Origin of the sequence: Variovorax ginsengisoli, from assembly GCF_030811835.1 — a bacterium.
In the GTDB taxonomy this organism is placed as follows: Bacteria; Pseudomonadota; Gammaproteobacteria; order Burkholderiales; family Burkholderiaceae_C; genus Variovorax; species Variovorax ginsengisoli_C.
Genome location: NZ_JAUSRO010000020.1, coordinates 1 through 55,675, shown reverse-complemented (window position 1 = coordinate 55,675; position 55,675 = coordinate 1). Strand labels below are relative to the sequence as shown.

Below are 55,675 nucleotides of genomic sequence, written 5' to 3'. Positions count from 1 at the left end.
GCGACGGTCGAGGTAACCTCGGCGGCAATCCCTTGCTGCCAGCCTGACTGGAACGATTCAACTTCCGGTCGCGCGAAAAGATGGCATGGGTCTTGGGCCCGCCATCGAGCCCGGCAGCACGACCTCAGGTCTCACTGCCGGGCTTTCTTGTTTCATGGCTGGACATAGTGCGCACGGCACCTGTTTTGTCCGGCAGGGCCGGCATGCATCCCGGCAGGTTTGCGGCACACTCATGCGATGAAAGCCGCATCATGGACAAGCAACAAATGGATCAGACGTACCGGTATTGCGCTTCTGGGTCTGCTCGCGTTCTGGCTTGTGACCTGGCTGGCGGTACCCCCGATCGCGCGCCATCAGATCGAGAAGATGGCAACTGCCAAACTGGGGCGGCAGGTCACGGTGGGGAAGGTCGACTTCAAGCCCTGGACGCTCGAACTCGCGCTCAACGACCTGCGCATTGCCAGCGCGGATGGCAGTTCAGCGCAGGTGACCGTCCAGCGCATCTACGCCGACGCTGAGTTGCAGTCCGTCCTGCGGCTGGCTCCCGTGGTGGATGCCGTGCAGGTCACCGCACCGGTGGTGCGGCTGACCCGCCGTGCGGACGGCAGCCTGGACATCGACGACGTCCTGGCCCGGCTTGCCAGTCCGCCTGACGCACCCAAGAGCGAGATGCCGCGTTTCGCTCTCTACAACATTGCGTTGTCAGGCGGCTCGATCGACTTCGACGACCAGACGGTCAAGAGCAAGCAGGAACTGCGCGATCTGGTGGTGAATGTGCCGTTCCTGAGCAACCTGGCTTCCAAGCGCGACGTTACGACCGAGCCCAAGCTCGCATTCAAGCTCAACGGCAGTGCCTTCGACAGCACGGCGGTGACGACGCCGTTCGCCACGAACCGCAAGACCGCAGCGCAATTGAACTTCAAGGGCCTCGATCTGGCGCCTTATCTGGGCTACCTGCCTGGCGGGTTGCCAGCGCGTCTTCAGGCCGGAACGCTGGATGCCGAGCTCCAGCTCGACTTCGAGCAGACGACCACGACCGGCCTGAAGGTCACGGGGCAGATCCAGGCGCATGGCGTCAAGGTGGCCGATGGGCGGTCGCGCGAGCTGCTGGCCTTCGATTCGCTCCAGGTCGACCTGGCCGATGTGCGGCCGCTCGAAGGTGTGATTCACCTGGGCGAGGTGGTGCTGGGTGCACCGAACCTGACCGTCGCGCGCGACGCGGCTGGGGCGCTCAACCTGCTCGCGGTCGACAAGGCGACGGGTGAGGCGTCCAAGCCCCAGCCCGCCGCAGGCGCCGTCCGCGCGCCATCCGCGCCATCCGCGTCCGGCACGAAGGCCGTGGACGCGGCGCCCGCCCGGCCGGCGATGCGCGTCCAGATCGACAAGGTGGCGCTTCATGGCGGCGAGATCGGTTGGCGCGATGCCACCACCCGGCCGGCGGCAGCGGTGGATTTCAAGCAGCTCGGCATCGAGGCGACCGGCGTGGCCTGGCCGCTGGACAAGCCCGCCCAGTTCACCGGGGCGATGACCATTGCCGGCGCGCCCTTCAAGTTCAAGGGCGACGCGACCGACAGGCTGGTCAACGTCCAGACCGACGTGTCGGGGCTGCCGCTGTCGTTGGCGGCACCCTATCTCGCGCAGAGCCTGGAACCCCGGCTGGACGGCAAGCTGAGCGGCCAGATCGACGTGGCCTGGGCTGCGCCAGCCTCCCTCCGATTCAAGGCGCGCAAGCTGTCAGCGCAAGACCTGGCTTTGACGAAAGAGAAGACGGCGCTGGCCAGCGTTGGCCGCTTCGAGCTGGTCGATGCCGAGGTCGACATGACCCGTCACACACTGGCCATCGCGGCCCTGACGGCGACGAATCCAAAATTCAGCGTGGAACGCGACAAGGACCGACGCTGGATGTTCGAGCACTGGCTGCGCACGTCGGGAACCCCCACCGCTGCAGCCGGCAACGCGCCATCCGGTACCACCGACACCACGGCGCCCAATGCGAAGCCCTGGCAGCTCACAATCGGCAGCCTGGGCATCGACAACGGCGCGTTGGCCTTTGCGGACAACGCCAGCGGTACACCGGTGGCGGTACAGGTCACTGCGCTGCAGCTGCGCGCCGAGAAACTCGCGCCACAGACGTCGGCCGTGTCGCCGGTCCAGATGTCCGGGCGCATCGGTGCCGGCCGTGCCGAACCCGGACGTTTCGATTACAAGGGCAACCTGGTGCTCCAGCCAGTGTCGGCCGAGGGACGGCTGGAAGTCTCGGCCTTTCCCGCGCATGCGTTCAAGGCCTACTACGCCGATGCGCTCAACATCGACATTCGGCGTGCCTACGCGGGTTACAAGGGGACCGTCCGGGTGGCGATGGCGCCCGCCGGACTGAACCTGAAGCTGGCGGGCGACACCTCGCTGGAGGATTTCCGCGCAAACAGCGCATCGCTCACGCAGTCCGACGCGCCAGGTCTGGAACGCGCCAACAACCAGTTGCTGAGCTGGAAGGTGCTGGCCCTGCGCGGCTTGCAGGTGGGCATGACGCCCGGTGCGCCGCTGTCGCTGGACGTGCGCGAGACCACGCTGACCGATTTCTTCGCCCGTGTGATCGTGGAGCCGACCGGACGCATCAATCTTCAGAGCCTCACCAAGAAGTCGGCACAGGCTGCCGCCGCTGAGCCCGTCGCCGGCAAGGAGGTCGTGACCGAGCGCAAGCGCGATGGCGAGACAACCACGACGGCCACGGTCGCACCGGACCCGGCCGCGAAGAATGGTCCGGCGGCCGTCATGAACTTCGGTCCGATGAGCCTGGTCAACGGCCGGATCGACTTCACCGACCAGTTCGTCAAACCCAACTATTCGGCCGACCTGAGCGAGCTCAACGGCAAGCTCAGCGCCTTTTCGTCGCAACCGACGCAAGGGCAGTCCCAGCTCGCCGACCTCGAACTGCGTGGCAAGGCTCAGCAAACCGCCGCCCTGGACATTGCCGGCAAGATCAATCCGCTGGTCAATCCGCTCGAACTCGACATCACCGCCAAGATGCGTGACCTCGACCTGGCGCCGCTCACGCCGTACTCGGTGCGCTATGCCGGGCACGGCATCGAACGCGGCAAGCTGAGCATGGACGTCAACTACAAGATCACCCCGGACGGGCGGCTGTCGGCCACCAACAAGCTGGTGCTCAACCAACTGCGCTTCGGCGAAGAGGTCAAGGATGCGCCGAACAGCCTGCCGGTCAAGCTGGCCGTGGCATTGCTGGCAGACCGCAATGGTGTGATCGACGTCGAACTGCCCATCAGCGGCTCGCTCAACGACCCGCAGTTCAGCATAGGCTCGCTGATCTTCAAGGCGCTCGGCAATTTGATCGTCAAGGCAGTGACTGCGCCGTTCAGCCTGCTGACCGGCGGTTTCGGCGGCGGGGGACCGGGAGAGTCCGGCGCCATCGCCTTCAACCCTGGCAGCGCAGCCCTGTCGCCGGAGGCCACCCAGAACCTGTCCAAGGTCGCCAAGGCCCTGACCGAGCGCCCGGCATTGCAGCTCACGGTGGTCGGCACGTCGAGCCTGGAGCAGGAGCGCGATGCGTACCGGCGCCAGCGCCTGCGGGACCTCACCCAGTCGGAAAAGCGACGCGTTGCACTGCGCGGTGGCCAGGCCGCTACCGCAGATGTGGCTCCGGTGACCGACGCTGAATATCCAGCGCTGCTGGAGGCGGTCTACAAACGCGCGGATATTGCCAAGCCGCGCAACCTGATTGGCCTGGCCAAGGATCTCCCCGCCGCGCAGATGGAACAATTGCTGATGGCGAGCATTCCAGTCGACGATGACGCCATGCGCCAGTTGGCTGTGCAGCGTGCTGCGGCGGTGCGCGATGACCTCTTGCAGCAGCAGGTGCCAGGCGCCCAGCTCTTCCTCGGCGCGGTGCGAACGAACGCGTCGGGAGCTGATTGGAAACCCTCCGCAGAGCTCAATCTGGCGACACGTTGAACAGGTTTGCCGCGCGTCGGTGAAAATACACGGTAAGCCGGAAAAATGCCGGCGCCTTGCTTTCCACCTTCAGACAACGATTTGCGCGCAGTGACCTCTACATCTTCCAAGCCTCACGACCTCCAGTCCCTCGATACGCTCACCGGCGGCGCCTTCACGGCCCCCACTTCCGGCGAGCGTGCACAGCGCATTCGCGACTGGTTGGCGAGCAACCCTGCCGTCGAGCAAATGCAGGAGGTGTTCAAGGAACTGAGCGGCCGCGACAAGGGAGCCGCACGCGTGCTGCGCGAAAAGCTCGATGAAATCAAGCGCGCCAAGGGCCAGGAAGCCATTGCTGCCGAATGGGCGCAGAAGGCTGAAGTGCTGATTGCCCAGCCCAAGCTCAACATTGCAGACGCCCTGGCGTGGCAGCGCGACGCCGCCAAGGCAGGAGCGCCGCTGTCGCGCGAACCCCTCGCGGGGCTGAAGGTCAAGCTGGCCGAGCGGGTGAAGGGGATCGAAGACCTGCAGCACCGCGCGCAGGTGCAGCGCGAAGCTGCCGTGCTGCTCGCCCAGCGCTTCGAAGTGCTGTCAACCAAGGGCTGGCGCGACGCGCAGGCCGCTGAAGAGGCGCTGCGTGCCGACGTCGCGCACTGGCAGCAGCAGGCCGCCGACATCGCCGCCGATGCCAACTGGACCAGCCTCGACGCCAAATTCGCGCCGCAGCTCGATGCGTCCCGTGCCCAGTTGATCGTGGTGTCCGACGCGTTCCACGCCGCACTCGCGCAAACGCTGGCAGCCGTGGCCGATGCCTCGGCCCCGCTACCGCCCGTTCCGGTCTGGGCCGATGAACTGCGCGGCGCGCGCGGCCTGCCGCTCGAATCGGCTGCCGCCCACGCGGCGGCGGCCCCTGGCGGCGCCAAGCCCGCGCGCCAGGCTGGCGGTTCGAAGGTCGACCCCGAAAAGCGTGCCGCAGCCCAGGCTGCCGTGCAGGAGGCCCTGACCAAGCTGGAGCAGGAAACCGCCGAGGGTCATGGCAAGGCAAGCGCCGGCGCAGCTGCCGCCCTGCGGGCCGTGCTCAAGGAGCATGGCAAGCTGGTCGAAGCCCCGCTGGAAGCTCAGGTGCATGCCGCGCTCGTGGCGGCCGGTGAACTCGAAGGCTGGCAGCGCTGGAGTGCCGACAAGGTGCGTGAAGACCTGGTGGCCAAGGCCGAATCCCTGCTCAAGCGCCCCGAAGGGCAGGCGCTGGGTGGCCGCAAGATGCAGGAAACGCTGCGTTCGCTGCGCGATCAGTGGAAGCAGGCCGACCAGGGTGGCGTGCCCAACCATGCGCTGTGGAAACGTTTCGACGAAGCCTGCAACGAAGCCCACAAGGTGGTCGAGGCCTGGCTGGAAAAGGTGCGTGCCGACGCCGCCGAGCATCGCGCGCACCGCGTGGCGCTCATCGAGGAAGTCAAGGCCTGGGCTGCAGCGCATGCCGATGCGTCGGACCTGAAGGCGCACAACCGCGCGCTGCATCAATTTGCCGACCGCTGGCGTGACGCCGGCCATGTGGGCGAAAAAGTCTTCGCCGAACTGCAGCCGCAGTGGAACGAAGCCTTCGGTGCCGCACGCGCGCCTTTCGAGACGGCGCAAAAAGCCAGCGTCGAGCGTCGCCAGGCCATGATTGCCGAGGCCGCTGAGCTGGGCGCTGCACCTGTGCTGCGCATCGATGCCGTCAAGGCACTGCAGCAACGCTGGCAGGCCGAAGCACAGGGCGTCCCGCTCGACCGTCGCCAGGAACAAAAGATGTGGGACGCATTCCGTGCGCCCATCGATGAGGCGTTCAACCGCAAGACGGCAGAGCGTGAGAAGGTGTCGTCGCAGATGAGCGACCACGACCGCCACGTGCTGAACGCGTCCAAGGCACTCGAAGCCGCCAGCGCCACAGGCGACGTGCAGAAAATCCGTGCAGCCATGGCGCAACTCGAAGCCGCGATTCGCGGTGAGGCGCCACCGCCCGCACCGGTCGCATCGCCTGCCGCCGCGGCACGCACGGCGAGCCCGAGCGGCGATGGTCCGGATGTCGGTGCGACCGACGTCGTGGCGCCTGGCCAGGCGGCAGCCGAATTCGGTGAAGGTGCCCAGATCGCGCCTGCGCCCGGCGAGACCGACGCACCCGCACCGGATGCGCCGGTGGCCGAGCTGGAGGAAGAAACGAACGCCAAGGCGCCCGCACCTGCCGGCGACCTGATTGCACCCGAAGGCAGCGCCGACATGGCCGCACGCGCCGACGAAGGCGACAACGCAGCCGCCGCCGTGCCCGCGGAGGCGCCCAAGGCACCGCCCAAGCCGGTGGTGGCTGCGCGCCGTGGCGACGACCGTCCCGGCAGCCGCAAGGGCGAACCGGCTCCCATGGGCCGCGATGCCAAGTTCGGCGACCGGCGCGACAGCCGCGGCGGTCCAGGCGGACGTCCGAACGACCGCGGTGCTGCCGGCGGCCCCGGTGCCGGCCGCTTCGGCGACCGCGCACCGCGCTTCGAAGACCGCGGTCCGCGTCTGGGCGACGCCGCCTTCCGTGCCCAGCGCGAAGCGCTCGAGCGCGCCGACCTGTCGCTGCGCAAGCTCGCAGCACAGGCCCATGGCGAAGCACTGACCCAATTGCTCGGTGCCTGGGAGAAGCGCGATGCAGCGCAACTGCCGAGCGTGCAGGAGCTCGGCCGCGTGGTCTCGCCCGCGGTGCGCACCACCTGGTCCCAAGCCGTCTCGGCACCGCCTTCCGGCGATGCGGGCGAAGCGTTGCTGCGCCTCGAGATCGCGGCCGAGGTGCCAACGCCGGCCGACCAGATCGATGCGCGCCGCGCCATGCAGCTCAAGCTGCTGACCAAGCGCAACGATCCGACGCCCGCGCAGACCTGGGGCCAGGATGCCGGCAAGGTGCTGGCTGCGGCGCACGATGCCGCTACGGCGCGTCGCCTGCAGAATGCCCTGAAGGCGCTGCTGCGCAAATGACGATGCGGGGCGCCTTGGTCGTCCGCAGCTTCGATGCCGCGGACACCGAGGCGGTCATCGCGCTGTGGCGCACCTGCGGGCTGGTGCGGCCCTGGAACGATCCGCACAAGGACATCGCGCGCAAGCGGGGCGAGCAGCCTGAGTTGTTCCTGGTCGCGTGCGTCGACGAACGCATCGTCGGTTCCGCGATGGTGGGCTACGACGGCCACCGGGGGTGGGTCTATTACCTGGCGGTGGCGCCCGACATGCGGCGCCGCCATTTCGGGCAGGCGTTGGTCGAGCGGGCAGAGCAGTTGCTCATCGCGCGCGGTTGCCCGAAATTCTGTCTGATGGTGCGCCGCGAGAACACGGCGGTGCTCGATTTCTACCGCGAACTGGGCTTTGCCCAGGACGATACGGTGCTACTCGGCAAGCGGCTGATCTCGGACCTTTGACGCCAGGTCGGCGCTGACTCAGGCCGGCGTGGGCCGGAAGAAGGCGTCGAACATCCTCAGCAACTGCGGAAAGTCGCGTTCGAAATTCGCGCGATTCACGAAATAGGCTTCGCATGCCACGGCAAAGAATTCGCTGAGCGATTCGGTGCCGTAGGGGTCGAGCCAGGGCGGCTCGCCGCCAAAACGCTCGGCCACGATGGTCTGCTCGCGGAAATTCTCAAACGCCGGTTGGAGCACGTCGAGCCAGGCGGCGCGGGATTCACGCGCGGTGGTGCGGCCTGCAAACCCAGGCGGCAGGGCGGGGCAGCCGTCCGGTACGCCGCTGCGCATGTCGATCTTGTGGGCGAATTCGTGGATCACGACGTTGTAGCCATCGCCGCTGGTGATGCTGCTGGCCAGCACGTCCTGCCAGCTCAGCATGACCGGGCCGCGGTCCATGGCCTCGCCAGCGACGATCTCTTCATATTCATGGACCACGCCGCTGTCGTCGACGGCCGTGCGCCGGGCCACGACCTCGGACGAATGCATGACGATGCCGACGAAATCGTCGTACCAGTCGAGTCCGCCCCGCAAATGCAGCACCGGCAGCACGGCCTGGGCCGCGACTGCCAGCGCCACTTCGTCGGTGATGGTGAAGCCGTGCGCGCCATGGAATTCCTTGTCGCGCAGGAATTCGGCAGCCAGCGAACGCAGGCGCAGCACGTCTTCGGCCGGACGATCGGCCAGAAAGGGATATCGCGCCAGCGTGGCCTGCCAGGCAGCGTCGGGAATGGAGGGGGCAGCCCGCAGGCCCCGCAGCCATTTGATGAGCATCAGCGGATGTCCACGCGTTGCAGGCCCGCCGGCGTCAGGCACAGGACCTGGGCGCGTGGCGGATGCGCAGCCGCGTCCCAATCACTGAGCACGACACGTTGCAGCCCGTCGCCCAGGTCGTGGTCGGCCGGGCGATGGGTGTGGCCATGGATCAGCGTGGGAGCCTGGGCTTGCCGAAGCCAGGCTCGTGCGGCATCGGCGTCGACGTCGGCCCACACCGTGTCGGGATTGCGCTTTCGGTCTTCGCTCTGCGCGCGCATGCCACGTGCCAACGAGCGGCGTTCTTCGAGCGGGCGCGCGAGAAAGGCCTGTTGCCAGTCAGGAGCGCGAACCAGCGTGCGGAAGGCGAGGTAGTCGGTATCGTCGATGCACAGCGCATCGCCGTGGCTGAGCAACCAGCGCTTGCCGTGCATCACGAGCACGGTCGGGTCGTCGAGCAGCGTGAAGCCGCATTGCCTTGCGGCCTCTGCGCCGATCAGGAAGTCGCGGTTGCCGTGCATGACGAACACCGGCCTGCGTTCGGCCGCCTGACGCAGCAATGCGGCGCATTGCGCCTCGAAGCCGGGCAGGGTGGCCGCGTCGTCGCCGATCCAGACCTCGAACAGGTCGCCGAGCAGGAAGATGGCATCGGCCGGCGTGGTGTCGAGATAGCCTCGCCATGCCTCGAAGGTGGCCGGCTCGCTGACCTGCAGGTGCAGGTCGGAGAGCAGGTCGACGGTGCGCCACGCGGCCGGTGCCACGAGTTCGGCAAAGGCCGGGTGGGTCATGTGGCGCGGCCCGGCGTCGGTCACTCGACGGTGACGACGGCCTTTTCGATGATCACGTCTTCGACGGGCACGTCGTCATGGAAGCCCTTGCGGCCCGTCTTGACGGCCTTGATCTTGTCGACCACGTCGGTGCCGGCGATCACCTTGCCGAACACGGCATAGCCCCAGCCCTGGGCCGAGGGTGCGGTGTGGTTGAGGAATGCGTTGTCAGCGATGTTGATGAAGAACTGCGCGGTGGCCGAGTGCGGTGCGCTGGTGCGCGCCATGGCGACGGTGTACTTGTCGTTCTTCAGGCCGTTGTTGGCTTCGTTCTCGATTTCGGCGGCCGTCGGCTTTTGCTTCATGCCGGGTTCGAAACCGCCGCCCTGAACCATGAAGCCCGGGATCACGCGATGGAACACGGTGTTGTCATAGTGGCCGTTCTTCACGTACGAGATGAAGTTCTCGACCGACTTGGGTGCCTTTTCGCGATCGAGTTCGAGGGTGATGGTGCCCTGGCCCTGGATGGTGAGTTCGACTTGGGGGTTGCTCATGAATATGCTCCTTGGTTACTTCGCCACGAGGGTGGCGGACTCGATGGTGACGGGTTGGCTCGGCACGTTCTGCATGCCGCCCTGGTTGCCCGTCGGGACACTGCGGATTTTGTCGACCACGTCGGTGCCAGCGACCACCTTGCCGAACACGGTGTAGCCGTAGCCGTCCGGATTGGGTGCATTCAGCATCGTGTTGTCCTTCACATTGATGAAGAACTGCGAGGTGGCCGAGTTCGGGTTGCTGGTGCGCGCCATGGCGATGGTGTACTTGTCGTTCTTCAGGCCGTTGTCGGCTTCGAGGACGACCGGCGCGCGCGTCGGCTTTTCCTTGAGCGTGGCCGAATAGCCGCCGCCCTGGATCATGAAGCCGTCGATGACGCGGTGGAACACCGTGCCGTCGTAGTGCTTGTCCTTGACGTACTGCAGGAAGTTGGCAACCGTCTTGGGCGCCTTGGCTGGCGCAAGCTCGACCACGATGTCGCCCGCCGAGGTGCTGAGCTTGACGCGCGGCGCGTCCTGCGCCCAGCTGGGGGCCGACAGGGTCAGGGCGGCGGCCAGCACGAGTGCCATGCGACGCGAGATGAAACGGATGTTCAAAGGAAGGCTCCTTCTGGATGGGGGGCGGGACTCTGGAGCACGTGACCACGCCGGGCGCGGCGCTCCAGGAAAGCGGGTTTGCTGAGGCGGGCTTACTGGCGAACCGGCTTGCGGTTGTCGACCGGCGCGGCCGGCAGGGCCCCGGAAGCCGGTGTGGCGAAGATCTGGCGGATCAGTGCGAGCTTGGGTGGCACGGTCGCGCGTCCGGGCTCGAGCTGTTCCGTGCGCGCATAGGCCTGCGCCGCCAGGCGGGCGTAGATGTCGCCAAGGTTTTCCTGGGCCGTGGTGTAGCGCGGATTGAGCTTGAGCGCGGTTTCAAGGGCGGCACGCGCCTTGTCGAACTCGCTTTGCTGCGCGTACAGCGCGGCCAGGTTGTTGTAGGGCTCGGGCAATTCAGGGAAGTCCTGGGTGAGCGAGGTGAAGGCAGTGACCGCATCGGCGCGCTTGCCCTGCTCGGTCAGGATCACGCCGCGCAGGAATCGCATCTGCGGATCGCGCGGCTTGCCTGCAATGTAGGTGTCGGCCTTGGCGAGCGCCTGGTCGGCCTTGCCGCTGCGCAGCAACTGGTTCACGTCGGCATAGTCGTCCGCGTGTGCTATACCGATGGCCAGTGCCATGCAGGCGCCGCCGGCAAGGGCGCGAAGGAAACGAAATGGAAAACGCATGGAGAAGACGGCGGGGGAGGCGGCGTTCATGAAGCCTTGGGTAATGGCAGGTGAACCGAGCCGACCAAGTTGAGGGAAGCTTCTTCGCCGACTCGGAAAATTGCCGGCGAGGGCCGTTTATACTGCTGTCATTGTAGCCGAGGGGCCGCGCCCAACCTCCCGTGCCACACCCCCTGTCCCCCTGAAAACCCCGTTGTTCGCCGCCTTCCGGCGAGCGCGAACAACGCTTCCCTAAGCTCATGAGTCTGCGCATCTACAACACGCTGTCGCGTGAACTGGAGAACTTTTCCCCGTTGAAACCCGGCCATGTGCGCATGTACGTGTGTGGCATGACGGTCTACGACTTCTGCCACATCGGCCACGCCCGTTCGCTGATTGCGTTCGACGTGGTGCAGCGCTGGCTGCGCCAGGGCGGCCTGCAGGTCACCTATGTGCGCAACGTCACGGACATCGACGACAAGATCATCCGCCGCGCGGTGGAGAACGGCGAAACCGTCCGCTCGCTGACCAACCGCATGATCGACGCGCTGCACGAAGACGCTGACGCGCTGGGTATCGAACGGCCGACGCACGAGCCGCGCGCCACGGACTACGTTGCGCAGATGTTGTCGATGATCGAAACCCTCGAGCGCAAGGGCCTGGCATACCGCGCTTCCAATGGGGATGTGAACTACGCAGTGCGCAAGTTCCCCGGCTACGGCAAGTTGAGCGGCAAGTCGCTCGACGAGCTGCATGCGGGCGAGCGCGTGGCCGTGCTCGACGGCAAGGACGATCCGCTGGATTTCGTGCTCTGGAAGAGCGCCAAGCCGACCGAGCCCGATGAGGTGAAGTGGGCCAGCGCGTTCGGCGCGGGCCGCCCTGGCTGGCACATCGAATGCTCGGCCATGGCCTGCGAGATGCTCGGCGAGACCATCGACATCCACGGCGGCGGCGCCGACCTTCCATTTCCGCACCACGAGAACGAAATTGCCCAGAGCGAAGGCGCCAGCGGCAAGCCGCTTGCGCGTTACTGGATGCACAACGGCTTCGTCAACATCGACGACGAGAAGATGTCCAAGAGCCTGGGCAATTTCTTCCTTATCCGCGACGTGCTGCAAGCGTTCGACGCCCAGACCCTCCGGTTCTTCGTGGTTCGCGCGCACTACCGCAGTCCGCTGAATTACAGCGATGCGCATTTGAGCGATGCGCGTGCCTCGCTCAAACGCCTGTACACCGCGCTGCACCTGGTCGCGCCAGAGCAGGTGGACATCGACTGGAGCAACGCTTACGCGGCGCGCTTCAAGGCGGCGATGGACGAAGACTTCAGCACGCCCGAGGCGGTGGCCGTGCTGTTCGACCTGGCCGGCGAGATCAACCGCACCCGGTCTGCTTCGCTGGCCGGACTGTTGCGCGCCCTGGGGGGCTGCCTGGGCATCCTGCAGGGCGATCCGCAATCCTTTCTCCAGGCCGGCACCACGCTCGACGAGCCGACCATCCAGGGCCTGATCGCCCAGCGCGCGGCGGCCAAGGCAGCCAAGGACTTTGCTGAAGCCGACCGCATCCGCAACACGCTGCTCGCCCAAGGCATTGTCCTGAAGGATTCCCCTACAGGCACGACCTGGGCGGCTGCCCAATGAGGTTCGAGACCACACATTTGATGACAACCAGTTCCCTGCTTCCCGGCATCGAGGCCGCCCCGGCCAAGCCACTCGTGAAATCGGCCGCCAAGACGGCCCCCAGCCCGGTCGCCAAGACGACGGTGAAAATCATCACGCCTGATTACTGGGATGAGGCCTGCCGCCACCTGGCCAAAAAAGACCGCGTGATGAAGCGGCTCATTCCGCAGTTCGGTGATGCGAGCCTCGAATCGCGCGGTGACGCCTTCACGACGCTGGCACGCAGCATCGTCGGCCAGCAGATATCGGTGAAGGCCGCGCAGTCGGTCTGGGACCGCTTCGCACTGCTTCCGCGCAAGATGACGCCGGCCAACGTGCTCAAGCTCAAGGTCGACGACATGCGTGCGGCCGGCCTGTCGGCGCGCAAGGTGGAGTACCTGGTCGATCTGGCCATCCACTTCGATTCGGGTGCGGTGCACATCGATGCGTGGAAGGACATGACCGACGAGATGATCATCACCGAGCTGGTGGCGATCCGCGGCATCGGCCGCTGGACGGCCGAGATGTTCCTGATCTTCCACCTGATGCGCCCGAACGTGCTGCCACTGGACGACGCCGGCCTCATCAGCGGCGTGAGCCTGAACTATTTTTCGGGCGAACCGGTGAGCCGCAGCGACCTGCGCGAGGTCGGCGTGGGCTGGGCTCCGTACTGCAGCGTGGCGACTTGGTATATTTGGCGTTCGCTCGACCCGGTGCCTGTGGCGTATTGAGTGGCGTGCGCACCTGTTGCACGTCGAGCATTTGAGAAATAAAACTGGAGAAGACGTTGGCAAAACGAACCTTCCTCGATTTCGAGCAGCCGATTTCGGAGCTCGAAGGCAAGATTGAAGAACTGCGCTATGTGCAGACTGAGTCGGCGGTCGACATCTCTGAAGAGATCGACCAGCTCAGCAAGAAGAGCCAGCAGCTCACCAAGGACATCTACAGCGACCTGACGCCCTGGAAGATCACCAAGATCGCCCGGCATCCGGAGCGCCCTTACACGCTCGACTACGTGAGGGAAATCTTCACCGACTTCGTCGAGCTGCACGGCGACCGCCATTTCTCCGACGACCTGTCGATCGTCGGCGGACTGGCGCGCTTCAACGGCGTGCCCTGCATGGTCATCGGCCATCAGAAGGGCCGTGACACGAAAGAGCGCACGGCGCGCAATTTCGGCATGAGCAAGCCCGAGGGCTATCGCAAGGCGCTGCGCCTGATGAAGACGGCCGAGAAGTTCAAGCTCCCGGTGTTCACCTTCGTCGACACGCCCGGTGCGTATCCGGGCATCGATGCCGAGGAGCGTGGCCAGTCCGAGGCGATCGGGCGCAACATCTTCGAGATGGCGCAGCTGGAAGTACCGATCATCGTGACCATCATCGGTGAAGGTGGCTCTGGCGGTGCGCTGGCGATCTCGGTGGGCGACCAGCTGGTGATGCTGCAATATTCGATCTATTCGGTGATCAGCCCCGAGGGCTGTGCGTCGATCCTGTGGAAGACCAGCGAGAAGGCGCAGGACGCAGCCGACGCGCTTGGCATCACCGCGCACCGGCTCAAGGCGCTGGGCCTGGTCGACAAGATCGTCAACGAGCCGGTCGGCGGCGCCCATCGCGACCACAAGCAGATGGCCGCGTTCCTCAAGCGCGCCCTGGCAGATGCCTACCGCCAGGTCAGCGACCTGAAGGTCAAGGAACTGCTGGAACGCCGTTACGAGCGCCTGCAGAGCTACGGCCGGTTCTCGGACACCAAGGCCGACCTGAGCAAATAGAGGCGTGGCTTGCGCCGGCTGCGAGCAGCCGGTGGAGCCGCCCTTGCCATCGATGGAGAATCCCGCCGCCCCGGTGCTTGCTGCTTGGGCGGCGCCTTCACTTCTGGGTGTTGCCTTCAGCGGCGGCGCCGACTCCACCGTGCTGCTGCATGCCGCCGCCCGACAGTGGCCGGGGAGGGTGCATGCCCTGCATGTGCATCACGGCCTGCAGGAGGCCGCCGATGGCTTCGAGGCGCATTGCATGGGCGTCTGCGAGCGTTTGGGCGTGCCGCTGCATGTCGGACGCATCGACGCGCGCCACGCCGTGGGGGAAAGCCCTGAAGACGCGGCCCGGCGTGCGCGCTATCGCACGCTGGCCCGGCTGGCGACGGATCAAGGCATCGGGGACATCGCGCTCGCGCAGCATGCCGACGACCAAGTCGAGACCTTGCTGATTGCGCTCAGTCGGGGTGCCGGGCTCGACGGACTGGCGGGCATGCCGCGCGAGATGACACGCCATGGCGTGCGATTTCATCGTCCCTTGCTTGACCTGCATGCGCACGCCTTGCGCGCCTGGATCGCGGCCAGTGGCACACCATGCATCGAGGACCCGAGCAACAGCGACCTGCGCTACACCCGCAACCGCATCCGGCACCAGGTGTTGCCCGCACTGGCGGCGGCGCTGCCGCAGTTTCGAGAGACCTTTGCGCGCTCTGCCCGCAATGCCGCCCGCGCCTCGGGGCTGCTCACCGAGCTGGCCGCGGCGGATCTGACGACGACCGGCGCGCCACCGGCCCTGACCGCCTTGCGTGACCTGCCGCGCGAGCGCCAGGCCAACCTGCTGCGGCACTGGCTGCGCACGGCACACGCGGCAGTACCGAGCGAGGCGCAGCTGGCGCAGTTGCTCGACCAGATCGACGCCTGTCGTACGCGCGGCCATCGGATTCACCTGAAGGTGGCCGACGGGCATGTGCTGCGGGAAGGGCCGGTGTTGCGTTGGTACAATGCTGCGCCGTCGTCGTCACCGTGAGCCTTGCGCTGAACGGTCGCTGACACAGGCCGCGGATGCTGCAGTCGCAGTGTCCGAATCCTTTCTCTTTGACTTCACCCATGGCATTGATCGTTCATAAATACGGCGGCACGTCGATGGGCTCGACCGAGCGCATCAAGAATGTCGCCAAGCGCGTCGCCAAGTGGGCGCGCGCGGGCCACCAGATGGTGGTGGTTCCCAGTGCCATGAGCGGCGAGACCAATCGCCTGCTCGGCCTGGCCAAGGAGCTGGCATCCGGTTCGCTGGGCAGCACGCACGATCGCGAGCTGGACATGCTCGCCTCGACGGGCGAGCAGGCGTCGTCGGCGCTGCTGGCCATCGCGCTGCAGGCCGAAGGCGTGCCTTCGGTGAGCTACGCCGGCTGGCAGGTTTCGGTGCGCACCGACAGCGCCTTCACCAAGGCCCGCATCGAAAGCATCGACGACGCCCGCGTGCGCGCCGACCTCGCTGCCGGCAAGGTCGTGGTCATCACCGGCTTCCAGGGCGTGGACGACAACGGCAACATCACGACGCTCGGCCGCGGCGGCAGCGACACCTCGGCCGTGGCCATCGCTGCGGCGATGAAGGCAGCCGAATGCCTCATCTACACCGACGTCGACGGCGTCTACACGACCGACCCGCGCGTCGAGCCCGACGCACGCCGCCTGGCCACCGTGAGCTTCGAGGAAATGCTGGAAATGGCCAGCCTCGGCTCCAAGGTGCTGCAGATCCGCTCGGTGGAATTCGCCGGCAAGTACAAGGTGCCGCTGCGTGTGCTTTCGAGCTTCACGCCGTGGGACATCGACATCAATGAAGAAGCCAAGTCCGGCACGCTGATCACTTTCGAGGAAGACGAAAACATGGAACAAGCCGTCGTATCGGGCATTGCGTTCAACCGCGACGAGGCCAAGATCTCGGTGCTCGGCGTGCCCGACACCCCGGGCATCGCCTATCACATCCTCGGTGCCGTCGCTGATGCGAACATCGAGGTCGACGTGATCATCCAGAACCTGAGCAAGGACGGCAAGACCGACTTCAGCTTCACCGTCAATCGCAACGAGTTTGCCAAGGCGATGGACCTGCTCAAGTCCAAGGTGATGCCGACGCTCGGTGCTGCCGAGATCGTGGGCGACACGAAGATCTGCAAGGTCAGCATCGTGGGCATCGGCATGCGCAGCCACGTCGGCGTCGCCAGCAAGATGTTCCGCGTGCTCAGCGAGGAGGGCATCAACATCCAGATGATCTCCACCAGCGAAATCAAGACCTCGGTCGTGATCGACGAAAAATACATGGAATTGGCAGTGCGCGCACTGCACAAAGCCTTCGATCTGGACCAGCCGACCCCCTGATTGATGGCATAATATCGGCTTGCCAGGAACTGTGACCGAGTGGCCGAAGGTGCTCCCCTGCTAAGGGAGTATGGGGTGTAGAGCCTCATCGAGGGTTCGAATCCCTCCGGTTCCGCCAATACAGCTTCTGAATTCATTCAGGTGCTATCAGAGAAGCCCGATAGATCGTTGATCTACCGGGCTTTTTTGTCGTCTGTACTGTCCAGAACGTTCCATCGCTTTCCAGTCCGATCCGGGGCAAGCCGGATGTAAAGCGTGGTAGCAGCCGTGGTAGCGCGCATGCCTGTGGTAACGGCCGGAAAATCGCCTGTGGTAAAAGCGCGGCCATGGCAAGACACACTCTCACAGCGCTGGGCCTCAAGGCAAGGCTGGCTGAAGAAATCAAGACGGCCGCCGCGACGCAGAAAGTCAGGCGCATTGGCGACGGCGACGGCCTCATGCTGGTGGTCGCGGTCAACGGCAACGCCTCGTGGATCTGGCGCTATTCCAAGGTCACGACGCGCACTGACCTGACGCTGGGCCGATGGCCCACCATGACGCTGCAGCTGGCCCGCGAGAAAGCCGAGGAGGCGCGCCGCGCCGTCGCCGCCGGCGTCGACCCTGCCGCCAAGCGTGCGGCCGCACGCGTGGAGCGTCAGCTGGCAAAGAGCGACGACACCTTGCGCATGCTCTTCGACGACTGGCTGGCCACGTCCAAAAGCGAGATCTCCGTGGTCTACCGCGGCAACATAGAGGCTGCCCTGATCAAGGATGTCTTCCCGACGCTCGGCGCTCGAGCGCCGCACCTGGTCACTCGAGCGGACATCTTGGCCATCCTGCGGACGATCGAGGCACGGGGCGCCTTGGACATGGTGAGGCGCGTTCGCATGTGGCTGCGCGAGCTCTTCGAGTTCGGTATCGACGACGAGAAGCGGCCGCTGCTCCTCGCCTCGCCTGTGCCCATGGGAACGCTCAAGAGCTTCAAGACGCGCAAGACACGCAGCTTCCCCGCGATCACCGATGCCGCGGCCGTGCCGGCGCTGATGCGAGCGATCCGCAGCACTGAGCATTGGACGATACGCACGGCGCTCCTCTTCAGCGCTGCGGTGTTTCAGCGGCCGACCGAGATCCGCGCGGCGACCTGGTCGGAATTCGACCTTGAGGAAGCCCGATGGACCATTCCAGGCGAGCGTATGAAGGGCAAGGAGGAACATTGGGTGCCGCTGGCCACGCAGGTGGTGCAGCTGCTGCGGCAGCACCAGGGCGTGGTGGGCAACGTTGGGTGGGTGTTTCCTGGCCGCCGCTATGGAAAGCCACTGTCGGAAGGAACGCTCACTGGCCGGCTCAATGCGTGTGGCTACGAGTCGAAGCATTCACCGCACGGCTTCCGGGCGATGGCAAGGACCGTATTGGACGAAAAGCTGAAGGTCGACGTGCGCTTCATTGAAAAGCAACTTGCTCACGAAGTCGACCTGCGCCTCAAAGGCGCTTACAACCGCGCTGAATATTGGGACGATAGGGTCGCCATGATGCAATTATGGGCAGACTGGCTGGAAGGTTATGCTGGGACGGCTACGAATGGGGAGTTTCAATGACGAATTTCGAAGGCTCTCTCGTCGTAACTTTGGAATGCCTTCCTGCGCCATATCCGCTCCACCTCTTCTCGACACAACAGGGGGATACAGCTATTCAGCTGGGCCTGAACGCGAATGGGAATTTCTTTGCCGTAATAGTCTCGCCCAGCGAAGTGCATAGGGCGCGCTTCCAAAGGATTCAGATCGCCGGGCCCGCGCGTCTAATTGTCATCGTTACCTGGTCGAAGGATGGTATTACTGCGGCGATAGAAGGAGTGGAGCTTGAGAATTCCTCGGGACCCTTGCGGGTATTTGAGTCAAGTGAACGTATTCGGAACAAACCCGAGTTGGAAAGAGCGGCGCATGAAATTGAATGCACTGAGCTTGAATGGCTCTTTATTGAAACTCTTTTCGATTTAGAAGAAAAATTGAACGTGGCTAGTTCATACTCCCTGCGGCGGGCTGCTGGCCTCATTCGTCAGTTAATTGTAGATGGCGCAAACCTTGTAGACGCAGTGAATCGAGAGTATAGGTTGCCGATCAGATTCGAAGTACCACCAGACCATAAAGAACGTGGCAAGCATGACTTGGATTTAATGCCAACCATGCACGTATGGCGGCTGCGCGAAGGATTTGAAGACCCGCCTCGAATTTTGGTCAATCTGTCAAGTTTGCGAAAGCAAGTGGTAGCTCATCACGGTGGCACGCCAATTAATTTGGATGACTTCATTGACTTTGCGGCAAATAGTAGGGGCGGCGTGCATTGGGATGAGTCTACTTTGCCTCCATCCCGAAATCGAATAAATGCCCTTTCTTGGGTCGGACGACTAAATAGTGCTGAAATTACCATCCAGGATTTGGGTTATGTTTTGATCGAGGGTTTGATTCCTCTGCTGAATGCGATAAACAGACGTCGGGCTATCAGGGGGCTTTACACCCCGGCCTGGAAGAGCTATTGTTGGTCCATGCCTATAGATTGATTCTCGTTTGTGATACATCATTCGCCGACGGACTGGTTTGCCCTATTCTCCACGAGTGAGCGGATATAAGCGTCAATCTCTGTGTCGAGCCAATAATTTCCATTTCCTTGTTTGATAGGGGCTGGAAACTTACCGCACTTGATGAACGCATAGATTGTGGATTTTCCCAATCGCACTCTGTTTGAAACATCGGGAAGTCGAAGGAGTTTCATAGCAGCGATCCTTGCACGCCCTCGACGCGCGCCACCAGGTCAATGGTCGCCTTCATCACGCGCAGGTAGTCGTGCGACGGGTTCTTGTCGACCTCCTGGCCAGGGCGGTAGTAGCGCCAGATCTCGTTCTTCTGGGCTTGCGGCACCATGCGCCAGTGAGGTCCGCACATGAGGTGCTTCGGCGGGCAAGCCTTGTTGCAGCCGGTGGCGTGGCAGGTGTGTGTCATCGTGGTGCCTCCAGGTCGACCGCGCCCAGCACGTCGTCGGGGATGTCGAACAAGCCCTGCGCGCCGCGCCAGGGCAGGGGTGTGACCAGGCGGCGCACATCGGTCAGCACCCAGCAGAACGGCCCGTAGCAATGCGCGCGATCGCGCAGCTGTGGAAACTGTTCGTCGAGCATGCCGCAATGGATCTGGCTGACGTGCACGCATCCGGCCAGCGTGCACAACGCCACGACAGCGCCGAACACCAACGGACCGCCAGACTCGATGGCCTCGGTCTCGTCGTCGTCGACCAGGTACAGCCGGCTCTTGCCGGCGTGGATGGCCAGCGGGCCGCGGTATCGGGTCGACCAGGTGCGGTTCTCGGCGTGCTTCACGCCGATCATGATCAGCCGCGGGTACGGCTGGCAAATCGTGACCGCCTTCATGCCGCCATCCTTGGCGCCGCCGGCGCGATGTCTATCACTCGGCCGCCCGTCGATCGCACCTCGTCGACGGCGCTGGCCAACGCCCGACGGAATTCGCCATAGCTCAGCTTCTGCAGCTGGAACGCATGCAGCTCGACCAGGGTGGTCAGCGTGTCGAGCTCCTGGTAGTACAGCGCTGTGGGATGCCATTCGCTCGAGCTCATCGCACGTGCCTTGATGCCCTGCAGCGCGAGCTCGGCGACGTGTAGATGTTCGGACAGGCCTCGCACCACGCCCTGGTGTTCAATGGCCTTGGCCACGTTTACGGCCGATGCCGCAAAACTCCAGTCGGTCTCGGTAGCAACGCCTTCACGCAGGGCGCGCATCGCGGCGCGCAGCGGGTTGATGATCTCGTCGATCTCGGCCGGCGTCAGCAGGGTTGCCCTGTCGATGGCCAGGTCGACCACGTTGATGTAAACGCGCCGTTCGCGGCGGCGGGGGCGGCCGTGGCTCATGCCGCACCTCCCTTACTCGAATCCGCAGCCTGCTGTGGAGCGGTGTCGACGAGCGCTCCGCAAACATCAAGCGCCATCATGGCCATGTTCGCCACGTCCGCTGAGTGCTCGGCAATCCCAGCCGCATCGTCGTTCTTGATCGCCACCGACAGCTTGGAGACGTGATAGTAGATTTCGAGCAGCGCACGGTCGCGTGACATCAACAACCAGCCGGGCCGGTCGCCCTTGCTGGAGTTGGCATGCAGCTCGGCGCGCATCAGCTCCACAAATGGAATGAGCACGTCGTCGTATTTCGCGGGCTCTGCCGCAGACGCCTGCTGGGCGCGCAGCCGGTAAAGCACGATGCGCGCCTCGTTGATCGCTTTCTCCCGGGCCTCGCCGGTGGTGCGCTGCGCCGCGAAAAGCAGATCGTGCAGTTTTTGCAGCGGATGCACCGGTGCGGTCAGACGCGCATGCAGGGCGGCGGCTAGCGGCGCAAGTTCGGCGTCCGTCACCACCTCGGCCTCAACCTCTTCGCGGGTCGGCTGGGCCTGGCTCGCGGTGTCCCGATCACGGATGGCGTGCCTGATCAGCGCGTCGACGGCCATCGGGCTGCCGAACTCGATGTAGCCCTGCGCGTTGGTCCGACCGCCGACGTGCGCGATGCGCTCGCCGAGCGTCATGCCATGCGTTGGAGACTCCGCTGCGGATTCGCTCACTGAGTTGACAGGCGAGGTCTGAATCACGCCACTTGTTTCGAGAAAGCGCATCACTGTTTCGACGACATCCTCCACTGGGCTCGTGATCCCGTACCTTCCGAAGAGCTCTGCGAAGAGTTTGTCCCGGTCATCTTGGCTCAGATCCACCGCCATAGGCCGGGTGCTCCCGAAGCGTGGTCGCGTGTTGGTCGACATGAGGCCCCGAATGCCTTCGGCGATCTCCTGCAGCTCGGCGCTGTATTCGCTGCGAGCAACGGCGCCAGGGCCCGTGCCGTACTCGAAAGCCCCGGTTTCTGGGTCTGTCATGCCGTGCTCGGCATCGAAGACTTCCCGGCGTGCATCGACCCACCGTGCCGCGTCCTCAATGCCGACAGCCACTGCGGGATGATCGCGAGGCCAAACCCTTTCGTCCGGCGCGACTGACACCACCACGGCAGGCTGCATGGTCCGCCCGATGATCGAAAGCCCGACCAGGCCGCCGCCGGCGATGTTGGCCCGGTCGACCTCGTCAGGCTCCCAGAACGACATGACTGCGGGCACATCGCCCGGGCACATCATGTCCGTGATGCCCAGCGGCTCTACAGGGGTGCCACTCTGATCCCAGCCTGCAGGCGCCTGCAACACGCGGGTGTTCGATGGGTGCGAGACGGGCTTCATGCCAGCACCTCCAGCTCGTCGGCTGTGAACTGCTGGGTCTTCTTGAGCCGGCCAGACACATCCTCGAAGTAGACCGACACCAGCTGGCTTTCCGGGTTCGACGCGTCTTCCCTGCCGTACGACTCCTTCACGACGCCCTGGAGCAGGATGTAGCCCATCTGAGGGAGGCGCTTGACTGTCTCTTTCACACGCACACGCATGTCGGCCGTGAAGCGATTGGCCGCGCCGTCAGCTGCGATCGAGGGCGCTTGCGACTTGAGAGCCGGCTTCGCATCGTCGACCTGTGGCGATGCCGCCTTGGCGTCGGCAGGAGACAGCGTTGGATCGGACTTCAGCAGCAAGCTGCCTTCAAAGTGGGCTTGACCTGGTCGGTTGCCTTTGAATGCGACGATGACTTTCTCGCCAGAGATACCCCGCACCCATCCGTGACGGCCACAGTACTTCTGGTGTGAAGCTGGGAGAGCGTTGGCGTCCTTTGTGACCCAGACAGGCTGCTCGCTCACCCATGGCCCGTTCGTTGGAATCAAAGCCGCGTCATCCTGTATTTCGGTGGCCTTTGCCTTGGGGAATGGCCACGCCGTCGCGGGACTCAACCCTTGCGTCGCTGCTGGAGCCAAATTGGTTTCAACCGGCGCCCCCTCCGCCGTGGCTGCAGCGTCACCGGCGGCGCCAGCCGCTTCCTCCCCGCCTGCGCCGACAGGCGCCTGGTCAATGACCTCGGCCACCGACGCAGCGCCGGCGTCGGGCGTGGCGCTCGCCGCGGCGTCAGCCACCACCTCTTCAAGCTTTGCGCCGTTAGGCGCCTGGTCAAGTGCTTGGAACGCGGCCGCGACCTGTGCTGTGACCTCTTCGGCCGAAGTCTTTCGCGCGCGTATCTTCTGCGCCGCAGGCGGGGCGACGTTTTTTTTCTGAACCACCGGCTTGGGCTTCATGGCCTCGGTGGGAGCGGCTGCTTTGGCGCGAGCGCCGGGCTTCTTCACGACCGGCTTGAGCTCGTCGCGCACTTCGGCCTTGATAGCTTTCAGGTCGACGAAGAAATCAGTGGCCACGGCGTCGATGCGCAGCGTTTCGGTGGCCTTGCCGGTGCCGTACGAAACGAGATAGCGCGTGTCATGCTGCATCAGCAGCAGCTGCGCGACGCGCGATGCCTGGCGCGGTTCGCATTCCTGAATGTGCGTCAGGATCGCCGTCTGTTCTCCGATCTTCCCAAGGCCGAGCAGCTCGCACGTGTGGGTGCGTTCATCCGCCGTCAGGCCGCCGATCAGCTCTTTGCAGATCAGACGGATCACGCCATCGCTCAAGGCCTCATCGCTCGCGTCGTCGGCCATCGCGTTGTAGGTCTTCGTGATCGCGCGCTTGCGCCAAGTGCGCTCAAATTTCTCTTCGGCCTTGCGCTTGGCCTCGCCGGCGCTGATGCTGCGTTGTGCCTTGGCCTGGGTCGGCGTGATGAGCCCGCGCTCTTTCAGGATCTCGTTCACCTTCTCCGTCGGTAGCACTTCGATGAGCTCGCCACGGTTGTACGGGTTCTGAAACAGGATGGGCTGCGGCGCATCCTTGCCCAGCACATTCTTGAGCTTCTTATTGCTCTCCAGGCGGTCATCGGGCAGGTCGAGGCGCGTGTAGCCGTCGATCTTCGTGTAGATGCTGTCGTAGGCCCACAGCTTCTTCGCCTCCCGCTCCGTGATGATCTGCTGGCCCGCGGCCTGCGCCGTGGCTACGCGCGCTTCGTCGTGCACCGCCTGCTTGTTGTTGAAGCACTTCGGGTCGATGCACACATCGGCGCTGTCGACGTCGGCGAACAGATCGGGATTCGCGCCGGTGCGCTTCGGGCATTCCTTGCAGCTGCCGGCCTCGGGCACCAGGGTGGCGTCCGTGATCTTGAAGCGGGCCTTGTCCAGCCGCAGCATGACGTTCTGGTGCACCCAGAGCACGAAGTTGCGGTAGCTGCACGTTGACCCCTGGTAGTCCTTCTCCACGGCCTTGTCGAGCGCCTTCTGCTGCAGCGCCGAATCGGGGATGCGTGCGATCTGCAGGGCGCGGCTGGAGTCAATGGCACCGGTGCGCAGCGCCTCGCGCGGGGCCGACGTCAGGTCGAGCAACTTCATGCGGGCGTACACGTAGCTGCGGCTCTTGCCGATCTTCGCGCCGATGTCTTCCTTCGCCACGCCGGTCTCGGTGCACAGACGCTGGTAGCCCTCTGCTTCCTCCAGCTCGGTCAGGTCATCGCGCTGCAGGTTCTCGACGATCTGGATCTCCAGTACCTCGCTGTCGGTCAGCGTGCGGATCATGGCCGGAATGCGTGCCTTGCCCGCGCGGATGCTGGCCCGGTACCGGCGCTCGCCGGACACGATCTCGTGCGTGGGCAACGGGTCGCTCTTGCGCCGATCGGCGAACGTCTCGGCCACGCGGCTACCAGGCAGCGGGCGCACCAGCACGGGCTGGTGCACGCCGCTGGCCTTGATGCTCTCGGTGAGCTCGGCGAGCTTCGTCTCGTTGAAGGTAGTGCGCGGGTTCGTGCGGCTCGGCACGACCAGGGCCAGCTCGAGCATGTCGAACTGTTCGCCGTCGATGCGCACCAGGTCGTCAGGGATGGGCGTCCCGTCGGGTGAGGTCGAGGTGTCTGTGAGGGACATGGGGGCTCCTGGTGCTGGCGACGCGGCCGCGTCATCGGTGGGTGGGGTGGGGGTGGCGATCGCGTTCATGCGGGCACCGTCACGGTCATGCCGGGAATGCCGGTTTCACGGGCGAGGAACTCGCTCAGCACCAGCTGCTGCAGGTGAGCGATGGTGTGGCTGTTGTTCAGCACCAGGTCAGGGCCGAACTCCGATCCGTCTGTCGCGCTGCTGTGCACACCCTCGGGCGTGTTGCTGGTGTCGATGCCGGGACGGTTGATCTGCCACAGCACACCGCTGAGCATGCGCACAGACTGAACCTCGTTCATGTACCGGCAGTCGGTCACGACGAAGCGCGATTCGCCATCCTTGGTGTGGTCGAAGATGCGCTGCAGCAGCTTGTGCGACCAGTAGTTCGGCGTTCGAGCGCGGCGGTATTCCGTACCCCACCACTGCATGATCTCGCGCGGCGTACGGGGCTTCTCGATCCACGCAAGGTAGTCCGCCGCAGATATCCCGCAGCTGTGAACGCCGAGCGCGTGCGTGATGGCGGACAGGAACTCCATCGGTGCGCGAGACATCGCCAGCATGGGCGTGGGCTCGTGCTTCGTCTCTGGCGCGCTCAGGGTCGCAATGTCGATCTCGAACGCGTTGGCGATCTCGCCGCGCAGGGCGTCGGCGAAAGCCAGCTTACGGAAGTGGCAGTGAACGACCAGCAGGTCGGCGACGGTGTCTTTGCCTGAGCCGGAAAAACCGGACAGGCCGATGACTTGTTTTTTACGCATGGTGTGGAGGGATGGGGATGAGGGTGAGCGACTGCGCGTGCGGGAAGACCGTGCGCATGTCCTGGAGCGGCGTGGTGACCGTGATGCGTGCGCCGCGGCGCAGCGTGGCGGCCTTGGCCACGGCCAGGGCGCGGGTGGTCTCGGTGTAGACCAGCTCCGCGTGGATGGAGCGGTGCAAACCAGAGAGGGGCCGCACCTCGACGCACAGCACCGGCACGCTGTGCTCGCCGACCAGGCGCGCGCGCACCTCGGCATCGGCGATGAGGGTGCCCACGACCTCGATGACGTCGGGCGGCGCGCTGGGCGTGCCGGCGAACATATCGGGCTCGTTGGGCAGTGCAGACGTCTGCACGGCGTTCATGGGATGGCCGCTCCGACGTTGCGCACCGCATATGTCAAGGCCAGCACGGCAATCACGACGACAGCGATGCCGACGGTCCAGCACACCTCGCCCAGCACCTGCAGGAAGTCGTCGAAGGCATTGAATGCCCAGTCCTCGGTGTTGCGCAGCTTGTTGGCCATGCGCTCGTGCTCCTCCTGGAGCTGCGCGATGTCCTGTTCGTCGACCATCACGGCGCCACCTCGGGGGAAGCGGCTGCGTGCGCTGCCTCTCGATAGTCCTGAGCATCAGCAGCAACGACTTCGGCGCCGTCGTCGATGGTCGGAGCGTAGCTCCAGAGCACGACGAACACCAGCACTGCGAGCCACACCACGATGCAATCGGTGACCGGCTTGAGCCGGGCCCGCCACCATTCGCGGCGCTCACGGCGACGTCGGCGCTGGTTGACCTTGACCACCTCTTGCGCAATCTTGTAGCGGACGTCGGAGAGGTGCTCGATCTCGGCGCGGGTCAGGGGAGGGCGGCGCATCACAACCCCCGCGCCATGGCAATCGCATCGGGGCCGATGCGGATGGCCTCAAGGCTCGGCGCGCCGGCCTCGGCCGCTTCAATCAGGCCCTCGACGGCCAGCAGCAGGTCAGGCGCCGCGTCGCGTGCGAAGCGTGCCCGCTGGCATTCGACGAACCACGCGCACGGCGTGACCTTGGCATCGCGGATGCCTGGATCGTCGCCGCAGAGCGCTGTGCAGGTGCACGTCGGCGCGGGCTGCGCGTCGGATGGTGATGGAGCCGCCTGGGCGGATCGGGAAGGATGTGGCATTTCGGCCTCCGTCGTTTGAACGGAGGCCAATGTAGCAAACGCTACCGATCAAGGCAATAGCAAATGCTATTTTGGTGCGACATCAAGGATTCGAGACCTTGGAACGACGTGAGGAACGTAGTACATCCAACTCACTGCGTAGGTCGGAAACTCCTCGACTGCGCCGCCCTCAATCCGGGCAAGCCGCAGCCCGCCGCGTCTCGATGCTAGCCGTCGGAGCGCCATATCACCGTTCACAAAACGCACAAGCACGTCGTCCTCGAGCTCTGGAAGGGTGCCTGGCTCCACAAGGACGTACTCACCCCTGTTGAACCTGGGGCTCATCGTTGATTCACCAACTTCAACAAGAAAGGCGCGTGGATCGGACGAAGCAATGAGTGCGAACTGTCCTGTGCTTTCGCGTAGACGATCTTCATCCTCGAGCCAGAAATCCTCTTCAATGAAGCCGCCCGTGGCATTCTTCAGCACAAAAATTTTGCGAAGTCGGACCACCGGAGTTGGGCGTATTCCAAAGGAATCCACGAGGTCCGCCATGATGGGGTCGCTGTCGAGTGAAGTGGCCGAATTCTGAGATTCGTTATCCCCGAGCCCACTGAACCAACCTTTGAAGCCTGGGAGCGCGTGAACAGCCGCAAGGGTTTTTTCTGTGATGGGTCGCTCACCTCGGATCATCTGTCCGACAAACGCCCCATCCTTGTAGCCAAGCTTCCGCCCGAGCGTTGCTTTGCCGCCTAGCTTGTCGGCAAGTTGCTCCAATCGAGCACGCCTGAAGCTTGCGAAATTCTGCATATCCATCTCTCTGACAGTACTCGCAAATAAAGTAGCAACCGCTACTTGGATGTAGGTAGCATTTGCTATAGCATGCTGCCCATGAAGTTGATCGACTACCTCCGGCAACCCGGGACCCTTTCGGTCTCCGAACTCAGAATTGCGATCGGCGCAAAGAGCGACACGCAGATCCGGCAGTGGCAGCACGGCTATGCGAAACGCATACCAAGCCCGCAATATTGCATCGCGATTGAGCGAGCGACCGGCGGTTCGGTCACGAGGCGCGACCTTCGACCGGCCGACTGGCAGGATATTTGGCCGGAGTTTGAAGGCAACTTCAACCCTCCGGTCATCGACGGGGCAAGAGGGCCCTGGCCCGTCCACGAGGGCGCGTGAATGGCCTCCGTGCGCCCATTTGCGCGATTCGTCCGCCGCATCTTCGGCCTGGACTTCCGCGATCCGGTGGTCGGTCAACGTTGGCTGAGCACGCACAGCTGCAGGACGATTGAGATCGTTGGCGTCCGAATCACCGACGGAGGTTTGACGTGGGTGCACTTCGTCTCGCTTTCAAACGGAACGCGGTCGCCGATGCCGGATACCTACAGCACCAATCTCGACGAATGGCGCCATCGCCTCCGAATGGAGCGCCGCGTGCTTGTCCGCGACCCCAACGCCTGACACCCGAGCCATGCCGCTGAGCCCTTTTTTCCTCGTCGCCACCGAAACCGGTTCGCCTGTGCTTTGCCATTTTTCCTCCTCCAAATCGCCACGCGCGGGCAGGTGCGTGGTGTTGGGCGGGCCGGGGCGATGAGGTCTTTTCTTTGTATTCACGGCGCGAGTTTGGCTGCGTCTCAACGCCGTGCCTATGGCGGCTTTTCATCGAGGGAGATATGAATATTCTGGATGCATCACGGCGCCAAGCGCGCTCGTACCCGGGCGGCATCGATGCGGTCGCGCCGCGCCTGGACAAGTCGGCGTCGACTATGGAAAAGGAGCTCCGCGGTGCTCCGGGCTTCAAGTGGGGCGCCTTCGACGCGGCAGAGCTTTCGCGCATGTGCGGCGAGCTGCATACGGTCGACGCGCTGGCCTACCCGACGGCAGTAGCGGCGAGTTCGCAATGCCTGCTTTTGCCTCTGCCTTCGCTGCCGGCCATGCCGCTCAACGAGGCCATGCTGACTGTCGCTCAGACGTCGATGGAGGCGCACAACCTAGTGGCTGAGGCCTGCGCGGATTTGGCCGATGGTGGCATCAGCGACAACGAGATGGCCCGCATCGATCGCAAGCTGGGCGAGCTGGTCGCTTCGGCACAGGCCATGCGCCGGGCATGCGCTGCATTGAATAAGGCAGGCAAGCCACGAGGTGCGAAATGAGGCCGGCAGGGGAAGTGCGCCAGGCGCTGTACCGGGCGTCGTCGGAACTGGCCACCGCCGACAGTGCACCGACGTTGCGTGAGCTGGCCGCAGCATCGCAGGTGGGTCTGCTCGCTGCTCGGCGCACGGTGAGCGACATGTGCCGCGTTGGCGTGCTGCACATCGCGCGCACCCGCAAGGTGCCGTATCGAAATCGGCCGGTCGCGGAATACTGCCCGCGCAAGCCGGCGCAGCAGGTCGAGTCTCGTTGCGCGCTCCAGGCCATCGTCACCACATGGGCATCGCCCTCGGTCTGACGGTCCCTGATGTCACGCGCACCGCTACCACCCATCAATTTCACCGCACTCGCCGAAGCGCTGCTGGCCCGGGCCGATGAGCTCGTGCCGCTGTGGCTGCCCGGCGGCGTGCGGCAGATCAACGAGTACGTCTGCGGCTCACTGTCGGGCGGGGAGGGCAAGAGCTTCTCCGTCAACCTGAAGAACGGCCGCTGGAGCGACTTCGCGACTGGCGAGGCCGGCGGCGATCTGATCAGCCTGTACGCGGCGGTGTTCGGGCTCGAGCCAGGAAAGGCGGTTGTGGCCGTCGCTCGCGAGACCGGGCTCGAGGATGTCGCCGGCTTGATCAAGGTCGCCGACGGAACTGCACCACCGCCACCGCCAAGACCTCCACCCGCGTCAGCGAAGCCCGCTCGCGAGGACGAAGGCTGGACCACCGTCATGCCCGTGCCAACGAACGCGCCGCTGGCCACGTTCAGGCACTTCGCACGTGCACCGGAGGATCTCGTCTACACAGCCACGTACCGCGTGGGCGACCACTTGCTCGGCTACACGGTGCGCTTCCTTAAGAGCGACGGCAGTAAGGACGTGCTGCCCTACACGTGGTGCATCAGCGCGCGCGATGGCGCCGCCAAGTGGCACTGGAAGCAATGGGACGAGCCACGGCCGCTGTACTACCCGGGCGCCGCGCATCCTGCCGGGCGAACGGTCATCTGCGTAGAGGGCGAGAAGAAAGCCGACTCGCTTCAGCAGCTGCTCGATGCGACTGCGCCCGGCATCTTCTGCGTGGTCAGCTGGCCAGGCGGTGGCAAGGCCTGGTCGAAAGCCACCTGGGAGTGGATCGCGGGGCACACGGTGTTGCTCTGGCCAGACTGTGATGCCAAGCGCGAGAAGCTGACGAAGGTCGAGCGCGATGCGCTGCTGGGCGACAGCGAGGCGATCAAGCTGGCCGAGGCCATCAAGCCTTTGCTGCCAGAGCACAAGCAGCCGGGCTTTGCGACCATGCTTGCGCTCGGTGCTGCCCTGCGCGACGCGCATGGCTGCACGGTGCAGATCCTGCCGATACCGAAGCCGCTCGAGGTGCCCGACGGCTGGGATTGCGGTGACGCGATCCACACCGACAGCTGGCCTTTCACGCGCGTCATGAATCTCTTCGCGCGTGCGCAGGCGTTGCCTCTCAGCGATGCAGATAAAGCCGCGCAGGCGGCCGCGTCGACGAAGAAAGGCAAGGGTGCGTCCGCAGGCGGCGGAGGCGCTGGCAACGGTGGCGATGGCCCGCCGCGCGATCCCCCCGCTAGCGCTGGGGACGGTGAGGACGCGTTCCAGGAACACATCGATTTCATGTGCGCGCAGAACGATTGCAAGCCGTACCAGATTGGCGTGACGCGCAAGCTGATCGTTGCCGCGCTACGCAAGGCGCCTGACCTTCAGCAATGCGTGGGCTTCGACGAGTTGAGGGGGGCGCCCTGTACGCGCGTGGCCTGGCCGTGGCGAGCCAGTCCGGGGCCACTGGGCGATACCGATGACCTGCGCCTGGGCGACTATCTTGAGCAGACCTACAAGCTGAAGTCGGCCTCTCGTGCCGCACTCACTGAAGGAATCGACACCGTGGCTGACGAGGTTCGCTTTCACCCTGTGCGCGACTGGCTCAACGATCTCCAACATGACGGCAAGCCGCGGCTCGACAAGTGGCTGATCCACGTGTTGGGCATGGACCCGGAAAAGCTCAAACCGCGCCGGCGCAGGTATCTCGAACTGGTCGGCCGCTTCCTGTTGATGGGCTTGGTCGCCCGGGTTTTCGAGCCTGGTTGCAAATTCGACTATTCGCCGGTCTTCGAGGGGCCGGGCGGCATCGGCAAGAGCACGTTCGTGAAGGTGCTGGTCGGCAAGCAGTTCTTCAGTGACACGCACTTCGACATCGGCAACGGCAAAGAGGGCATGGAGCAGCTGGAGGGCCTGTGGGCCTATGAGCTTTCGGAGATGACTGCGTTCCGGCGCGCCGACAGCGAGCAGGTGAAGGCGTTCTTCTCGTCGACCATCGACCGCTTCCGGGGCGCCTACGGTAAGTTCGTCCAGCCGCACCCACGTCAGTGCGTGATCTTCTGCACGACGAACAAGCGGCGCTACCTGTACGACCTCACCGGCAACCGCCGGTTCTGGCCAATCTGGATCAACTCGCCGATCCTGCTGGCCTGGCTGGAGAAATTCCGCGATCAGCTGTTCGCGGAGGCCGTCGCTGCGTACAAGGCCAAAGAGCGCTACTACCCGACGCGCGAGGAAGAAGACGAGTTCTTCGTGCCCGAACAAATGAAGCGGCTGGCCGACACATCAGTGCAGAGCCGCCTTTACGAGCTGCTCACGCGCGAGGGCGCGGCCGGCGCGGAAGCGAGGCTTACGGTCGAGTATTCGCAGCACACCACGTTCCTCACGCTCCATGGCCTGGTGGCCGCACTTGGCGCCGATGCGGCGAAGTCCACCACGCTGCTGGAGAACCAGGTGCGCAGCTGGCTGGAGTTCATGGGTTGGACCGTCGGGCGCGAGGGCGGTGGCCAGCGTCGACGCGGGTACAAGGCGCCGCCCGTGTGGCCGCCGGCACCCGGCGACGACGATGAGGATGAAGACGACGAACGGACCACCCAGCAGCCACGGCCGCCTGGTGATGGACCGAAGCACGACCAACCGCCTGCGGAGGTGGAGTCGTATGGAGGGGGCGACGATGAGCCATTCTGATCAACGATCGGTGCACGCAGCGCCGGAAAAGATCGTGGCTCAACAAACGCGCCGTGACGCACTGGCTGTTGGAGGCGCGATTCGCGACTGCCTGTGCGTCACGGTAGCGGGGATGTCGCCTCGTGATGCCATGACATAGCCCGTCTGGACAGGCATTGCAGACGCCTGGACGGCCAATCCGTCCAGGCGTCCACCCTTTGCCATGGAGCGCACCACTGCCGGCAGGACGCCGTCTCGGCAGTCGAAGCCGCTGCATTGTCCGGTCGATTCGCGAGCCCTTCTATGTGGGGGCGCGCATATGCAGGCACGCGCGCGCCGACGCGCTCGCGAGTTTGTGTGTGTGATCTTGTGTGAGGTCTATAGAAAGAGGTGGACGGATGGACGCGGAAAAGCAAAAGGCCGAAGAGGGCCGGCAAATCAAGCTGATCCGGGACAGCTTGCCCGGTGTGCATCAGGCGATCCGGGAGCGTGCAGCGGTCGAAGGCAACGACGTGTACGCAACGGTGCGGCGGGGCCTGCGCGGTGAGCCCGACTGCTTCTATGCCTTCGAGGGCGGCCGCATCGTCGGCACGCCCTTCGCCACGACGGTGACGGCCGACCTGGCGGCGCAGATCGTCCAGTTCGGCGCGACGTTCCTCTTCATGTTGGCGCCCACGGCGCGCAAGGATGCCCATGGCCCGGATTGAGTACATGCAGCTGCGTCTGAACAATTGGGCGCTGTGGAAGGCGCGTGAGGCCGGCGGTGGGCTGGGCTTCGCCAGCCAGTCGGCTTTCCTCGGTCAATTCGACGGTGACCGTTACCGTGAGGCCAGAATTCCGGTGGACGAGGTGGATGCGTCGCTGACGAACGAAGCGGTCGAGGCGTTGAAGCCCGGGCGCGAGCACCTGTACACGACGCTGCAATGCATCTACCCGCTGGCAATGACCGCTCGGGAAGCGGCCAGGCATTGCGGTGTTGCCGAGTCCACGATCAAGGCCCGACTCGACCAGGCGGACCTTGCCCTGACCCTGTGGCTGCGTGACCGTCGCGAGGCTCGTGAGAAAAGGAGTTTTCCGACATAGACCTTGTCGCTACATTTCAGGCAGTTGGTAAAAATTCCTTCACAGCATGGGCCTTCAAGGTTTCTCCCAAAAATTGACGCTCGCGCGGGCTATCGCCAGCGCAAAAGCATCCACCGGTGAGCCGCTCAGCCAAGCTGCGAAGGATCGACAAAAGGGGCTTCGAGTTGCTCGCGATGCCAAGCGGATGGCCGAGAACCTGGCGCAGCGCGCACTGGTCGAAAGCAAGCGTCGATAGGACACACACGGTCCTTGTCACCCGCCCCGGGAGATCGGAGGCGGTTTTTTGCATTCTGAGGTGTGGCGATGATGAAGTTCGGAGTCACGAGCAACCTTGCGGGCGTGGTCGATGGGTGGGCCAGCGTTGCGCAGGACCAGGTGCCGTATGCCACGGCGGTTGCGTTGACGCGCACTGCTCAGGAAGCCAAGCGTGCAGTCGAGGCCGCGCTGCCGTCGGTCATCGACCGGCCCACGCCGTACACGATGCGCGGCTTTCGCCTATGGCCCGCCACCAAGACCAAGTTGGTCGCGGAGGTGGACTTTCGGGACTCGTTCGGCAAAGGCAGCCACGCTCGTGACTACCTGGCGCCGCAGGTGTTCGGCGGCACGAGAAAGCTCAAGGCATTCGAGCGGTCGCTGCAACGCGTCGGCCTGTTGCCCGCTGGCATGGCCGCAGTTCCAGGCGCGGCCGCAAAGATCGACGCCTATGGAAACATGGCGCAAGGTCAGGTCGTCCAGCTGCTGTCGTATCTCCGTGCGTTCGGCGAGCAAGGCTATCGGTCGAACATCACGCAGAAGCGCAAGGACGCACTGAGTGCTGGCGTGAAGGGCAAGCGAGGCATGTCTTACTTCGTCGGTCGGCCAGGCGGTGGGAAGAAGCCGCTCGGCATCTGGCTGCGCGAGGAGTTCGGGCAGCTCGGGTCGTCGGTGAAGCCGGTCGTGCTGTTCGTCAAGACGCCGACCTACCGCAAGCGCCTTGACGTGCCTGGCATATCGGCGCGGGTCATCAAGGAACGGTTCACACCCAACATGCACATGGCGATGCGGCAGGCCATGAGCACGGCGCGCCGGCCGGTCGGCCCTTCCAAGATCGTTTGACCTGGCACGTGCGATCCCCTGGGGAGGCATCAGAAATGCACCTCGTTGGTGCGTCGGCGGGTCCTCCCCGGGGGGGTCCCCGTGCGGGTAATTCGGGCCGCATTCAATCCGTCATTGCAGAGTTTGCAGGTTGGTTCGCAGGTTCGCAGGGTTCGCATTCACAAGGTTTGCAGAGGAAAATGGAACTGTTCGATGGTCAGCCGACGGGTGTGTCGATCAGGGAGTGCGCGCGCCAGCTCGGCGTGAGCGACACCGCCATCCGCAAGGCGATCAAGGCGCAGCGATGCAGCACGTTGGCCGATGGCTCCGTGGACATCGAGTCCGTGCGCGCCGGTATGAACATGTCGGCCAATCCTCTGAGGGGCGGTCAGCGCCAGGCCGGAGTGCCAGGCGGACCGCAGACGCAGGCGACTGTGAGCGGTGCCGACGCTCGTGCTGACGCCGCGCCACCTGCCGGCCCGAAGATCGGTTCGGAAAACCAGACCGCGTTGATGGCTGCTCGCTTGAGCACCGAGCAGAGCCGGGCCGAGCGTGAGGCCATCGAGCTGGCGCAGCTCAAGGGCACCGTCGTTGAACTGGCGCCGATCTCGCGCGCCGTGGTCGACGCGATGGTGGCCGCACGCGGCGAGATCATGTCGCTACCCGATCGGCTGACGCCCATCGTCACTCCCGAGACCGACACCGGCAAGGTGTACGCGGCCATCGAGACGGAGGTGCAGCGGATCTGCGCCGCGCTCCAGTTGAAGCTCGCCAATCTGGCCGCTCTGCCGGCGTCCGGCGCGTGAACCTCCAGGACGGTTACGCGGCGCTGCTTCGCGCCGCAGCCGCCGCCTGGGCGCTGCCGGAGAAACTGCTGGTTTCGGAGTGGGCCGACAAGTACCGGATCGTGCCGTCGAAGAGCTCGCCCGAGGGTGGCCAGTGGCGAACCAGCCGCACGCCGTACGCGCGGGAACCGATGGACGAGCTCAGCTCGAAGTCGAGGACGCAAGAGGTCGTGATCATGGCGGCGTCGCAGGTCCTGAAGACCGAGGTGCTGCTCAACTTCGTATTCGAGTCGATCGACCAGGACCCCTGCGCGATGCTGGTCGTGCAGCCGACCGAGAAGGCGGTGAGCGATTTCGTCAGCCAGCGCCTGGACCCTGCGATCGAGGCGATGGATCGAATCCGCGCGCTGATCCCTTCCTCTCGCAAGCGAGACAGCGGCAACAAGCGGACGGAGAAGAATTTCCCGGGCGGCGTGCTGTACATGGGCTGGAGCAACAGTCCCAGCGAGCTGGCCTCGAAGCCGATCAAGAAACTCGCGCTCGATGAGGTCGACCGCTACCCGCTGAGCCTGCGCGACGAAGGCAGCCCGGTGAAGCTGGCCGAGCAGCGGACGGCCAACTATCCGCGCCGGAAGATCCTCAAGACCAGCACGCCGAAGATCAAGGGTGCGTCGGTGATCGAGGAGGAGTACGAGGCCAGCAGCCAGGGCGAGTACTTCGTGCCGTGCCCGCACTGCGGTCACATGCAGACGCTGGTGTTCGGGCAATTGCGTTGGAAGGAAACCATCGACGACGACGGCGTGGTGCACCAGTGGCCGCACACCGCCACGTACCAGTGCATCGGCTGCAGGGAGCCGATCGAAGAGCGGTTCAAGCCGCAGATGCTGGAGGCCGGCGAATGGCGCCATCGGTACCCCGATCGGGCGAAGCGCGGCTATCACATCAGCGGCTACTACAGCCCGATCGGCCTGGGCTTCACCTGGGGCGAACGCATCCAGAAGTTCCTGGACGCGGGCGGCGACCCGGCGAAACTTCAGACCTTCGTCAATCTGCACGACGGCCTTCCGTACGAGGACCACAGCAGCGAGGTCGAGGTCACTCACATGAAGGCCCGCGCCGAAGGCTTCAAGTTGCGGACCGTGCTGCCCGGGTACCTGATCCTGACGTTGGGCGTGGACGTGCAGAAGGGTTACTTCGCGCTTCACCTGGTTGCCTGGGCACGGGGCGAGCGCTGCCACACGGTGGACTACGTCGAGATTCCGGCCGACCCATCCCGCTCCGCGGAGTGGGAGGTGATCACGGACTACCGCCGCAAGCCGATCAGGAACATGTTCGGCATCGACCTGCGGATCTCGATGACCACCATCGATTCGGGCAACGGGCAGGATGGCCACACGAACGAGGCCTACAAGTACGGCCGCAAGTATCGGCATGACGACGTCATAGTGATCAAGGGGCACAACCAGGCGAACCGACCCGTATTGAACCGCCCGCGGAAGCAAGACATCAAGAACGAACGCGGCGACGTGGACCGCAACGGTGTCGATCTCTGGATGGTCGGCACTGACACCGCGAAGAGTGCCCTGTACGCGCGCATCGATGGCGACACCAGGCATGAGGTGCCCGAGGAGTACATGGTCCGATTCTCCAAGGACATGCCGGACACGTTCTTCGCGGGCATGGCCAGCGAGTACTACGACGCTGACACGGGCAAGTGGCTGAAGCGCCACAAGCGCAACGAGCCCTTGGACACCTGGGTGTATGCGTACGCGGCGGCGCAACACCCGCGCGTGGCCATCCACAGCGCGAGTGCGGCGGACTGGGATGAACTGGAGCGATTGCTGCAACCGCGGATACACGACATGTTCACTTCGGCATCGGTGACCGAGGAGGTGCTGAGCGAGGGTGAGGCGGAGCCGGTGCAGACGTCTGCACAGGAACTGGCGACGGTGGAAGAGGGCGAGTCTGCGGGCGCATCGCAGGACCGACACGAACACGACAACTGGGTGCCTGACGTGCCCGATAACTGGTATTGAAGGATCAACATGGCAGGTTTCACCATTGCCCAGCTCGAGGCCATCGAGACGGCGATTGCAGGCGGCACGTTGAAGGTGCGCTACGCCGACAAGGAAGTGACGTTCCATTCGTTGAACGAACTGCGTGAATTGCGCGCAGAAATGCGCGAGGAACTGCGCGCCAATGGCATGCTCGACGGTGCCCCCAATCGCGGCGTGCCGACCGTGACCAGCTACTGCCGGGACTGACAGTCATGGATTCCGACCTGATGCCTAGCCGCCCCATCGTTGGCAGCAGCCTGTTCGAGCGAACGATCGAGGCGGTGGCGCCGGCGTGGGCCTTGCGCCGCAGCTACGCGCGCATGGGCCTCGAGCATGCGCGGGGGTACGACGCTGCGAAGATGGGTCGGCGCACGGCAGGCTGGCAGGCCAACGGCGGCACGGCGAACGCGCAGCTCTCGCAAGGGCTCGCGCGCATCCGTAATCGATCGCGCGACATCATCGAGAACAACGAATATGCCAAGCGCGCCGTGGCGGTGTTCGCGAGCAATGTCGTGGGCTACGGCATCACGATCACGCCAGATGACGAGATCGAGCGTGCCGCCTGGAAGGCCTGGTCGGAAAGTCAGCAATGCGACGCCTCGGGCGATGACTGCTTGGGCGGGCTTCTGCGACTGGGGGCGCGCGAGCGGTTCAGCGCCGGCGAGATCCTGTTTCGTCGTCGCTGGCGCCGTCTGACCGATGGCCTGGCCGTGCCCATGCAAATCCAGCTCCTCGAGCCCGACTATCTGGATGAGAACCGCACCGGCCCCGTCGGCAACGGCGGCAACATCTGCATCCTGGGCAAGGAATACGACGCGCTCGGCGAGTGCGTTGCCTACTGGCTGTTTCCCGAGCACCCTGGCGAGATCGCGCAATCACGCCTGCGCAGCTTCGAGAGCCAGCGCGTGCCCGCGAAAGACGTTATCCACTACTTCGCCAAGGACCGCCCGAGTGCCGTGCGCGGCGTCTCGGAGCTGGCCGTCAGCCTGATGCGGTATCGAGACACGGCCGACTGGAACGATGCCGAGCAGGTCCGCAAAAAGATGGAGGCCTGTGTCATGGCCATCATCAGCAGCAGCGGGCCGGACAAGCAGCTGGGCCTGGCTGGCGAAAAGGGCGTCGAGAAAATGCGCCCCGGCATGATCGCGCGCATCGGCACCAGCGACGCCGTGACGTTCAACAATCCGATGCCGTCGTCCGGTGGCGGTGAGTTCATGCGTCACCAGCTGCACGCGCTCGCCGTCGGGGCCGGCATCACGTACGCGCAGCTGACGGGCGACATGAGCCAGGCCAACTTCAGCAGCAACCGCATGGGCCTGATCGAGTTCCGCCAAATGGTCGAGCAGGAGCAATGGCTCAACCTGGTGCCGAAGGTCCTGCAGCCGATTCGCACCTGGTGGCGCGAGGCCGCTTTGCTGGGTGGCGTGAAGCTGGGCGAGGTGACCAAGGACAAGTACGCGATGCCGCGCAAGTACCAGGTCGATCCGCTCAAGGACACGATGACCTACAAGGAAGCGATCCGGGCCGGCGCCCGCACGCTCAGCGACGTGCTGCGCGAGGACGGCACCGATCTGGAAACCTTCATCGCCGAGCGCAAGCATGAGCTCGCGGCGCTCAAGGAAGCCGGCATCGTGACCGACACCGATGCCGCCGTCAGCGAGCTCGGCCTGTCCGGCGCCGATGTGCTGAGCCACCCTGCCGACAACACCTGATCTTTCCCCCATCCACCACCCGGCCCGCCGTGCATCGCACCGCGGGCCTTCTTTTTTCCACAAGGAGTATTCATGCCAGTTGCGAACCGAACCGCTGAACTGCCGCTCGGCAGCGTCAGCATGGAGATCCGCGGATTCCGCCGCGCAGAGGAAGGCGAGGGCGGTGCAGCCACCGACACGCCCGCGGCCACGTTCGAGCTGGTCTTCACGACCGGTGCGGCCGTGCGCCGCTACGACTGGGTCAACGGGCGCTACTACCTCGAGCAGCTGCAGGTGACGCCCGAGGCCATCGACCTGTCGCGGCTGGAGCGTGGCGCGCCGCTGCTCAACAGCCATTGGGCGTACACGCTCGAAGATCAGATCGGTGTGGTCGACCAGCCGGAGATCGCCGGCGGCGTCGGCACCGTGCAGTCGCAGCTCAGCCGCCGCGACAGCGTGCGCGGCATCGTGCAGGACCTGGCCGATCGCGTCATCCGCAACGTGTCGGTCGGCTACCAGCGGCAAGCCGTCGAGATGGTGGCGCCCAGCGAGGAAGCCGGCATGTGGGTCTACAACGTGACCCGCTGGACCCCGCTGGAGGTCTCGCTCGTTGCCATCCCCGCCGACATCGACTCGCAGGTGCGCAGCGCCGACGGACGTCTGCCTGACGGCCGCCAGATCCGCACCTACCCGTGCCTCATGAACGAGGCCGAACCCGCAACCCAACAGCGCGCAGCTGCAGTGCTTGCAGCAGCGCCCCCAACTCCCGCGGTGGGAGATCAAGCCGTAGTCCGTTCTAACCCTCCAGGAGCAACCATGCCCGCAACCACTGGCGGCAACGCCGTCCCCGATTCCCCTGAAGTCATCGCAGCTCGCGCTGCAGGTGCACAGGCCGAGCGCACCCGCCAAACCGAGATCCGCGCCGCAGCCAATGCGGCACGCTCCACGCTCGGCGCCGACGCTGATGCGCTGGCTGTCCGGCTGATCGACGCCGGCACCGACGTCGACGGCGCCCGGCGCGAAGTGCTCGAGGCGCTCGCCACGCGCAGCGCGGCCACCGCCACCCGCGGCGCTGCCGACCTCAGAACCACCGCCGACGAGGTGGAGACCGCCCGCGCGCACATGGAAGATGCCATCGTCCTGCGCGTGCGCCCTGGTGCCACCACGTTCGGCGAGCGCACGATCGACGTGGCCGGTGCGCGCCGCTTCCGTGGCATGTCGCTGATCGACCTGGCGCGCCGCAGCGTGACCCTGGCCGGCGGCAACCCGGACGGCCTCACCCGGCGCGAGGTCGCGCTGGCATCGCTCAACCTGGACAGCGACGCGCGTCGCTCGGCCGGCATGCTGAGCACCAGCGACTTCCCGAACGTGCTGGCGAACACCGTCAGCCGCTCGCTGCGTGCTGCGTACCAGCTCGCGCCGCGCACGTTCGCGCCCTGGACCCGTCGCAGCACGGCGCCTGACTTCCGCGAGAAGGCCGTGGTGCAGCTGTCCGAGTTGACCAAGATGCAGAAGGTCAACGAGGGCGGCGAATACAAGATGCTCAAGTTCGGCGAGAGCGCCGAGAAATACAGCCTGTCGAAGTACGGCGGCATCATCGCGATCACCTGGGAAGCGCTGGTCAACGACGACATGGGCGCCTTCGATCGCCTCCCGCTGATGATTGCCGAGGAAGCCTCCGGCCTCGAAGGCGACATCGTGTACGGCATCCTGAGCGCCAACGCCAACATGGGCGACGGCAAGGCGCTGTTCGTGGCCGATCACGGCAACCTGGCAGGAAGCAACGGCGCGATCAACGTCACCACGCTGGGTGCTGCCCGCGCCGCGATGCGCAAGCAGAAGGGCGCACAAGGCCGCGCGCTCAACCTGACGCCCGATTTCCTGATCGTTGGCCCCGACAAGGAACAGGAAGCGAACCAGTACACCAGCGTGAACTACGTCGCGACCAAGGGCGTGGACATCAACCCGGCCTACAACACCGCGCTGACGGTGATCGTCGACAACCGGATCGAGGGCAACACCTGGTACCTGTCATCGACGCCTTCGCGCGTGGACACCATCGAGTACGCCTACCTCGAAGGCGAGGAAGGCCTGTTCACCGAGCGCAAGGAAGGCTTCGAGGTCGACGGCGTGCTGATCAAGGCCCGCCACGTGTTCGCCGCCAAGGCGATCGACTTCCGCGGCCTCTACAAGAACCCGGGCGCCTAAGCCGCGTCGAGCACCTCATGCAGCGCGCCGGCCGCGCTGCTTCATCCCTTTCAATTTCATCGGAGATTTTCATGAAGAACTATGTTCAAGCGGGCAACACGCTCACGCTGATCGCCCTTGCAGCGGTTGCATCCGGCGGCGGCCACCTGGTCGGCACCATCTTCGGCGTTGCCGTCAAGGACGTGGCGCAGGGCGCAGAAGGTGAGTTCAAGCGCGATGGCGTGTTTGAACTGCCGAAGGTCAGTGCGCAGGCCTGGACGCAGGGCGCCAAGGTCTATTGGGACGACACGGCGAAGCTGGTGACCACCGTGGCCACGAACAATGTCGTCATCGGTGCGGCAGCGCTCGCGGCCGCGAATCCGAGCGCCATCGGCACGGTCCTGCTCGACGCCGCCATTCGCTGAGCGCCATGGACTTCTTCGATCCGTCGATTCTGTTTCCGGCCTTCAAGGCTGCTGGCATGCTCGCGCGTGCCACGCGGCTGCAGAGCATTCCGGTGGTGGACATCGACGTCGGTTTCGTGCAACCGGACGGCCTCATCCTCGGCGACGCCGTCCAGACCACGGACATCGAGATCGAATACGTCACGTCGAGCGTCGTTCCGCCGCTGCGCGTGGGTGAGGCGCTGCGCATCAAGGGCCAGGCTTACCGGGTGCGCATGCCTCCGCAAAGGAAGGCGGACGGCTACTTCACCCGGACCACGCTCGAAACCACCAGCGAGGTGGGCCTGTGACGGAGACCCTGGTCGACCAGGCGGTCGATGCATTCATCCTGACGCTGCAAGGCATCGGCGCGGGCGTCACGCAAGTGTCCGAGGACCGCTCGGTGGCCTTCGTGAAGGATGACGCCCCGGCTATCGACGTGCGCCTGGTCGATGCCGAGTCGCGCACGTTGGGCGACAACGGGCCGCTGCGCAGCGTGGTCGCCGTCGAGCTGCAGATGCAGCTGGCCATCTACACCCGCAGCGCGATCGACGCACAGGGCCACGAGGTATCGGCGCGCAAGTTGGCGTCGCCCATCTGGTCATTGGCACACGCGCGGCTGATGGCCGACCCGACGCTGGGCGGCCTTGCGCAGCGCATTCGTTGGGTTCGGTCGAACTGGTCGAAGGACAGCGCCGACGGCACTGCCGGCTGGGCGGTGCACACCTATTCGCTGACCCTGGCCGCGCGTGAGTTCAACCTGCTCGCGCCGGTCTATTGATTCCACCTTTCATCTGCGCGCCTGGCGCGTCTGGAGCACACCATGATTCTTTTCGGAGCGGGCAAGCTGATTGCCGTCCCCACATTCGACGCGCTCGGCGCGCCGATCGCCAACGCCGCACCCATCGTGGTCGGCATCCTGCAGGATGTGTCTGTCGATATTTCCTTCGAGGGCAAGCAGCTGTACGGCGAGCGCCAGTTCCCGGTCGCCATCGGCCGCGGAAAGGGCAAGATCAGCTGGAAAGCGAAGTCCGGCGACTTCAGCGGCGGCCTGCTGGGCGCGCTGGTGCTGGGTGCCACCGCAGCGAAGCTGCGCAAGGCCGCTGTCATCGATGCCGCTGAGGTTGTCCCTGCAACGGGGCCATACACGGTGAGCATCGATCCCCCATCCACTGGCGTGTTCGTCTCCGACCTGGGCGTCATGAACGGGCTCACCGGCGCCCCGATGAAGCGCGTCGGTGCGTCGCCGGCCATCGGCGAGTACAGCGTGGTCCCAGCGACAGGCATCTACACGTTCGCCAGCCAGGACGCTGCGATCCCGGTGCTGGTCAGCTACGAGTACTCCATCGTCGATGACGCCACCAGCTCGCTCTACACGCTGAGCAACAACCTGATGGGCTACACGCCGGCGTTTGCGGCGCTGTTCTACAACCATTACCAGGGCAAGACGAACGTCATGAAGCTCAACAACAACGTCGTGGGCAAGCTGTCGCTGCCCTTCAAGAATGACGACTTCACGATGTCGGACATCGATGCGGACGCATCGGCGGACGCGTCGAACCAGGTCGGCTACATCTGCCAGTACTGAGCCTCACCCCTTCGGACTGACACCCGCAACCCGCCCGCAGCGCCACCAGGCCCTGCGGGCTTTTTCATTGATTCGCCATGACCACCCTGCCTCCCGCGACCAGCCATCCGCCGAAGATCGCCGGCATCCCGTTTCCGATCGACGGGAAGATCTACATCGTCCCGCCTTGCTCGCTGGCCACGCTCAAGCGGCATGGCGCCGCGATCGACGCGCTCGGGCAGGAGACGAGCACCGGCTCCGTGCCGCTCTCGGGCGGTGCGATCGACACGATCGTGAACCTGGCGCACGAGGCCTTGAAGCGCAACTATGCCGACATGGATGCCGAATTCGTCGCCGAGAACATCGGCCTGGAGTCGATCTGGGATCTGTTCAATGCCGTGCTCGATGCTGCTGGCCTGCTGCGCAAGAAGAAGCTCGCCGAAGCGGAGGCCGCAGCCGGTGACCAGGCGCCAGGGGAGGGCGCCAAGCTGGGGGAGTCGACTGGGACAGCATTGCTGCCCACTTGATCAGCGGCACCCACTGGCACTGGGAGCACGTCATGAATCACTGTGACATCCCGATCTACCTGGCGATGTGCAAATTCTGGCGTGAAGTTCCGCCCGCAGCGGTGCAGCTTCGGCGCATCGCGAGCTACCTGGGCTTGAAGGTGGAGTCACCTACAGGCGCCACGGTGCAGACGTCTGCACCCGCGACCGTTTCCACATTCGATGAGGTCGTGGTTGCGGCTTCGCAGGCAGGCGTGCCGGTGTTTCCCGGCAAGCCCAACGATCCGATGCTCGACCTGATTGGCGACGTCACAGCAGTCCACTGAGTCCACACCACATGTCCAACGAAAACAAAACTGGCTTCGTCGTCGAAGGCGACGAATCCCCGTTTCGTGCCGCGATGCGTCGCCTGGTCGACAGCGCGCGCGATGGCGAGAGCGGTGTGGGTGCGGCGCTCGGCAAGCTGGTGAGCCCGATCGGCCTGGTGCAGACGGCGCTCGCCGGCCTGGCGACCGTGCTGACGGCCGGTTTCCTCCATGACACGGTCAAGGAAACTGCGGACATGACCGAGGGCGCGACGAACCTTTCGCGCCAACTCGGCGTTGCAGCGACCAACGCGCAGGCCTACATCGTTGCCCTCGCCGGCAAGGGTGGGGAACAAAACGACTTCGTCGCAGCAGCTCGCGGCATCGCCAAGCAGCTCAAGGAAAACGAAGAGCAAATGAACAAGATGGGGCTGGCCACCCGTGATGCGGCGGGCAACCTGCGCCCGCTCAATGAGATCGTGGTCGACGGCATCGCCACGCTCAATGGTTACAAGGAGGGCACCGACCGCGCCATGGCGTCCGCGGTGGTGTTCGGCAAGGGCGTGGACACGTCTTCGCGTTTGTTCCTGCTGAACAAGGAAGCAGTCGAGGAGGCCGCCGAGACCGTCGAGCGGTACCGGCTGGAGATCGGCACGAATAGCGTCGCTGCCTATGAGGCCTACGACCAGGCGACTGACACCGCTGGCTATGCGGTGCTCGGTCTCAAGAAGGCCATGGGCGATGCCCTCATGCCGGTCGTCACCGACCTGATCAACATGTTTAACGCCGTCGTACCGGCGGCGATCGTCGTCACGCGCCTTGCGGTCGGTACGTTGGTGGCAGCGTTCTACGGCCTGGTCAACGGCGTGGTCATCGTCGGCGAGACCATCAACGCGGTGGTCATCAATATCGCAGAGCCGATTCGTGCGCTCGGCGTGGCCATCTACAAGACGATGACGGGCGACTTCCGAGGCGCGGCTGACGAGATCCGCAACATCGGCACCGTGGTCAACGGCGCCTGGTCGACCGCCATGGACAACATGGTCGCATCGTCCACCAAGACCGCCACGAAGATCAATGCGCTGTTCTCCCGCGACTCGGTGTCTGCGCCTGCAGTCAATGAAGGGACCAAGACCTACGTGGCCCCGCCGGAGAAGGCGAAGAAGGAAAAGAAGGAGGCCGAGCCCTCCCTGATGAAAGAGTACGAAACGCGCCTCAACGGCCTCAAGCTCAGCTATGAGCGCGAGAACACCATGCGCGAGTTCAACAAGGACCAGGAGCTCACCTACTGGCAGCAGCTCCTTTCCAGGCAGGACCTGTATGCAAAGGACCGCGCAGCGATCGCGCTGAAGGTCAGCCGGTTGGAGGTGCAGATCCTGCGCGATGGTGCCCGCGATGCGCAGGACATCCAGTCCGCGCGCAATCAGGACGCCGCGGCCGCTACCGCTGCTCACGTCGCGGAATTGCAGGCGCGCAGCCAGGCGGAGCGGGATCTGGGGCTGATCACTCAAGCCGAGTTCCTGGAGCGGGAAAAGGCATTCAACGCGCAGCGGCTGCAGGCCGAGCTCGACTTCATCGCGCTGAAGATCGGCATGGCGCAGCTCGACCCGGAAAAGAATGTGGTGCTGCTCGAGCAGCTCGAGCTGCAGAAGCTCGAGATCCGGCGCAAGTACAACGCGCTGAACGCCGAGGTCGCTCGTGCACAGGTGGCTGAGCAGGCGACCCCGATGCTCGCCCTGGTCGATCAGATTCAGCAAGGCCTCGGCGGCATGACGAATGCGCTGCTGGGGAACTGGCGCAGTCTCGGCAGTAGCCTGCTGGGCGTGCTGCAGGGCATCGGCCGGTCCATCATTCAGGAGACCATCCTGAAGCCCTTGGCCGCGAAAGTTGTCGCTGCCGCGAAAGAGCGACTCCTGTCGCTGACGACCATCGGCGCGAATGCCGCCGAGGCCGGCTCAGGAGCGGCGGCATCGCAGGCATCCATTCCCTACATCGGCCCGATCCTGGCCATCGCGGCGATGGCGGCCGTTTTCGCTGCGGTTGCTGGCATGGCCGGCAAGGTCCCGAGCGCCGCCGGCGGCTTCGACATTCCCAGCGGCCTGAACCCGATGACCCAACTCCACGAGGAGGAAATGGTGCTGCCCGCGGACCTGGCCAATCCGCTGCGGCAAATGGCCCGCGGTGGTGGTGCGGGCGGTGGTGGGGTCGGCGCGTCGGCATCGCCTGCAGTCATTCGCGGCATGCCTCCTGGTGAGTGGCTGATGCTGCACCGTGGCGACCTGGTCAAGGCGCTGGGCAGTTCCCAGCGCGATTTCATGTTCAAGGGCTTTTGACATGAGCGACGCTCTCTATCCCGGCGATCTGCCAGGCCTGAAGTGGGACCGCAAGCGCGCGCCGAGCTTCAAGACGTCGATCTACGAAGCCCTGAGCGGTGCCGAGCGCCGCCTGCGGCATCGGCAGTGGCCGAAGTACAGCGTCGACCTGACGTACGAAGTGCTGCGCGAGTCGCGCCAGATCGGTGAGCTGCAGAAGATCCTCGGGTTCTTCCTGCAGCAAGGCGGCTCGTTCGAGTCGTTCCTTTTCAAGGACCCTCACGACAGCGTTGCGAGCAACCTGATTTTTGGTCAGGGCGATGGTGTCACGCGTCACTTCCAACTGCTGCGGCGGATCGGCGATTTCGCAGAGCCGGTGCACAACCCGTCCGCCGATTCGGCGCCGGGTCGCGTGTGGTTCCCCTATGACGTCGAGTCCTTCTTCTGGCCGCAGTACTACGGCTGGCCGACGGCTGGCGACGTCGCGCCGCTGCCGGGTTCCTACACGTTGCTGCCAGGCGGCATCGTGGAGTTCGCGGTGGCGCCCGCTGCGGGCGCAGTGTTGGCCTGGAGCGGGACCTACTACTTTCGCGCGCGCTTCGGCTCAGATCGCCTTGAGTACAACGAATTCATGCGGCGGCTCTACAGCACCGGGACGATCAACCTTGTGGCCAGCCTGCAGAACATCTTATGAAGTCCCATCCAGCATTGGCCGCGTGGTTGCCCACGGCCCGCAACGTGCAGATTTCGGAGATGCTGACGGTGTCGCTGCCCGACGGCTCGGTATGGCGCTTTGCCACCGGCCGCGACGTCGTCGACGGCGGCGCCACCTGGTCATCGCTCGCGCTGCTGTGGGAGCGCACGCGGCTCAAGTTCACCGCGGGCGTCGAGGTGAGCTCGTGCACCGTGACGTTGTACCCGCGCAGCAGCGATCGCCTGAATGCGATGCCGGTGGCCGCAGCCATCCGCGCGGGCATCTGGGACTCTGCGAAGTTCGTGCTCTCGCGCGCCTACTTCGATGCCTTCGGGAACCTGCGCGGCATCCTGCCACGCTTCCATGGAAGCCTGGGCAAGCATTCGATGCGGGACGGTGCGCTGAAATTTGATCTGCGATCGACGGCCGAGACCTTGAACCGATCGGTGCCGCCGGTCTACCAGGCCGCCTGCATCAATACGCTCTTCGACGCTGGCTGTGGGCTCAACCGTGCGGCGTGGCAGGTCGGCGGGAATGCCGCGGCGGGTAGCACATTGCGCACCGTGATCACTGGGCGTGGCGAGCCGGCCGGTTGGTTCACTGCCGGCGTCCTGTTGTGGACCGGTGGCCAGCTGGCCGGCTTGCGGCGGACCGTTCGGCAGCACCTGGCCGGCGGTGTCGTCACTCTTTTCGATCCGCTGCCGTCTGCGCCCGTCGCCGGCGACAGCTTCATTCTCACGCCGGGTTGCGACCGCACCCTTGGCGCTGGCGGCTGCGCGAAGTTCAACAACCGGTTGATGTACCGCGGTACGCCCTTCATCCCTGAGCCAGAGACCGCTCTATGACCCTCGATCAGCAAGCCGCGGTGCTCACCGAAGCGCACCGGTGGCTCAACACGCCCTATCTGCACCAGGGCGCAGTGCTCGGCGCGGGTGTCGACTGCATCATGCTGCTCGCCTGCGTGTATCACGCTGCCGGCATCGTGCCCTTTATCGACCCGCGGCCGTACCCCATCGACTGGATGCTGCACCACACCGAAGAGCGCTATCTCGCCGGCCTGGATCGACATGCTGAGCGGGTCGACGGTGAGCCGCAGCCTGCGGACATCGTCACATTCAGGGTGGGGCGCACGCACAGCCATGCGGCGATCGTTGTCGCCTGGCCGACGATCATCCATGCATACCGGCCTGCAGGCCGCGTCACCCTGGACCAGGCCGACAGCACTGCGCTGGCCGGGCGCATGGGGCCGGTGTACCGGGTGCAGCCATCGGCCGAGGTTCCGGCATGAGCGGGATGTTCGGCGGCAAGAGCACTACGAGCTATGCCGATCGGCTGAGCACGCTGCAGGTCCAGTCGAGCTCTCAGGGCGTGGCGATCCCAATGGTGTGGGGCCGCCGACGTGTCGCGCCCAACCTGCTCTGGTTCGGCGACTTCGTGGCCATCGAGCATCGGGAGACGCAGGGCGGCAAGGGCGGCGGCGGTGTGACGCAGGTGAACTACACCTACCAGGCCTCTGCCGTGCTCGGCCTGTGCGCCGGGCAGTTGAATGGCCTTCCACGCCGCGTCTGGCGCGACAAGGACGTTCTCGTCGGTGGCAGCAAGGTGTACCCGCCGCAGCAGCTGAGCCTCACGGCGACGATCGACGTCACCCGCAAAGTCACGGTGCCTGAGCCGAGCCGTTGGCTCAGCGATGCCGGTGTGCGCGATGCGGCTACCGGCGAAGCTAACGTGACCGACTACACCGTGGCCGCCGGCGTCTATACCTTCGGCATCGACCTGGTGGGCGTGGCGGTGACCATCTACTACCTGAAGTCGGGCACGACCGAGACATTCAACGCGCTTCAGGCAGCAGGGTTCTCCACGCATGCTGCCGGCTATCAAGGCCAGGCGCCATGGGGCTATCTGACCACGGCGCACCCGGGGCAGGCGTTGGGTTACAGCGGCCTGGCGTACGTCGGCGGCACTGGCCTTGACCTGTCGGGCTCGGCCGGGCTGAAGCAGTACTCCTTCGAGGTCGACGCGCGGCAGCAGGTGTCGGGCGAGATCCCTGATGTCAACCCTGCAGACGTCTGCACTGACCTCCTGACCGACCCGCTGTACGGCGCGGTGCCAGGCGCCACGTGGCTGGGCAACCTCTCGCAGTTTCGCGCCTGGTGCTCGGCGATGGGGATCTTCCTGAGCCCGTTGTACACCGAACGCAAGAGCGTGTTCGAGTACGTCAAACAGATCGCAGAGCTGTGCTTTGCGCGGCCGCTGTGGCGCGTCGACGGCTTCACGCTGGTGCCGCTGGCCACCGAAGCCATCGGCGGTTTCACGCCGCTGCCAGAGCACAGTGGCCCGGTCTATCTGATCACCGACGACGACATCAACGAGCCGATCGAGGAACAGCGGGCCGCGCCTGCAGACCGGTACAACCGGGTCAGCGTGCAGTACGTCAATCGTGCGGGCAACTACGCGGAGGCAGTCGAGAGCGCCGAGGACAAGGCCGCGATTGACGCATTCGGTCTGATCCCCGAGCCGGACGTGTTCCAGGCGTCGGAAATCGCGGAAACGGCCATTGCTGCCATCGTGGCCCAGCTGCGCCTTCGTCAGATCCTGAGCGTGCAGGGCACCTACAAGTTCAACCTGCCGGTCAACTTCGATCTGCTCGAGCCCGTCGACATCATTGCCATCGCTGACGCCCGCATCGACCTGGGGACTCGGGCGGTGCGCATCGTCGAGATCGCAGAGATCGGCGACGAGGGGGGCCTGGCGATCACGGCTGAGGACGTCGAGATCACCGGCGCAGTGACGCAGGCCAGCCAGGCCAGCGGCGGCTATGGCAACTCGCCGGCGGTCATCGATCCCACGACGTTGCGCGCCGTGCTGATGCCCACGGCCGCGACGAACAACGTGCAGCAGGTCTGGGTGGGCGCGACTGCCGGGGTGAACTGGGGCGGTGCTACCTTGTGGATCAGCGACACGGGCACGGACTACCGGCGCCTGGGCACCTTCAACATCCGCGCGCGCATGGGCACGCTGACGGCGAACCTGGCCGCCGGCGTTGTCGACCCCGACACCGCGCACACGCTGCGGGTCGCGGTGTCGGGCAAGGCTGTCGCGCTGGCCACAGTCGCGCAGCCGGACGTCGACGCCGCACGCAGCCTGATGTGGGTCGACGGAGAACTACTCGCATATCGCGACGCGGAGCTCACCGGCGCTCAGGCCTTCGACTTGACCTATCTGCGCCGCGGCCTGTACGGCAGCGACAACGATCCTCACAGCACGGGCGCCTCCTGGATGCGCCTGGATGAGGCGGTGCTGCACGTTGACGTGCCGGCGGATCTGCTCGGCAAGACGATGTACTTGAAGGCCACCGGGCGCAATGTGCTGGGCACGGCAGAGCAGGGGCTTGATGAGGTGTCGCCGCTGCTGCTGGACGTGGTTGCCCGGCAGTCGAGACCCACGGCACCGCCGGCGCTTGCTTTGACTGCGCCGTTTGTCTCGACGTACTTTGAGGCGAATTGGGGGCCTTCTGCTCGAGCGTATGGCTACGAGGTCGAGGTGCGCAGCGCCGCCGGCGTTTCGTTGCTGCGGAGTGTCTCGACGTCTGCACAGGTGTTCCGGTACCTCAATGCGGACGCCGTCGATGACGGCGGCCCACTGCGGGAGTACCTGTTGCGCGTGCGCGGTGTCAACGAGGCCGGCGCAGGGCCGTGGTCCGACCTGGTCGTTACCAATCCGGCGCCGGCGGCGGTCGAGGGCATCGCGGCCAGCGGCACTGGCCTTACACGCACGCTGACATGGGACGCGGCGCCGGAGACGGACCGGGCCGGCTACCGGGTCTGGATCAGCGATGTCGAGGACTTTGACCCGAAGGCGGGGGAGGGCACTCAGATCTATGACGGTGTCGCGCTTACGGCCGTGGCCGCGGGGCTGGTCGTCGACACCAGCTACTACGTCCGGGTCGCGGCCTACGACGTGTGGTCGGCCATCACGGCGGACCTGAATCTTTCCGATCAATTTTCTTTTTCTACCGAGTGAGGTGACCGATGTCTTTGCCAGCAAGGGATCAACTTGACACGCCGCAGCAGTGGGACCCGTTCAAGGGATGGCTGCAGCAGTTCTGGGACCATGCGGCCTCGATGCCGTATGCGAACAAAGCCAGGGGCTCTTGGGCGGCTGGTACCGCCTATGCGGCTGGTGACTATGTCGAGCGGTCTGGGGCGCTCTATATTGCGCAGTCTGGGCATGTCTCAAGTGGCAGCTTCACGGCCGATCAAACGGCAGGCCGTTGGTCATTCCTGGACTCGGCGCTTGCTGCTGCAGTTTCGATCAATGCCAAAGTGGCAGCGGTGGACGGGCAGATCCAAGCTATGTTGGCTGAGCTGGATGCGCAGGCCGCGGTCACGGAAACCGGGCAGAACCGTGCCGCTGTTGCTGTAGATCGTGCAGCTATCGAGCTTGTGAAGGGCCATGTGGATGGCGCGCTCGACTCTATCCTGATTGCAGCAGGAGACTTTCCAACTGATGCGGCCGGCCGAGCGGCCGTCGCGGACGGCGAGTCGTACAGAGTCGAGGGCGATGGGGCGCGCGTCGCCGTGTCGCGGCGCAGACGCATCAACGCGGATGAGTCCATGATCACTGGGATCGTGCCGGATTCACGCCTCATCGAAAAGATGGTGGACAGCGCGCCGGGCCTGTACCTCAGCACGTCGACGAGCGATGTCTTGCCCATCGCTGGGGATCCAAATGGTGGCATCTTGCTTGGAGTCGATGCGGTCAGCGGCACGCCTGTGGGAGTCATTCCAGATCGGCTTCGCAGCGATGCTCAAGAGTTCGCTGCTATGGGCGGTGCGGGCATCGCGAAGTACGACAACCCGGCCGACGACTTGCTGCCGATCGTCGGAGCCCCAGACGCGGGCGGCATGAATGTGCAGCTGGGCGTCTATGCGTCAACCGGCATGCCGGCTGGGGATCTCGCCGAGCGCATCGGTGCATTGTCCGGCTATTCCCCTGTGCCGCTTCCGATGCAGGCGCGCAGTGTGTTGGCCCAAGTCAATGGGGCACCATCATTGGGCCAAAGCAATACGGTAGGTGCAAAAGGGCAACCGCCACTCTCTACAGTCCAGCCATATCTCAACCTGACCTTTGCGGGTGGCCCAAAGGCGGCGGCAGGTCAGACCGCAAGCAAGCCATGTGTGGAAGACTCGCTGAGCGAAGGCGGCGTCAACAGCGGAGATCGTGGCGAGACCATTTGCAGTGGCATGGTGAACTGGATGACCCGCCTGGCCATGATCGAGAACGGCTTCTCGGCTGCAGACCTTGTCATGTTCACCTCGGCGCCTGGGCAAGGTGGCCAGAAGATTGTGAACATCAAAAAGGGGACGGTGTTCTACACGCGATTCCTGGCGCACGTAACGGCCGCGAAGGCGATTGCAACGGCTGCTGGAAAGACCTACGCCGTTCAATTCGTGGCCTTCATCGAAGGCGAGACCGATTGCGATGAAGGCACCAGCTACGCCACGTACCTCGCCGAGCAGCTGCAGATTGCGACTGACATCGACATTGACGTGCGCGCCATTACGGGGCAAACGGCGCCCGTTCACATGCTGCTTGTGCAGTGCTCTTATAGGGCGGTCAGTTCTGGCGGAGCAATCATCCTTGCCCAGAACGAGGCCGCGCGGCAGCACCCGCTGATCCACTTGGTCAACCCGACTTACTACATTCCCTTCAGCTCGGACAACCTGCATCGTACGAACGTCGGTCACTTGCTTCAGGGGCGAATTCTGGGCCGTGCCGGTAAAGAACTGGTCATCAACGGCAACGTGCCATCCAAGGTGATCGGCACCTCCGCGACAGCGGTGGGACTTGAGCTGGCCGTTCGATGTGAGACGCCGCGGCAACTGGTCATAGACGCCAAAACCTACCCGGCTACGGACTATGGAATTCGGGTCTTGGACGACACGGGCACCGTTCCTATCTCGAACATTCGAGCCTTGGGTCGAGAGGTCACGATGACATTGGGCCGCGCGCTCGGTACGAACCCCAGGGTCCGGTATGGCCTCGACTACCTCGGTGCTGGTCTCACGATCACTGCAGGGGCCAGCGGGAACCTTCGCGACACCACTCCCGATGCGTGCCTCATCACCGATACGTCGTATTCGATGGCGCATCGCGCACTTGCTTTTCAACTGCCTATCAACGTCTTGGAGCTTGCATGACCGCCAGTAATTTTCTCGTCCTCGGAAAGCCTGTCTTCGGAGCGAAGTTGTTCGTCGACTCCTCGAAGGTGGCGCCGGCGTTTCCATCCATCTATGAGCCCACCGCCCTCGAGCACTGGATCTTCGGTGCCGACAATCCGTCGATGCTCGGGCGCATGTATGGTTTGCCGATGGCGCGCAATTGCGTGATCACTGTCGGCGCGGGAGGTACCGGCTACACCACGGCGCCGACAGTGACCTTGACGGGTGGCGACGGTGTCGGTATGACCGCCGCTGCCGTAGTCGCAGCTGGCGTGGTCACCGCGGTGTATGTGACAGACCCCGGCACCACGCCTTACACGACGCCGCCGACTGTCTCGTTCGGCGGGCCTGGCACGGGTGCCACCGCTACGGCAGCCATTGCAGCCGCGCCGACGCAGGGCGCTGGCTTTCTCACGACGGGTGCGGGCCGTGCTGGTCTTATGTCGCCGATCTCCGAAGCCTCTGCCCAAACGATCTGCGCTGTGGTTCGGGCGCCGGGGCCAACCGACAGCGCAATGCTGCTGGGCAACCTCACGCGCAACGCTGCGGACGGTGGGGTCAGCATCTTCTGCGAGGCTGGCAACGTGCATAAGGCCAACGTTCGCGGTCTTGTCACCCCGAATCTTGCGAACCCGCCGGGCATGGTGCCTGGCTCGAGTTGGCTGTTCGTGATGCTCTCCTACGACGGGAACATCTGTACTGCTCAGCTTGGCGGCGCGGTGGCGTCGACGACCACCAGCGGGACGCGTCTGGCCACGACGCCCCCGCGCAAGCTCGGCGCCGGCAATCTGTACTACCAGGACGCGTTATTTCAGTCGCCGGGTGTCTTTGCCGAGTGGATTCCACACGCCGGGAAGTTCACACCTTCTCAGGGTATGGCCGCCTACGGGCGCGCGAAACAGCGCGGGTTGACGCGCGGCATCGTGCTGATGTAGATCATGCGAATCTTCCTTTGGGCCAACCGCGCGTGGTCCCGTTTGCGCGCCGGCATTGCCGATGGCTTGCTCGGGACCGCGATGCTCGTGCACGTCGACGACCTGCGCCGCTACATCGCCACGGCGCCTAGCCTGCCGCACAACCAGGACCGCGCGGAGGTGCGGCTGCAAGCCTCGTTCATCACTGCCGTGTTCCTGCTGCTGCTGGCCGAGCCGATTTACTACATCTTCACCGTACCCGACGCGATGCTCACTCGAGTGGCATCGCTGGCCTGGTCGCGCCGGTGTGTGGTCGGCTCGTTCGGCTTGTGCTTCCTTGGCGCGCTGCCGCACCTCTTCACGCTGCTTTTCCGGCCGGACTTGCTCGCCGTCCGACATCCGCGCCGATGGGCCGCCGGCGCGGCTGTCGGCGCTGCGGTCACGTGGATGGTCCTGGCCAACATGGCTGTGCCGCTCGACGTCGGGGGCGTGGAGGGGGCCTACGTCATCAGGGCCGTGGTCTGTCTTTTCATCGCCGGGATCTTCGCTGTCTCGGTCAATGCGCAACAAATGAGGGAGTACATCAATGCAGCGAACGATTAACGGCCTGCTCTTCGCTTGGCTGGCTTGCTACAGCGCGCTCTGCTGGGCCAACAACACGCTCGCTCAGGACTTGATCGCCTACGACTGGATGTCGCTTGCGTTCGCAGCTGCAGCCGGACTGCTGGGCGGCGCTGCGCGAACGATCTTCACGCTGGTGTCGGAGCGCGCCCTGGTCGGCAACGTCAGGACGCTGCTGCTGAAGGATCTGGTGGTCGCGCTGATCGGCGGCGCCGCTATGTACCTGGCGATCCAGGGCTACAACTCATGGGCCAGCGCCATCCCCTACATCACGTTGCCGCCGATCGCGCGAGATCTCCGTGTTCTGTTGATCGTCGGCGCCGGCTTCAGCCGCGGCCGATGGTTCGGCGTGCTTGACCGGCTTGCATCCGACGCGATCGCCAATGCAAGCGGGAAGCTGCGCGGGAGTGCCGCACCCGATGCGCCGCCGTCCGTTGCCGCACCGCAGCTCGACAAGTAGCCCACCAGTCCCTTCAACCTGTGCCCGCCTCGAGCGGGCTTTTTTCGTCTGGAGCAACCATGCAATTGACCCCACACTTTTCGCTCGAGGAGTTCATCGCCAGTGAGACGGCGACGCGCAAGCGCATCGACAACACCTTGCCGCCTGCGCTCCACGGAACCGCAGTGCAGACGTGTGAACTGATGGAACGCATCCGCGCCGAGCTGGCCCGCCTCGCCGGCCGCCCGGTGCCCATCATCGTGACAAGTGGCTATCGGTCGCCGGCACTGAATGCCGCGATCGGAAGCGATCCGAAGAGCGATCACCCTCGCGCCATGGCCGTGGACTTCAAGGCGCCGGCACTCGGCACGCCGTATGAGGTCGCACGCGCCCTGGCGCCGCTGGTCAGTCAGCTGGGCATCGGGCAGCTCATTCACGAGTTCGGCAGCTGGGTGCACGTCAGCAGCCGGCCGCAGGCGAATGCCGTGAATCGCATCATCACGATCAGCAACCGCGGCACCGAATCGGGCATCAAGCCGGTATGAACCCGCTCATCATGGGCCTGGCGATCGCGCTTGCTGTCAGCGTGGCCGGCAATGCCTCCATCGGCTGGGCGTGGCTCGGTGCGCGGGATGATCTGGCCACCGCGACCGTCGAGCGCGACAACGCCCGCAGTGCGGCTACGGCGTGCAGTGACGCCACCGAGGATCTCCGCGAACTGGCCGACAAGCGCGGGGCGGAGGCCAAGGTGGCTCAGGCCGCCGCGCGCAGGGCCGCGAAGGCGAAAGGCGATCGCGCCAACCTGATCCTCACCACGCCGCCAGCGCTGCGCGGCGATGACTGCGGCAGCGCGCGTGTGCGCATCGACGATTGGCTGAGTGGGAGGACCACGCCATGAAAGCACCACGCCACATCGCGGCCGCACTGTCCCTGCTGCTCGCCGGGTGCGGGACGCAGCTGCAGCAGATCAAGGTGCCTTTGCCCGTGGCATGCCAGGCCGAAGAACCCACGCGCCCGGCCATGCCCACCGACGCGCTGCGACCTGGCGCCGACATTGACCGATACGTTGCAGCGTCGCAGGCCGAGATCGAGATCCGCGAAGGGTACGAGCTCGAGCTGAGAGCGGCGCTGTCGGAGTGCACAGCACCGCTTAGGAAATAAAGGTAGGGCGAACCAGCACGACGCGAGAGCACTCCACTTGCGCTTGTCCAGAACGCTTGCCGAGCCGCTCGACTGACATCGCAGTGCTTGATCTTGCCCCCGTATTTCAGGACACGGGCTATTCGCAATGTAGCGCCTGCTCGATCTGAGCAAGACGCTGTTGGGCAGCGCGATGCTGCCTGA

59 protein-coding genes and 1 tRNA gene are annotated in these 55,675 nt (G+C 64.8%); 42 read left to right on the top strand and 18 right to left on the bottom strand.

Annotated features, from left to right (window positions below; all coding sequences use genetic code 11):
- The first annotated feature begins 237 nt into the window (after positions 1-237).
- From J2W36_RS24480 to J2W36_RS24470, 3 genes are all read left to right on the top strand, one after another.
- Positions 238-3,969: a DUF748 domain-containing protein gene (locus J2W36_RS24480; RefSeq protein ID WP_442478272.1), complete on the top strand. Its 3,732-nt coding sequence runs from the start codon at positions 238-240 to the stop codon at positions 3,967-3,969.
- A 90-nt stretch (positions 3,970-4,059) separates the two neighbouring features.
- Positions 4,060-6,939, top strand: a complete 2,880-nt coding sequence (locus tag J2W36_RS24475) for a DUF349 domain-containing protein (protein ID WP_307692391.1) — start codon at positions 4,060-4,062, stop codon at positions 6,937-6,939.
- A complete protein-coding gene (locus J2W36_RS24470; RefSeq protein WP_307692390.1) occupies positions 6,936-7,373 on the top strand; it encodes a GNAT family acetyltransferase in 438 nt (145 codons plus the stop codon). The genes J2W36_RS24475 and J2W36_RS24470 overlap by 4 nt, the downstream gene beginning before the upstream one ends.
- A gap of 18 nt (positions 7,374-7,391) precedes the next feature.
- Here J2W36_RS24470 and J2W36_RS24465 read toward each other — a convergent pair whose 3' ends face one another.
- The 5 genes from J2W36_RS24465 to J2W36_RS24445 form a co-directional block, all read right to left on the bottom strand.
- On the bottom strand, positions 7,392-8,186 hold the full coding sequence (locus tag J2W36_RS24465; RefSeq protein WP_307692389.1) for a M90 family metallopeptidase: 795 nt from the start codon (positions 8,184-8,186) through the stop codon (positions 7,392-7,394).
- Positions 8,186-8,953 (bottom strand): UDP-2,3-diacylglucosamine diphosphatase, encoded by a 768-nt coding sequence (locus J2W36_RS24460; protein ID WP_307692388.1) that lies wholly within the window; start codon positions 8,951-8,953, stop codon positions 8,186-8,188. Before J2W36_RS24460 ends, J2W36_RS24465 begins: the two co-directional genes overlap by 1 nt.
- A 20-nt stretch (positions 8,954-8,973) precedes the next feature.
- Entirely contained in the window at positions 8,974-9,486 is a 513-nt protein-coding gene (locus tag J2W36_RS24455) for a peptidylprolyl isomerase (protein ID WP_307692387.1), read from the bottom strand.
- Positions 9,487-9,501: 15 nt separating this feature from the next.
- Positions 9,502-10,056, bottom strand: coding sequence for a peptidylprolyl isomerase (locus J2W36_RS24450; RefSeq protein ID WP_307692439.1), 555 nt, complete (start codon positions 10,054-10,056; stop codon positions 9,502-9,504).
- Positions 10,057-10,175: 119 nt separating this feature from the next.
- Positions 10,176-10,778, bottom strand: a complete 603-nt coding sequence (locus tag J2W36_RS24445; protein ID WP_370869380.1) for a tetratricopeptide repeat protein — start codon at positions 10,776-10,778, stop codon at positions 10,176-10,178.
- Between the two features lie 209 nt (positions 10,779-10,987).
- On the opposite strand from J2W36_RS24445, the gene cysS reads away from it, so the two are divergent.
- The 8 genes from cysS to J2W36_RS24405 all read left to right on the top strand — a co-directional run bounded on the left by cysS (position 10,988) and on the right by J2W36_RS24405 (position 19,041).
- On the top strand, positions 10,988-12,364 hold the full coding sequence (cysS, locus tag J2W36_RS24440) for a cysteine--tRNA ligase (RefSeq protein ID WP_307692386.1): 1,377 nt from the start codon (positions 10,988-10,990) through the stop codon (positions 12,362-12,364).
- A gap of 20 nt (positions 12,365-12,384) precedes the next feature.
- Positions 12,385-13,113 carry a DNA-3-methyladenine glycosylase family protein gene (locus J2W36_RS24435; protein WP_307692385.1) on the top strand — a complete coding sequence of 243 codons (729 nt, stop codon included), beginning with the start codon at positions 12,385-12,387 and terminating at the stop codon, positions 13,111-13,113.
- 56 nt (positions 13,114-13,169) lie between these two features.
- Positions 13,170-14,150, top strand: coding sequence for an acetyl-CoA carboxylase carboxyltransferase subunit alpha (locus J2W36_RS24430; protein WP_307692384.1), 981 nt, complete (start codon positions 13,170-13,172; stop codon positions 14,148-14,150).
- 52 nt (positions 14,151-14,202) lie between these two features.
- Positions 14,203-15,159: a tRNA lysidine(34) synthetase TilS gene (tilS, locus tag J2W36_RS24425; protein WP_307692383.1), complete on the top strand. Its 957-nt coding sequence runs from the start codon at positions 14,203-14,205 to the stop codon at positions 15,157-15,159.
- A gap of 80 nt (positions 15,160-15,239) precedes the next feature.
- The gene (locus J2W36_RS24420; RefSeq protein WP_307692382.1) at positions 15,240-16,508 is read left to right on the top strand and encodes an aspartate kinase; all 1,269 of its coding nucleotides are present in this window, start codon (positions 15,240-15,242) and stop codon (positions 16,506-16,508) included.
- A 25-nt stretch (positions 16,509-16,533) separates the two neighbouring features.
- A tRNA-Ser gene (locus tag J2W36_RS24415) sits at positions 16,534-16,626 on the top strand.
- 208 nt (positions 16,627-16,834) lie between these two features.
- Positions 16,835-18,082, top strand: a complete 1,248-nt coding sequence (locus tag J2W36_RS24410) for a tyrosine-type recombinase/integrase (RefSeq protein ID WP_307692381.1) — start codon at positions 16,835-16,837, stop codon at positions 18,080-18,082.
- A complete protein-coding gene (locus J2W36_RS24405; RefSeq protein WP_307692380.1) occupies positions 18,079-19,041 on the top strand; it encodes a hypothetical protein in 963 nt (320 codons plus the stop codon). Before J2W36_RS24410 ends, J2W36_RS24405 begins: the two co-directional genes overlap by 4 nt.
- Before the next feature lie 17 nt (positions 19,042-19,058).
- On the opposite strand, the gene J2W36_RS24400 is transcribed toward J2W36_RS24405, so the two are convergent.
- The 12 genes from J2W36_RS24400 to J2W36_RS24345 form a co-directional block, all read right to left on the bottom strand.
- Positions 19,059-19,253 carry a helix-turn-helix transcriptional regulator gene (locus tag J2W36_RS24400; protein ID WP_307692379.1) on the bottom strand — a complete coding sequence of 65 codons (195 nt, stop codon included), beginning with the start codon at positions 19,251-19,253 and terminating at the stop codon, positions 19,059-19,061.
- On the bottom strand, positions 19,250-19,480 hold the full coding sequence (locus J2W36_RS24395; protein WP_307692378.1) for a hypothetical protein: 231 nt from the start codon (positions 19,478-19,480) through the stop codon (positions 19,250-19,252). The genes J2W36_RS24400 and J2W36_RS24395 overlap by 4 nt, the downstream gene beginning before the upstream one ends.
- Positions 19,477-19,902 carry an ASCH domain-containing protein gene (locus J2W36_RS24390; protein ID WP_307692377.1) on the bottom strand — a complete coding sequence of 142 codons (426 nt, stop codon included), beginning with the start codon at positions 19,900-19,902 and terminating at the stop codon, positions 19,477-19,479. Before J2W36_RS24390 ends, J2W36_RS24395 begins: the two co-directional genes overlap by 4 nt.
- Entirely contained in the window at positions 19,899-20,396 is a 498-nt protein-coding gene (locus J2W36_RS24385; protein WP_307692376.1) for a hypothetical protein, read from the bottom strand. Before J2W36_RS24385 ends, J2W36_RS24390 begins: the two co-directional genes overlap by 4 nt.
- Positions 20,393-21,751 carry a kinase/pyrophosphorylase gene (locus J2W36_RS24380; protein ID WP_307692375.1) on the bottom strand — a complete coding sequence of 453 codons (1,359 nt, stop codon included), beginning with the start codon at positions 21,749-21,751 and terminating at the stop codon, positions 20,393-20,395. Before J2W36_RS24380 ends, J2W36_RS24385 begins: the two co-directional genes overlap by 4 nt.
- Positions 21,748-24,384, bottom strand: a complete 2,637-nt coding sequence (locus tag J2W36_RS24375) for a ParB/RepB/Spo0J family partition protein (protein WP_307692374.1) — start codon at positions 24,382-24,384, stop codon at positions 21,748-21,750. Before J2W36_RS24375 ends, J2W36_RS24380 begins: the two co-directional genes overlap by 4 nt.
- Positions 24,385-24,449: 65 nt before the next feature.
- On the bottom strand, positions 24,450-25,148 hold the full coding sequence (locus tag J2W36_RS24370) for a deoxynucleotide monophosphate kinase family protein (RefSeq protein ID WP_307692373.1): 699 nt from the start codon (positions 25,146-25,148) through the stop codon (positions 24,450-24,452).
- Positions 25,141-25,509 (bottom strand): hypothetical protein, encoded by a 369-nt coding sequence (locus tag J2W36_RS24365; protein ID WP_307692372.1) that lies wholly within the window; start codon positions 25,507-25,509, stop codon positions 25,141-25,143. Before J2W36_RS24365 ends, J2W36_RS24370 begins: the two co-directional genes overlap by 8 nt.
- Positions 25,506-25,721 (bottom strand): hypothetical protein, encoded by a 216-nt coding sequence (locus J2W36_RS24360; RefSeq protein ID WP_307692371.1) that lies wholly within the window; start codon positions 25,719-25,721, stop codon positions 25,506-25,508. The genes J2W36_RS24365 and J2W36_RS24360 overlap by 4 nt, the downstream gene beginning before the upstream one ends.
- Positions 25,718-26,017 carry a hypothetical protein gene (locus tag J2W36_RS24355; RefSeq protein WP_307692370.1) on the bottom strand — a complete coding sequence of 100 codons (300 nt, stop codon included), beginning with the start codon at positions 26,015-26,017 and terminating at the stop codon, positions 25,718-25,720. The genes J2W36_RS24360 and J2W36_RS24355 overlap by 4 nt, the downstream gene beginning before the upstream one ends.
- Positions 26,017-26,307 carry a hypothetical protein gene (locus J2W36_RS24350; protein ID WP_307692369.1) on the bottom strand — a complete coding sequence of 97 codons (291 nt, stop codon included), beginning with the start codon at positions 26,305-26,307 and terminating at the stop codon, positions 26,017-26,019. Before J2W36_RS24350 ends, J2W36_RS24355 begins: the two co-directional genes overlap by 1 nt.
- 66 nt (positions 26,308-26,373) lie before the next feature.
- Positions 26,374-27,096 (bottom strand): S24/S26 family peptidase, encoded by a 723-nt coding sequence (locus J2W36_RS24345; RefSeq protein WP_307692368.1) that lies wholly within the window; start codon positions 27,094-27,096, stop codon positions 26,374-26,376.
- An 81-nt stretch (positions 27,097-27,177) separates the two neighbouring features.
- Here J2W36_RS24345 and J2W36_RS24340 point away from each other — a divergent pair, with 81 nt between their 5' ends.
- From J2W36_RS24340 to J2W36_RS24310, 7 genes are all read left to right on the top strand, one after another.
- Positions 27,178-27,471: a transcriptional regulator gene (locus J2W36_RS24340; RefSeq protein ID WP_307692367.1), complete on the top strand. Its 294-nt coding sequence runs from the start codon at positions 27,178-27,180 to the stop codon at positions 27,469-27,471.
- Positions 27,472-27,753: a hypothetical protein gene (locus tag J2W36_RS24335; RefSeq protein WP_307692366.1), complete on the top strand. Its 282-nt coding sequence runs from the start codon at positions 27,472-27,474 to the stop codon at positions 27,751-27,753.
- A gap of 143 nt (positions 27,754-27,896) precedes the next feature.
- Positions 27,897-28,445: a phage regulatory CII family protein gene (locus J2W36_RS24330; protein ID WP_307692365.1), complete on the top strand. Its 549-nt coding sequence runs from the start codon at positions 27,897-27,899 to the stop codon at positions 28,443-28,445.
- Complete coding sequence (locus J2W36_RS24325) at positions 28,442-28,741, top strand: hypothetical protein (RefSeq protein WP_307692364.1); 300 nt, start codon at positions 28,442-28,444, stop codon at positions 28,739-28,741. Before J2W36_RS24330 ends, J2W36_RS24325 begins: the two co-directional genes overlap by 4 nt.
- A gap of 9 nt (positions 28,742-28,750) precedes the next feature.
- Positions 28,751-31,450, top strand: a complete 2,700-nt coding sequence (locus J2W36_RS24320; RefSeq protein ID WP_307692363.1) for a VapE domain-containing protein — start codon at positions 28,751-28,753, stop codon at positions 31,448-31,450.
- 377 nt (positions 31,451-31,827) lie between these two features.
- Complete coding sequence (locus J2W36_RS24315; protein WP_307692362.1) at positions 31,828-32,136, top strand: hypothetical protein; 309 nt, start codon at positions 31,828-31,830, stop codon at positions 32,134-32,136.
- Between the two features lie 4 nt (positions 32,137-32,140).
- Complete coding sequence (locus J2W36_RS24310) at positions 32,141-32,512, top strand: hypothetical protein (RefSeq protein ID WP_307692361.1); 372 nt, start codon at positions 32,141-32,143, stop codon at positions 32,510-32,512.
- Positions 32,513-32,528: 16 nt separating this feature from the next.
- On the opposite strand, the gene J2W36_RS24305 is transcribed toward J2W36_RS24310, so the two are convergent.
- Entirely contained in the window at positions 32,529-32,801 is a 273-nt protein-coding gene (locus J2W36_RS24305; protein WP_307692360.1) for a hypothetical protein, read from the bottom strand.
- Positions 32,802-32,815: 14 nt separating this feature from the next.
- On the opposite strand from J2W36_RS24305, the gene J2W36_RS24300 reads away from it, so the two are divergent.
- The 24 genes from J2W36_RS24300 to J2W36_RS24185 all read left to right on the top strand — a co-directional run bounded on the left by J2W36_RS24300 (position 32,816) and on the right by J2W36_RS24185 (position 55,492).
- Entirely contained in the window at positions 32,816-33,607 is a 792-nt protein-coding gene (locus J2W36_RS24300; RefSeq protein WP_307692359.1) for a hypothetical protein, read from the top strand.
- A 179-nt stretch (positions 33,608-33,786) separates the two neighbouring features.
- A complete protein-coding gene (locus J2W36_RS24295; protein ID WP_307692358.1) occupies positions 33,787-34,392 on the top strand; it encodes a hypothetical protein in 606 nt (201 codons plus the stop codon).
- Positions 34,389-36,407: a phage terminase large subunit family protein gene (locus J2W36_RS24290; RefSeq protein WP_307692357.1), complete on the top strand. Its 2,019-nt coding sequence runs from the start codon at positions 34,389-34,391 to the stop codon at positions 36,405-36,407. Before J2W36_RS24295 ends, J2W36_RS24290 begins: the two co-directional genes overlap by 4 nt.
- Positions 36,408-36,416: 9 nt before the next feature.
- Complete coding sequence (locus J2W36_RS24285; protein ID WP_307692356.1) at positions 36,417-36,635, top strand: phage head-tail joining protein; 219 nt, start codon at positions 36,417-36,419, stop codon at positions 36,633-36,635.
- Positions 36,636-36,640: 5 nt separating this feature from the next.
- Positions 36,641-38,140: a phage portal protein gene (locus J2W36_RS24280; protein WP_307692355.1), complete on the top strand. Its 1,500-nt coding sequence runs from the start codon at positions 36,641-36,643 to the stop codon at positions 38,138-38,140.
- Between the two features lie 72 nt (positions 38,141-38,212).
- Positions 38,213-40,327, top strand: a complete 2,115-nt coding sequence (locus J2W36_RS24275; protein ID WP_307692354.1) for a prohead protease/major capsid protein fusion protein — start codon at positions 38,213-38,215, stop codon at positions 40,325-40,327.
- A 71-nt stretch (positions 40,328-40,398) separates the two neighbouring features.
- Positions 40,399-40,731 (top strand): DUF2190 family protein, encoded by a 333-nt coding sequence (locus J2W36_RS24270; RefSeq protein ID WP_307692353.1) that lies wholly within the window; start codon positions 40,399-40,401, stop codon positions 40,729-40,731.
- A 5-nt stretch (positions 40,732-40,736) separates the two neighbouring features.
- Positions 40,737-41,060, top strand: coding sequence for a hypothetical protein (locus J2W36_RS24265; RefSeq protein WP_307692352.1), 324 nt, complete (start codon positions 40,737-40,739; stop codon positions 41,058-41,060).
- Entirely contained in the window at positions 41,057-41,530 is a 474-nt protein-coding gene (locus tag J2W36_RS24260) for a hypothetical protein (RefSeq protein ID WP_307692351.1), read from the top strand. The genes J2W36_RS24265 and J2W36_RS24260 overlap by 4 nt, the downstream gene beginning before the upstream one ends.
- Before the next feature lie 42 nt (positions 41,531-41,572).
- Positions 41,573-42,337: a hypothetical protein gene (locus tag J2W36_RS24255; protein ID WP_307692350.1), complete on the top strand. Its 765-nt coding sequence runs from the start codon at positions 41,573-41,575 to the stop codon at positions 42,335-42,337.
- Positions 42,338-42,414: 77 nt separating this feature from the next.
- Positions 42,415-42,843 (top strand): hypothetical protein, encoded by a 429-nt coding sequence (locus J2W36_RS24250; protein ID WP_307692349.1) that lies wholly within the window; start codon positions 42,415-42,417, stop codon positions 42,841-42,843.
- Between the two features lie 32 nt (positions 42,844-42,875).
- Positions 42,876-43,148, top strand: coding sequence for a hypothetical protein (locus tag J2W36_RS24245; protein WP_307692348.1), 273 nt, complete (start codon positions 42,876-42,878; stop codon positions 43,146-43,148).
- An 11-nt stretch (positions 43,149-43,159) separates the two neighbouring features.
- On the top strand, positions 43,160-45,460 hold the full coding sequence (locus tag J2W36_RS24240) for a phage tail tape measure protein (RefSeq protein WP_307692347.1): 2,301 nt from the start codon (positions 43,160-43,162) through the stop codon (positions 45,458-45,460).
- A gap of 1 nt (position 45,461) precedes the next feature.
- Positions 45,462-46,133 carry a DUF2460 domain-containing protein gene (locus J2W36_RS24235; RefSeq protein WP_307692346.1) on the top strand — a complete coding sequence of 224 codons (672 nt, stop codon included), beginning with the start codon at positions 45,462-45,464 and terminating at the stop codon, positions 46,131-46,133.
- Entirely contained in the window at positions 46,130-46,978 is an 849-nt protein-coding gene (locus tag J2W36_RS24230; RefSeq protein WP_307692345.1) for a DUF2163 domain-containing protein, read from the top strand. Before J2W36_RS24235 ends, J2W36_RS24230 begins: the two co-directional genes overlap by 4 nt.
- A complete protein-coding gene (locus J2W36_RS24225; protein WP_307692344.1) occupies positions 46,975-47,421 on the top strand; it encodes an NlpC/P60 family protein in 447 nt (148 codons plus the stop codon). The genes J2W36_RS24230 and J2W36_RS24225 overlap by 4 nt, the downstream gene beginning before the upstream one ends.
- Complete coding sequence (locus J2W36_RS24220) at positions 47,418-50,156, top strand: phage tail protein (RefSeq protein ID WP_307692343.1); 2,739 nt, start codon at positions 47,418-47,420, stop codon at positions 50,154-50,156. Before J2W36_RS24225 ends, J2W36_RS24220 begins: the two co-directional genes overlap by 4 nt.
- An 8-nt stretch (positions 50,157-50,164) precedes the next feature.
- Positions 50,165-52,336 carry a hypothetical protein gene (locus J2W36_RS24215; protein WP_307692342.1) on the top strand — a complete coding sequence of 724 codons (2,172 nt, stop codon included), beginning with the start codon at positions 50,165-50,167 and terminating at the stop codon, positions 52,334-52,336.
- Entirely contained in the window at positions 52,333-53,292 is a 960-nt protein-coding gene (locus J2W36_RS24210; RefSeq protein ID WP_307692341.1) for a hypothetical protein, read from the top strand. Before J2W36_RS24215 ends, J2W36_RS24210 begins: the two co-directional genes overlap by 4 nt.
- Before the next feature lie 3 nt (positions 53,293-53,295).
- Positions 53,296-53,874, top strand: a complete 579-nt coding sequence (locus J2W36_RS24205; RefSeq protein WP_307692340.1) for a hypothetical protein — start codon at positions 53,296-53,298, stop codon at positions 53,872-53,874.
- Positions 53,858-54,352 carry a hypothetical protein gene (locus J2W36_RS24200; RefSeq protein ID WP_307692339.1) on the top strand — a complete coding sequence of 165 codons (495 nt, stop codon included), beginning with the start codon at positions 53,858-53,860 and terminating at the stop codon, positions 54,350-54,352. Before J2W36_RS24205 ends, J2W36_RS24200 begins: the two co-directional genes overlap by 17 nt.
- Positions 54,353-54,411: 59 nt before the next feature.
- Positions 54,412-54,876 (top strand): D-Ala-D-Ala carboxypeptidase family metallohydrolase, encoded by a 465-nt coding sequence (locus tag J2W36_RS24195; protein WP_307692338.1) that lies wholly within the window; start codon positions 54,412-54,414, stop codon positions 54,874-54,876.
- The gene (locus tag J2W36_RS24190) at positions 54,873-55,229 is read left to right on the top strand and encodes a hypothetical protein (RefSeq protein ID WP_307692337.1); all 357 of its coding nucleotides are present in this window, start codon (positions 54,873-54,875) and stop codon (positions 55,227-55,229) included. Before J2W36_RS24195 ends, J2W36_RS24190 begins: the two co-directional genes overlap by 4 nt.
- Entirely contained in the window at positions 55,226-55,492 is a 267-nt protein-coding gene (locus J2W36_RS24185) for a hypothetical protein (RefSeq protein ID WP_307692336.1), read from the top strand. Before J2W36_RS24190 ends, J2W36_RS24185 begins: the two co-directional genes overlap by 4 nt.
- The last annotated feature ends 183 nt before the right edge of the window (positions 55,493-55,675 follow it).

Bases quoted from the DNA above. Each gene is read 5' to 3' on its own strand.
- J2W36_RS24190 (WP_307692337.1), top strand. From the start codon at position 54,873: ATGAACCCGCTCATCATGGGCCTGGCGATCGCGCTTGCTGTCAGCGTG.
- J2W36_RS24450 (WP_307692439.1), bottom strand. From the start codon at position 10,056: ATGGCACTCGTGCTGGCCGCCGCCCTGACCCTGTCGGCCCCCAGCTGG.
- J2W36_RS24195 (WP_307692338.1), top strand. From the start codon at position 54,412: ATGCAATTGACCCCACACTTTTCGCTCGAGGAGTTCATCGCCAGTGAG.
- J2W36_RS24310 (WP_307692361.1), top strand. From the start codon at position 32,141: ATGCAGCTGCGTCTGAACAATTGGGCGCTGTGGAAGGCGCGTGAGGCC.
- J2W36_RS24250 (WP_307692349.1), top strand. From the start codon at position 42,415: ATGACCACCCTGCCTCCCGCGACCAGCCATCCGCCGAAGATCGCCGGC.
- J2W36_RS24400 (WP_307692379.1), bottom strand. From the start codon at position 19,253: ATGAAACTCCTTCGACTTCCCGATGTTTCAAACAGAGTGCGATTGGGA.
- J2W36_RS24365 (WP_307692372.1), bottom strand. From the start codon at position 25,509: ATGAACGCCGTGCAGACGTCTGCACTGCCCAACGAGCCCGATATGTTC.
- J2W36_RS24445 (WP_370869380.1), bottom strand. From the start codon at position 10,778: ATGAACGCCGCCTCCCCCGCCGTCTTCTCCATGCGTTTTCCATTTCGT.
- J2W36_RS24215 (WP_307692342.1), top strand. From the start codon at position 50,165: ATGTCTTTGCCAGCAAGGGATCAACTTGACACGCCGCAGCAGTGGGAC.
- J2W36_RS24335 (WP_307692366.1), top strand. From the start codon at position 27,472: ATGGCCTCCGTGCGCCCATTTGCGCGATTCGTCCGCCGCATCTTCGGC.
- J2W36_RS24380 (WP_307692375.1), bottom strand. From the start codon at position 21,751: ATGAAGCCCGTCTCGCACCCATCGAACACCCGCGTGTTGCAGGCGCCT.
- J2W36_RS24235 (WP_307692346.1), top strand. From the start codon at position 45,462: ATGAGCGACGCTCTCTATCCCGGCGATCTGCCAGGCCTGAAGTGGGAC.
- J2W36_RS24460 (WP_307692388.1), bottom strand. From the start codon at position 8,953: ATGACCCACCCGGCCTTTGCCGAACTCGTGGCACCGGCCGCGTGGCGC.
- J2W36_RS24295 (WP_307692358.1), top strand. From the start codon at position 33,787: ATGGAACTGTTCGATGGTCAGCCGACGGGTGTGTCGATCAGGGAGTGC.
- J2W36_RS24205 (WP_307692340.1), top strand. From the start codon at position 53,296: ATGCGAATCTTCCTTTGGGCCAACCGCGCGTGGTCCCGTTTGCGCGCC.
- J2W36_RS24280 (WP_307692355.1), top strand. From the start codon at position 36,641: ATGGATTCCGACCTGATGCCTAGCCGCCCCATCGTTGGCAGCAGCCTG.
- J2W36_RS24300 (WP_307692359.1), top strand. From the start codon at position 32,816: ATGATGAAGTTCGGAGTCACGAGCAACCTTGCGGGCGTGGTCGATGGG.
- J2W36_RS24405 (WP_307692380.1), top strand. From the start codon at position 18,079: ATGACGAATTTCGAAGGCTCTCTCGTCGTAACTTTGGAATGCCTTCCT.
- J2W36_RS24465 (WP_307692389.1), bottom strand. From the start codon at position 8,186: ATGCTCATCAAATGGCTGCGGGGCCTGCGGGCTGCCCCCTCCATTCCC.
- J2W36_RS24225 (WP_307692344.1), top strand. From the start codon at position 46,975: ATGACCCTCGATCAGCAAGCCGCGGTGCTCACCGAAGCGCACCGGTGG.
- J2W36_RS24385 (WP_307692376.1), bottom strand. From the start codon at position 20,396: ATGAGCCACGGCCGCCCCCGCCGCCGCGAACGGCGCGTTTACATCAAC.
- J2W36_RS24370 (WP_307692373.1), bottom strand. From the start codon at position 25,148: ATGCGTAAAAAACAAGTCATCGGCCTGTCCGGTTTTTCCGGCTCAGGC.
- tilS (WP_307692383.1), top strand. From the start codon at position 14,203: ATGGAGAATCCCGCCGCCCCGGTGCTTGCTGCTTGGGCGGCGCCTTCA.
- J2W36_RS24435 (WP_307692385.1), top strand. From the start codon at position 12,385: ATGACAACCAGTTCCCTGCTTCCCGGCATCGAGGCCGCCCCGGCCAAG.
- J2W36_RS24270 (WP_307692353.1), top strand. From the start codon at position 40,399: ATGAAGAACTATGTTCAAGCGGGCAACACGCTCACGCTGATCGCCCTT.
- J2W36_RS24455 (WP_307692387.1), bottom strand. From the start codon at position 9,486: ATGAGCAACCCCCAAGTCGAACTCACCATCCAGGGCCAGGGCACCATC.
- J2W36_RS24420 (WP_307692382.1), top strand. From the start codon at position 15,240: ATGGCATTGATCGTTCATAAATACGGCGGCACGTCGATGGGCTCGACC.
- cysS (WP_307692386.1), top strand. From the start codon at position 10,988: ATGAGTCTGCGCATCTACAACACGCTGTCGCGTGAACTGGAGAACTTT.
- J2W36_RS24230 (WP_307692345.1), top strand. From the start codon at position 46,130: ATGAAGTCCCATCCAGCATTGGCCGCGTGGTTGCCCACGGCCCGCAAC.
- J2W36_RS24395 (WP_307692378.1), bottom strand. From the start codon at position 19,480: ATGACACACACCTGCCACGCCACCGGCTGCAACAAGGCTTGCCCGCCG.
- J2W36_RS24470 (WP_307692390.1), top strand. From the start codon at position 6,936: ATGACGATGCGGGGCGCCTTGGTCGTCCGCAGCTTCGATGCCGCGGAC.
- J2W36_RS24325 (WP_307692364.1), top strand. From the start codon at position 28,442: ATGAGGCCGGCAGGGGAAGTGCGCCAGGCGCTGTACCGGGCGTCGTCG.
- J2W36_RS24285 (WP_307692356.1), top strand. From the start codon at position 36,417: ATGGCAGGTTTCACCATTGCCCAGCTCGAGGCCATCGAGACGGCGATT.
- J2W36_RS24315 (WP_307692362.1), top strand. From the start codon at position 31,828: ATGGACGCGGAAAAGCAAAAGGCCGAAGAGGGCCGGCAAATCAAGCTG.
- J2W36_RS24265 (WP_307692352.1), top strand. From the start codon at position 40,737: ATGGACTTCTTCGATCCGTCGATTCTGTTTCCGGCCTTCAAGGCTGCT.
- J2W36_RS24240 (WP_307692347.1), top strand. From the start codon at position 43,160: ATGTCCAACGAAAACAAAACTGGCTTCGTCGTCGAAGGCGACGAATCC.
- J2W36_RS24275 (WP_307692354.1), top strand. From the start codon at position 38,213: ATGCCAGTTGCGAACCGAACCGCTGAACTGCCGCTCGGCAGCGTCAGC.
- J2W36_RS24390 (WP_307692377.1), bottom strand. From the start codon at position 19,902: ATGAAGGCGGTCACGATTTGCCAGCCGTACCCGCGGCTGATCATGATC.
- J2W36_RS24340 (WP_307692367.1), top strand. From the start codon at position 27,178: ATGAAGTTGATCGACTACCTCCGGCAACCCGGGACCCTTTCGGTCTCC.
- J2W36_RS24480 (WP_442478272.1), top strand. From the start codon at position 238: ATGAAAGCCGCATCATGGACAAGCAACAAATGGATCAGACGTACCGGT.
- J2W36_RS24345 (WP_307692368.1), bottom strand. From the start codon at position 27,096: ATGCAGAATTTCGCAAGCTTCAGGCGTGCTCGATTGGAGCAACTTGCC.
- J2W36_RS24375 (WP_307692374.1), bottom strand. From the start codon at position 24,384: ATGTCCCTCACAGACACCTCGACCTCACCCGACGGGACGCCCATCCCT.
- J2W36_RS24410 (WP_307692381.1), top strand. From the start codon at position 16,835: ATGGCAAGACACACTCTCACAGCGCTGGGCCTCAAGGCAAGGCTGGCT.
- J2W36_RS24210 (WP_307692341.1), top strand. From the start codon at position 52,333: ATGACCGCCAGTAATTTTCTCGTCCTCGGAAAGCCTGTCTTCGGAGCG.
- J2W36_RS24255 (WP_307692350.1), top strand. From the start codon at position 41,573: ATGATTCTTTTCGGAGCGGGCAAGCTGATTGCCGTCCCCACATTCGAC.
- J2W36_RS24200 (WP_307692339.1), top strand. From the start codon at position 53,858: ATGCAGCGAACGATTAACGGCCTGCTCTTCGCTTGGCTGGCTTGCTAC.
- J2W36_RS24245 (WP_307692348.1), top strand. From the start codon at position 42,876: ATGAATCACTGTGACATCCCGATCTACCTGGCGATGTGCAAATTCTGG.
- J2W36_RS24305 (WP_307692360.1), bottom strand. From the start codon at position 32,801: ATGCAAAAAACCGCCTCCGATCTCCCGGGGCGGGTGACAAGGACCGTG.
- J2W36_RS24220 (WP_307692343.1), top strand. From the start codon at position 47,418: ATGAGCGGGATGTTCGGCGGCAAGAGCACTACGAGCTATGCCGATCGG.
- J2W36_RS24320 (WP_307692363.1), top strand. From the start codon at position 28,751: ATGTCACGCGCACCGCTACCACCCATCAATTTCACCGCACTCGCCGAA.
- J2W36_RS24350 (WP_307692369.1), bottom strand. From the start codon at position 26,307: ATGCCACATCCTTCCCGATCCGCCCAGGCGGCTCCATCACCATCCGAC.
- J2W36_RS24185 (WP_307692336.1), top strand. From the start codon at position 55,226: ATGAAAGCACCACGCCACATCGCGGCCGCACTGTCCCTGCTGCTCGCC.
- J2W36_RS24355 (WP_307692370.1), bottom strand. From the start codon at position 26,017: ATGCGCCGCCCTCCCCTGACCCGCGCCGAGATCGAGCACCTCTCCGAC.